Source organism: Ornithinimicrobium murale, assembly GCF_003352835.1.
Classification (GTDB): Bacteria; Actinomycetota; Actinomycetes; order Actinomycetales; family Dermatophilaceae; genus Ornithinicoccus; species Ornithinicoccus muralis.
The window spans coordinates 113,457-170,896 of sequence record NZ_QLVD01000015.1; the positions used below are offsets into that span (position 1 = coordinate 113,457).

Genomic DNA, 57,440 nt, shown 5'->3' on the forward strand with positions numbered 1-57,440 from the left:
GCTGCCCCCGGACCTGGACTTCGTGGGAATGTTCCACGGCATCGACGAGCGCGTGCCGGTGGATGCACTGAGCTTCGGCACCCGCGTGCTGCAGCGGTTGATCGAGGACTGCTAGGGCTTGCTGGTCCGCGCGCCTCACGTCGCGGGCCACGGTCAGTGTCGGTGCCCTGTGTCAGATTTGGGGTATGCCGAATGGTCGCCTCCCGGCACTGGTTCGCCAATTCCTCGGCTGGCTCATCCACATCCAGCAATAACTCTTGCGGATGTCGTACATATGTGCTAATGTGAGGTCACGAAGCGATCCACGATGGGGTAGGCGCAGAGGGGGTGTTGGTTGTGCGAGGACGTGAGGTGCTGGGGACACGCCTGGAGGATCTGCTGGGGCGGGAGCTGGCCAAGCAGGCCCTCGAGGGCACCCTGGGCCGCCACGCATCTGATCGCCGCTCGGCGGGTCGCGATTCTGCGGATGGCTCGGCGATGGATTGCAATGTGAGTCTGGCCACGGGGGTGGAGCCGTGGTTCGAGCTGGACCCGTCGCTGTTCGAGGATCTCCCGATCGATGGCTACCTGCCGCGAGTCTCGGTCTACATGGACTCGTCCACGACACGGCCCCGGACAGATTCCTGGTCTCAGGCCAAGTGGTCGCCGGCACAGGGGTCGCCGGCCCGGTGGTCGCCGGAGTCAGCCGACGAGGTGGTCCTGGACGAGAGCATCCTCGACACCGCCGGTGATCACCATGGCTTCGCCCACTCCGACTCCCTCGCGGGTGAGGCCGCCGCAATGGGCGCCGGGACCGACGCGGGTGGCCTGACCGCCGACACCACCGCCGACGGCACTAATGCCACTGGCCAGTCCAGTCCCGGCAGCGGGGACCACGCCGAACGCGAGGACCAGGCTCCGGTGGATCGGTTGCGGTCGGTGTTGGACGAGTTCGGGGTGGGCGAGGGCATGGTGGAGAACCTCACCGATCTGGTGCAGGCGTGCGCGACGGTGGGCACCGCTTCTGGTGGTGGGTTGGCCGCGCCCTCGGTCGTGGCCCAGGGCCAGGCCCTCCTCGGGTCGATTGAGACCCTCACCACGGCCACGGCCCAGCTCGAAGGGTTGGTCCTGGTCGCGGCCCGGGAGCTGACCGCGACCCACGGCCACCTCCTCCTGGCCGATAAGGGCGCGGCCTGCCCGGAAGACCTCACGCGTGGTCAACGGGAGAAGTGGCGGGCCCGCGCCAAGCGCGTGACCCGCGCCGAACTCGCCGCCGCGATCGGGTGGGTCCCCGGCGAGATCGCCGACCTGGTGGCCCTGGCCAACACCCCCACGGCCGTGTTGTCCCCGGTGCTGGGCTCCCTGGCCCGCGGGGAAAGCACCTGGCGGCTAGCCCGCCGCTACCACCGCCAAGCCGGACCCCTGACCACCCAGGACGCCGCCGCCCTCGCAACCGGGCTCTTCGGTGACGACCCAACCCTGGCCGTGACCGAGCGGGTTGACTCGACCGGGGACTGGACCAGCGGCCCCTGGTACCACCAGGAGTTCTACCGGGCACTAGACCGAGAAGTCCGCAAAATCACCGACCGCGACCCCGAGACCACCAAACGCACCAGAGAAGCCAACCTCGCCGCCAACGACCTCCGGTTGACCCTGGACGAACACGGCACCGGGGCCCTGATGATCGGATGCACCGCCACCCAGGGCGCCGCGATCACCGACCGCATCGAACACGCCGCCCGCACCGCCCGCGCCGCCGGCGACCCCAGGACCCTGCGCGAACTCCGCGTCGCCACCGCCCTGACCCTGCTGCTCCACGGCACCGCCGACCTCACCGACCTGCCCCAGGACCCCGCCCTGATCACCACCGAACAGACCGGGCAACTCACCAAGATCCTGCACGCCCTGCCCACCGCCGAACTCAACGTCATCATCCCCCTCACCACCCTCCTAGGCACCACCCCCACCGGCCTGACACCCCTCGACGCCGAAGGCAAACCCATCCCCGCCGCCTTCGCTCCCCAGCCCACGACCGAGGACGCCACCCGTGAGGCCTCGTGCACGTGCGCCTGCACCTGCGGCGCCACCACCAGGCCTGCTCCCGCAGGCCGGGCAGGTGAAGACTGCCTGCCACCGGGAGAAGACCGTCCGCCGCGAGGACTGGACTGTCCCGGTCCGGGTGGTGAGGTGGGGGTCGGTGAGGTCATCGGCAAACATTCGCTGTTCCTGGCTGCTGATGAGGTCCGGACGTTGGCGTTGACACCGGGCTCGACGATGTACCGACTGCTGACCGACCCGGCCACCGGGGCCCTGATCGAACGCTCCACCACCGCCTACCGGTTCGACACGACCATGCGCGCCCACATCATCGCCGCCGACGTCTTCTGCCGCGCCCCCGGCTGCCTACGCCCCGCCACCCTGGCCCAACTCGACCACGTCCAAGAACACGGCACCCCCGGCGGACACACCTGCATCCGCAACGGCCAACCCCTGGACGCCCCGCACCACGACCTGAAAACCAAGAAACACTGGGACGCGATCCTGCACGCCAACCGCGACGTCACCTGGACATCCCTGCTCGGGCGGATCTACACCACCAAGACCCACGACTACAACCAGTACACCCGGCTGCTGACCGCGGCCACCGACCAGATCAACAACGCGGTCGCTGCCGGTGTCGACCCGGGCGCGGCGATCGACGCCGCGATCTACCAGGCCCTGTCCTACCGGCCACCCACCGCGACCCTGGAAACCGACGACGACCACGACTGGGACGACACCTTCACCGGCTGGGACCAAGTCACCCTCACCCACACCCCAGAAACCGGCCGACGCACCTACCACCCCCACCCCGACACCACCCGCGCCGAAGCCGACCGGATCCGTCACAGCACCGACACCGCCGCCGAAGAGGCCGACGAGCCAGCGACCAACACCACCAGCGACGCCGACACCAGCAACAACAACTCCAGCCACGGTGACAACGACGACGACCGACCCACCACCCTCTGGACCCACGACCCCGACGCCCCACCACCCTTCTAGGGACGACTCCTCAAGCCAGCCATCCGGCATACGGCCCACGGCACCCGAAAGCGCTCGGGAGAGGAGACTGCTTCCCGCTGCAGGAGTACCGCAGGGCGTGAGCTGTCAGGCGGTGCGCTGCACGCGGATGATGCGGCGGCGCAGGATCGCCTTCCGGACCCCACCGAGGTAGAGGCTGACTCGCCACAGCTCCCAGTGGCCGTACTCAGCCTGGTCGGCTAGGGCCTGCCGGACAGCAGCGCGGGACTCATCACGACCGAAGGTCAGCATCTGGTACTCGTACTCAGCCATCGAGACAGATACTGCGCAGCACGGCTGCAGAAATCAACTCTTTGCGCGGCGAGCCCATCGGGCGGAACGGATCGGGCGCGAACATGCACCGAATCCCAGGGCGGCGCACCGCGAAGTTCGCTACCGTCGTGCCATGACATCAGACCCGCGGGCCGCGCTGTCCACCTTTGTCGCTGCACTGGAGACCCACCTGGAACTGTCTGCTGTGCGTCGGGGTGAGAACGACCCTGCTGTCGTGACCGCCTACAACAAGGTTGCCGACGCGTTCGTCGCCTACGACGACGCCCTGCTGGACGCCTACGGTGAGGTCACTCCGCTCGATGTCTACTCCGACGAGGACGACGACCTCGACGATGAGTCGGTCCTTGACGAGGATGACGACTTCGACGACCCTGCCGGCGCCCCTCGCGGTTACGTGGGGTTGGATGACGAGGAGTACGACGTAGACGACGATGACGGGGACGCGGACGACGATGAGGACGATGCAGATGGCGACGACTTTGACGAAGACGACCGCGGAGATGGGCGGGCCTGAGGCGTGAAACTCGGAATCAGCGCTGGTTGGTGGGGGACCGGCCGCGACGAGGAGAACCTTGCCCTGGTGCAGCGAGCCGAGGAGCTCGGTGTGCATGTCGTCTGGGCAGCAGAGGCCTATGGCGTCGATGCGGTCACCGTCCTGTCCTGGATCGGGGCACGCACCACGCGGATTCGCCTCGGAGCCGGCGTGCTGCAGATCCCCGGCCGAACCCCGGCCATGACTGCGATGACCGCCGCAGGGCTCCGTTCACTGTCTGGTGGCCGGTTCAACCTCGGACTCGGCGTCAGCGGCCCGCAGGTCTCCGAAGGGTGGCACGGTGTGCCCTTCGCCAAGCCCCTAGCGCGCACCCGCGAGTACATCGAGATCGTGCGGATGGCGCTCGACCGCCAGAAGGTTGAGTTCCACGGAGACCACTTCGACCTCCCGCTGCCCGGAGGTGCCGGCAAACCACTGCGCAGCACGGCGGCCCCCTCAGAGCACTCGGTGCCGATCTACCTGGCCGCCGTGGGGCCCAAGAACCTCGAGCTGGCCGGCGAGATTGCCGACGGCTGGCTGGGCATCTTCCTCAGTCCGGAGTTCACCGGTGAACAGGTGGCCTCGATCCGCACGGGCCTGGCCCGGTCCACTGACCCCGACCGGGACTTCGCGCTGGACGCGGCCGTCCCACTCAGTGTCCATGAGGACGTCTCGGTCGCGGCAGACACCGTGCGTCCCTATGCGGCCCTCTATGTCGGAGGGATGGGGTCGCGCAACCAGAACTTCTACAACGCCCTGGCCATCCGGATGGGCTACGAGGAGGCTGCCGGAACCGTCCAGGACCTCTACCTGGGCGGTCAGTACCGCGAGGCGGCCGCGGCCGTCCCCGAGCAGTTCATCGACGACACCAGCCTGCTGGGCCCCAAGGACCGGATCGCCGAGCGCCTCACTCGCTATGCGGAAGCCGGTATGTCGACAGTCACCTTGTCGCCGAGCGGCAAGACTGTGGAGGAACGGATCTCGGCACTGGAGACCGGCGTCGCCGCCGCCGAGCAGGCAGGCATCCTCGACTGATGGCCATTGTGATCCTGGTGCGGCACGGCCGCACCACGGCCAATGCCGACGGCATTCTCGCTGGCCGTATGCCCGGGATCCTGTTGGACGACAGGGGAACTGAGCAGGTGGCCCGGGTCGGGCAGCGACTCGCTGCCACACCACTGGCCACCGTGGTCACCAGCCCCCTGGAACGTTGCCAGCAAACAGCTGAGGCCATCGTCAGCGCCCAACGGCACAGCCCAGCCGGCTCAACGTTCCTCACGGACGAGGGGTTGGGGGAGTGCCGCTACGGGGCCTGGACCGGTCGCCCCATCAAGGAGCTGGCGCAGGAGCCGCTCTGGCGGGACATCCAGGATCACCCGAGCACGGTGACCTTCCCGCCGCACGACGACTATGAGTCAGAGTCCATGGTGGGCATGCAGCAGCGTGCGGTCGCGGCCATCGAGGCCCGGGATGCGCGCATCGAGGCGGAGCACGGGCCGGGCGCCGTCTGGGTCGCGGTGAGCCACGGAGATGTGATCAAGAGCCTCGTTGCGGACGCCTTCGCCAGCCCGCTGGATCGTTTCCAGCGCATCGTGATCGACCCTGCCTCGGTCACCATCGTGCACCGTGCCGCCGATCGCCCGTTCGTGTTGCGGGTCAACGACACCGGCTCGGACCCCGTCGACCTCACGGGACTGTCCAAGGCACTCACCGACGCCGCGAGCGGGCCGGAGAATGGATCCGGCGACGCGGCTGTCGGTGGTGGCGCCGGCAGCGATTAGGGTCAAAGACATGCCTCAGCACGAGTTCGATCCTCCGGAGCGGTTCATCGCCGCGTCGGTCGGGCCCCCCGGCCAGCGAACCTTCTTCCTGCAGGTCTCCGGCTCAGGTCGCCGGATGACCGTCTCGCTGGAGAAGGAGCAGGTGAAGGTTCTGGGGGAGCGGTTGGCCGACCTTCTCGACCAGGTGGCAGGGTTCGACGGTGCCCCGGAGGCTGCGGCCGGCATGACGGATAACGCACCGCTGGACACGCCCATCGAGGACGACTTCAGGGTGCAGAGCCTCAGCCTGGCCTGGGAGCCTGCCCGTCGGCGCGTCGTGGTGGAGGCTCACGAGGCGGCCGACCCCGAGGAGCTCGAGGATGAGGTCAGCGACCAGGCCGAGGTCGCGCTCCTGGCGAGCATCCGCGTGGTCCTCACGCCACCCATGGCCCGCGCGTTCGCGCAACGGTGTGCCACGGCTGTCGAGGGCGGTCGGCCCAACTGTCCCTTCTGCGGACAACCACTGGACCCGGGTGGACACATTTGCCCCCGTGCGAATGGCTACCGGCGTTAGCGGGCACCGCTCTTGAGCACGGAGCCAGGATCCCCGGAAGTGTTCGAGGTGGAGGGAGTGCTCACGGACGCCTCCAACCTGACGGCGCGGGTGATCTTTCGATCACCTGACGGACACCCCACCGGCACGCGTGGTCTCTACAAGCCGATCCGGGGCGAGGCACCCTTGCGGGACTTCCCGGCCGGCACGCTCGGGCGGCGCGAGGTGGCCGCCTATCTGGTCAGCGTCGTGGGCGGGTGGGACCTGATCCCCCACACATTCATGAGCGAAGGACCGTTTGGACGCGGGTCAGTGCAGCGCTGGATCGACTGGGAGGCCACCGGCAGGCAGCCCGGGGATGGCCTGCTGGAGGTCTTTCGAGCGACCGAGGTGCCTGCCGGTTGGTTGCCCGTCGTGCACGGCGAGGACACCGACGGCCAACCGGTGGTGGTCGCCCATCAGGATGCGCCTGACCTGGCGTCGATGGCCGTGCTCGACGTGGTCCTCAACAATGCCGACCGCAAGGGAGCGCATCTGGTGCGCGACGCTGACGGGCACCTGTGGGGTTTCGACCACGGGCTGACGCTCCACGCTGACGAGAAGTTGCGCACCATCCTGTGGGGATGGGCCGGCGCGTCCCTGCCAGATGCTGACGTCGAGCGGTTACAGCACCTGCGTGAGGCGCTCGGGGGAGGGCACGCCAACCAGTCGGTGGCGACGATCAGCGAGTTGATCAGCCCCGAGGAGCTGGACGCGCTGAAGTACCGGGTGGAGAGCCTGCTGACCACACTGGTGTTCCCGGAACTGCCGGTCGACCGCTACCCACTGCCCTCGCCCTTGTGGTGAGGCGGTGGACTCGGGTGAGGCGCTCTTCGTGCGGGGTGGACACCTCGGGTGAGGTGCTCTTCGTGCGGGGTGGACACCTCGGGTGAGGTGCTCTTCGTGCGGGGTGGACACCTCGGGTGAGGTGCTCCTCGTCAGTGAGCGCACCTCTGATGAGGTGACGCCACCGTCACGCATTAGGCTCCCAGACGTGAAGACGTGGAACAGCGCCCCCGTGCCAGATATCGCCGGCCACGGAGGCCCGCTCCGGATCCAGGACACCGCGACGGGCACCAAGCAGGTGGTGCATCCCGAGAACGGCGAAGCGGGTCTCTACGTCTGCGGCATCACCCCCTACGACGCGACCCACATGGGCCACGCCGCGACCTATGTCACCTTCGACCTCGTCGTCCGGGTGTGGCGGGATGCCGGCCTGGAGGTCACCTACGTCCAGAACGTCACCGACGTGGATGAACCCCTGCTCGAGCGTGCCGAGCGTGACGGGGTCCCCTGGCAGGACCTCGCCGAGGAGCAGATCGACCTCTTCCGTGAGGACATGGAGGCGCTGCACGTCATTGCGCCGCAGCACTATGTCGGCGCCGTCGAGGGCATTCCGGATGACGTCACGGCCGTCCGACAGCTGCTGGCGACTGACACGGCATACACGGTGCCCGTCTCGAACGAGGAGGCGGACCTGCAGGACGTGTACCTCGACCTGGCCACCCAGCCGAGTTTCGGGAGCGTCTCCGGCTGGAGCCGGGACCAGATGTTCGAGGTCTTCGCCGAGCGCGGCGGAGACCCCGACCGGGAGGGCAAGCGCGACCCTCTCGACCCCCTGCTGTGGCGCGCCCACCGGGAGGGTGAACCCCACTGGCACGGAGCGGAACTGGGGGACGGACGCCCGGGCTGGCACATCGAGTGCACAACGATCGCGCTGCGCTACCTGGGCGAGAGCTTCACCATGCAGGGTGGCGGAACCGACCTGATCTTCCCGCACCACGAGATGAGCGCGGTCCAGTCGCAGGCACTGACCGGCCAGCCGTTCGCCCGGACCTATGTCCACCAGGCCATGGTCGGTCTGGACGGCGAGAAGATGAGCAAGTCCAAGGGCAACCTGGTGCTGGTCTCGGCGCTGCGTCGCTCCGGGGTCGACCCGATGGCGATCCGTCTGGCCCTGCTCGGTCAGCACTACCGCGAGCCGTGGGAGTGGACCGACCAGATCCTCGAGCAGGCTGTGGACCGGCTGGCTTCCTGGCGTGCTGCCGTGGCTGCGGACCAACCGGACGGCGACGCCGGTGAGGTGCCCTCCGTCGTGGCGGAGATCAGGGCCGCCCTGGCGCAGGACCTGAATGCGCCGGCGGCGATCCGTGCGGTCGACGAGTGGGTGCGCAGCGGTGCGCCGGGCCACCGGCCCACGGTCGTCGCGGCGATCGATGCCCTGCTGGGCGTCAGTCTGTGATGCCGTGCGCCGCACCCTGTTAGTGACCAATGACTTTCCCCCCCGCCACGGTGGCATCCAGAGCTATCTGCACAACTTCGCGGCGACCTTGCCGCCGGAGGACCTGACGGTCTTCACGTCCAGCTACCCACGGGCCGACACGGCCGCCTTCGACGCCGAACAGCCCTATGAGGTGATCCGTTCTCGTCACACGATGATGACGCCGACCCCCGACGTGGTCCGGGAGGCGGCCGACCTCGTGCGGACGCACCAGATCGAGACCGTCTGGTTCGGAGCCGCCGCGCCCCTTGGGCTGATGGCCCCGAGGCTGCGTCAGGCAGGCGCCCAGCGGGTGATCGCCTCCACGCACGGTCACGAGGTCGGCTGGTGGATGTCACCCGGGACGCGCCAGCTGCTGGGCCGGATCGCTGCCGGAGCCGACGTGATGACCTACGTCAGTGACTACACCCGGGGCCGTCTGGCGGGCGCCTTCAACCGTGCCGGCACCACTGCGCCGCTGCCGTCAGGCGTGGAGAGTGATGTCTTCCGACCGGACCCCAGCGCCCGGGCTGCGCTGCGGGCACGCTATGGCCTGGGCGAGCGACCGGTGGTGCTGTGTCTGTCCCGGCTGGTCCCGCGCAAGGGCGCGGACAGCCTGATCCGGGCCATGCCCACCATCCGTGCGCAGGTCCCGGGCGCTGTCCTCGTGATCGCCGGGGAGGGCCGCTACGAGAAGCGGCTGCGGGCGCTCGTGGACCAGGACGGTGTCGGCGATGACGTCCTGTTCACCGGTCGGGTCGCCCCGGAGGAGATCGCGGGGCACTACGCCATGCCCGACCTGTTCGCGATGCCGTGCCGCACACGCGGCGGTGGCCTCGACGTCGAGGGGTTGGGCGTGGTCTACCTGGAGGCCGCAGCCGCCGGCGTCCCGGTCATCGCGGGGACCTCGGGCGGGGCCCCGGAGACCGTGCTCCAGGGCGAGACCGGGCTGGTGGTCAACGGCCGGCAGATCGGGGAGCTGGTGGAGGCCGTCGTGACGATCCTGTCCGACCGCGACCTGGCAGCACGGATGGGTGCAGCGGGCCGCGAGTGGGTGCGGACCAGCTGGAACTGGGACCTCCTGGGGGCCCGGCTGCGGAGTCTGCTCGACGGAGAGGCCGATCAGCCGGCTTCGTGACCGCCCCGGCGCCGCAGGTACTTCTCGAACTCCCTCGCGATGGCGTCCCCGCTGGCCTCGGGCAGGTCTGCGGTGTCCTGCGCCTCCTCCAGGGACTCGACGTACTCTGCGACCTCCTCATCAGAGGACGCGAGCTCGTCCACGCCGTGTTCCCAGGCCCGGGACTCCTCCGTCAGGTCACCCTCGTCGATCACGCACCCGAGGAGCTCCTCCAACCGGCTGACCAGGGCCAGGGTGGCCTTGGGCGAGGGCGGGCCGCCCGCGTAGTGGGGGACGGCCGCCCACACCGACAGGCCAGGCAGCTCGGACTGGCGAGCCTGGTCCATCAGCACGCCCACAATGCCACTCGGCCCCTCGTAGGTGCTGCGCTCGACGTCGTGCGCCTCACGCAGGTCCGGGTCCTCCGAGGTGACCGAGACCGGGATCGGCCGGCTGTGCGGGACGTCGGCGAGCAGGGCACCGAGGGTGATCAACAGGGTCACCTCGTGATCCACGGCCAACGACAGGATCTCGGCGACGTAACTGCGCCAGCGGATGGACGGCTCGATGCCGAGCACCAGGATCACGTCCCGACCCAGCGGGGTGTCGCGCGCCAGAAACACCCGGGTGGTCGGCCAGGTCAGTTGGCGCCGACCGTCGACCATGCTGACGCGCGGGCGGTTCACCTGGAAGTCGTAGTAGTCCTCGGGATCCATGACGGCCATCACCTCGGCGTCCCAGACGCGCACCAGGTGCTCCACCGCCTGCGTGGCGCTCTCGCCGGCGTCGTTCCAGCCCTCAAAGGCCGCGATGACGATTGGGTCGTTCAGTTCCGGCACGTCGCGCACATCGATCATGATCAGCCTCCGCTTCAACAGGTCTGAGTCAGACTACGAGGCCCGGGCCGAAAACCCGCGCACGTGGTCCTCACCGAGCATGGGCGCCACCCCGGAGGCTGGTCGTGGCCGGCCAGATGACTAGCATCGAGCGCGTGACCCGTGAGCCGTCGACCCGCGTGACCAGTGAGCCGACCCTGCCCGCCGCCGTGCTCTGGGATATGGACGGCACCCTCATCGACACCGAGCCGTACTGGATGGCCGAGGAGCGCGAGCTGATCGCGCGGGCAGGCGGCACCTGGACCCACGAGGACGCCCTGGATCTGGTCGGCAACAGTCTGCTGCGGTCAGCAGAGATCATCCTGGCCCGCACCCCGGTCACCGGCTCACCAGAGGAGATCGTGGAGATCCTCCTCGGCGGGGTGGTCGCCAGGACCCGGGAGAGTATGCCGTGGCGCCCGGGAGCGCGCGAGCTCCTCGAGGAGTGTGCTCGCCTGGGCGTGCCCAATGCGTTGGTCACGATGTCGTGGGCACCACTGGCGGATGTGCTGCTGGAGAACCTCCCCGGCGGGATCTTCGCGGCGGTGGTGACCGGCGACCAGGTCACGCACGGCAAGCCCTCGCCCGATCCCTACCTCCTGGCCGCCGAGTTGCTGGGCGTGGACCCTGCGAACTGTATCGCCGTGGAGGACTCACCGACCGGGGTGCGTTCGGCGACCGCTGCAGGAGTTCCCACCATCGCGGTGCCGCACGTGGTGCCCATCCCGGAGATGCCGGGCATGGTGACCGTGCCGGGCCTGGACCAGCGACGGCTGGAGGACCTGATCGCCCTGACCCAGCCGTTGCGCGAGCACACCGGATAGGCGGCAGGGCTAGCCCCTGCCGATGATCAGGCCCCGGTCAGCCCGTCGCGTCACTCTGCAGCATCATCGGCCGGGTCTGCCTGACCCGTCGCTCGCGGGTCCACGGCACGCTGCTCAGCATCGGCCGGCAACGGCGGTGGTGTGCCGCCCCAGGCTGGGCAGATCGGCTTGTGGTGGCACCAGTCGCACAGCCGGTTGCGCCTCGGGCGCCAGTCGCCGGTGTCGGCGGCCCTCTCAATGGCCGTCCACAGCGCCCTGATCTTGCGCTCCGTCGCCAGCAGCTCCTGCTCGTCGGGGGAGTACCGCAGGATCTGGCCGTCCCGCAGATAGACCAGCTGGAGCAGGGTCGGGATCACCCCACGGGTGCGCCACAGCACCAGGGCGTAGAACTTCATCTGGAAGAGGGCCTTGCCCTCCCACAGCTCGGACGGCGACCGACCGGTCTTGTAGTCGACCACGCGGAGCCGCCCGTCCGGAGCCACGTCGAGTCGGTCGACATAGCCGCGCATCGTGAGGCCGTCCACCTCGGCCTCGACATAGAGCTCGCGCTCGGCGGGCTCCAGCCGCGTGGGGTCCTCCAGGGTGAACCAGGTGCGCACAAAGCCAGCCGCCTCAGCGAACCAGGCGGCCTCGTCCGGGAGGGGTGGCTCGGCGTCGGCACCCTGGGCGGGCGCCGTCGGGTCGGGGACCGGCACGCCCGCGGCGACGTCGGAGACCGGCACGCCCTCGGCGACGTCGGGGACCGGCACGCCCGCGGCGACGTCGGGGACCGGCACGCCCGCGGCGACCAGGGACGCCAACTCGGGCTCCTCCTCGACGAGGCGCGCCCACTGCTCCGGCAGGAGCGCGATCGTCGCCTCCGGGGTGCGCTCCGCCGCGGGGAGGTCGAAGACCCGCTCCAGGGCGGCATGGACCAGGGTGCCCCGGGCAGCAGCGGCACTCGGGGGCTCCGGCAGGCGGTCCACCACGCGGAAGCGATAGAGCAGGGGGCACTGCATGAAGTCCGATGCCCGGCTGGGCGACAGTGCTGGCGTCATGTCACGAACCCTAGGCAATGCCTCTGACAGGTGCCTGCTGCCGTCCACAACCTCCCGCTCGACCACGTCGTGTGCACTGGGCAACTGGCACGTCGTCGGGTCCGCCACTCCGCACCGGTCCGGAGCAGGCACGGCGGACCGGTGCGGAGCGGGGCGCCGTCGCAGATAGTGTTGCCGCATGACAGCGCCCTCGACCAAGGCGCCCGGGTGGCGCATCGGCCGACTCGCCGGCGCACCCGTCTACATCGGTCGCAGCTGGTTCCTGGTCGCTGGGGTCATCATCGTGCTGTTCGGCCCGGTGGTCCGGAACGTCCTGCCCGACCTCGGGGCCTCGGCCTACGTGGTGGCGGGGGCCTTCGCGATCCTGCTCCTGGTCTCCGTCCTGGTCCACGAGGCCGCGCACGCCCTGGTGGGCCAGGCCTGTGGATACCAGGTCAGCAGGGTGGTCGCCGACTTCTGGGGCGGCCACACGGCATACGACAGCCGGGACAGCACCCCCGGGCGCAGCGCCCTGGTCGCCATCTCCGGGCCCCTGGCCAACGCCGCGCTGGCCGGGGTGGGGTGGCTGTGGTTGCAGCAGACCCACACCGGGACCATCGCCTTCATGCTGGCGGCCGGCTTCACCTGGGCCAACGCCTTCGTGGCCGCGTTCAACCTGTTGCCCGGCCTGCCGCTGGATGGTGGCTTCCTGGTCGACTCGTTGGTCTGGAAACTGACCGGCAGCCGCGCGCTCGGCATGATCGTGGCGGGCTGGAGCGGACGGCTGGTTGTGGTGGCGGTCGCGTGGTGGCTCATCGGTCGCCCCTGGATGAGCGGCCAGGAGTTTCAGCTGACCAGCGTGCTCTGGCTGGCGATCCTGGGTGGCTTCCTCTGGTTCGGCGCCAGCGACGCGATCAAGGTGGGCCAGGCGAGGCAGCGCCTGGAGTCGGTGCGCGTGCACGACTACCTCACACCCGTGGTGACCGTCCCAGCCGACGGGCCGCTGACACAGTTGCCTCCGCCGGTGGGCCAGCTGGTCGTGGGGACCGACCCAGCGGGCCAACCCGTCGGGGTGCTGGATCCTGCCGCGCTCGGCACCGTGCCCCGCGAGGCCTGGCCGACCACGCCCGTGAGCGCCGTGCTGCAGCACCTGCCGCCGGCCTGGGTGGTCGCCGGTGCCCCGGATGACGACATGACCGAGGTGGTGATCGCGATCCAGAGCGACCGGTTGCCCCTCGTCGCGGTCCGAGACCCGAGCGGTCACGTCCACGGCGTGATCCGGGCCAGCGACCTCTAGACTCGGCGCCTGTGACTGACACCCAGCCCGCCCCCCAACCCGCCGACCCGACCGGTGCCCAGCAGCGCCGCGGTCCGTTCCAGGTGGGTGACCGGGTGCAGCTGACCGACGCCCGCGGTCGCATGCACACCATCGCGCTGGAGGCCGGCAAGCAGTTCCACACCCACCGCGGCCACATCAAGCACGACGACCTCATCGGGTCGCCGGACGGGTCGGTGATCCCGCACAGCTCGGGCGCGGAGTATCTCGCGCTCCGACCGCTCCTCTCGGACTATGTGCTGTCGATGCCCAGGGGAGCCCAGGTCGTCTATCCCAAGGATGCCGGCCAGATCGTGACGATGGCCGACATCTTCCCGGGTGCCCGGGTGGTTGAGGCCGGCGTCGGTTCCGGAGCCCTGAGCCTGTCCCTGCTGCGGGCGGTGGGCGACGGAGGTCAACTGTTCAGCTTCGAGCGCCGCGAGGACTTCGCCGAGATCGCCCGCGGCAACGCCCGGATCTTCTTCGGCGCCGACCACCCCGCCTGGACGATCACCGTCGGGGACCTGGTCGAGGCACTGCCCCAGACCGTCGAGCCGGGCACCATCGACCGGGTGGTGCTGGACATGCTGGCGCCCTGGGACTGCCTGGACGTGGTCGGGGAGGCACTGGCCCCGGGCGGGGTGCTGATCTGCTATGTCGCCACCGCGACCCAACTGTCCCGTGTGGCCGAGGCAGCCCGCGCCGACGGCGGCTGGACGGAGCCACAGGCCTGGGAGTCCATGGTCCGTGGGTGGCACCTGGAGGGCCTCTCGGTGCGTCCGGAGCACCGGATGCACGGGCACACCGGCTTCCTGCTCACCACCCGGCGGCTCGCACCCGACACCACGGCCCCGGTGCGCCGCACCCGCCCGGCCCACGGTGCCTACGGTGAGGACTACACACCGCCAGAGGAGGAGTGGACCCCCGAGGACGTCGGCGAACGGGTCATCTCCGACAAGCGCGTGCGCAGGACCCTGCGTGGCATCACCCAGGACGTCGAGCGCGTCACCGCGGCGGAACAGACGCCCGGTCCATCGGGCTCCGCCGCCCCGTCACCAAGCCGTGCCGCACAGGAGGACGACGATCGGGGCGACGACGTCTAGGCTGGAATGACACCACTGCGAGGAGCCGAAGTGTCCGAAGAGTCCCAGGACCGTCCCGCCGTCGCCGGGCACGCCCGTGTCCGTCTGCTCGAGCAGCGCATCCTGCACCTGGAGACGCGCCTCGGCAGCGTCACGGGCCAGAACGACAAGCTCAGCGACACCCTCCGACAGGCGCGTGCCCAGATCGTCCGCCTCCGCGAGGACCTGGACTCGATGGGTGAGCCGCCCCTGAGCTATGCGACGGTGCTGCAGCGACTCCAGGACGGCAACGTCGAGGTGTCGTTCGCAGGCCGCAAGATCCAGGTCCGCGCCGTCTCCGACGTGTCGGTCGAGGAGCTCCAACCCGGTCGGGAGGTGCTGCTCAACGAGGCCCAGACGATCATCGGGATCGCGGACTACGAGCGCATCGGCGAGGTCGTCACCATCAAGGAGATCCTGGAGGACGGACGCATCCTCGTCCTGGTCCGGGGCGATGAGGAGCGGGTATGCCGTGTGGCTGGCTCCCTGCAGCCGCCCTACCGGGTGGGGGACGGGCTACTCATGGACGGCAGGTCCAGCTTCGTCTACGAGCGGATCGCCATGTCCGAGGTCAGTGACCTGGTCCTGGAGGAGGTGCCCGACATCTCCTACGAGGACATCGGTGGCCTCACCAAGCAGATCGAGATGATCAAGGACTCCGTCGAGCTGCCCTTCCTGCACACCGAGCTCTACGAGGAGCACGAGCTGCGGCCGCCCAAGGGCGTGCTGCTCTATGGCCCGCCGGGTTGCGGGAAGACGCTGATCGCCAAGGCCGTCGCGGCCAGCCTGGCCCGACAGTCTGCCGCGCGCACCGGGCAGCAGGACGTCAGCAGCTACTTCCTGAACATCAAGGGTCCCGAGCTGCTCAACAAGTATGTCGGGGAGACCGAGCGACACATCCGGACGATCTTCCAGCGTGCCCGGGAGAAGTCCAGCGAGGGCACCCCCGTCGTGGTCTTCTTCGACGAGATGGAGTCACTCTTCCGGACCCGCGGGTCCGGTGTCTCCAGTGACGTGGAGACCACGATCGTGCCGCAGCTGCTGGCGGAGATCGACGGGGTGGAGCGCCTCGACAACGTCGTGGTGATCGGCGCCTCCAACCGGGAGGACATGATCGACCCTGCGATCCTGCGCCCGGGTCGGCTCGACGTGAAGATCAAGATCGAGCGTCCGGATGCCGAGGGTGCCATGGACATCTTCAGCAAGTACCTGACCTCCGGCATCCCACTGCACCCGGACGACCTGGGCGAGCACGGCGGCGACCGGGAGGCCACCGTGCAGGCCATGATCGCCGCCGTGGTGGAGCGGATGTACACCCAGATCGATGAGAACAAGTTCCTCGAGGTCACCTACGCCGGAGGGGACAAGGAGGTTCTCTACTTCAAGGACTTCAACTCCGGGGCGATGATCCACAACATCGTGGACCGGGCCAAGAAGATGGCCATCAAGGACCTCCTGGTGTCCGGGTCGCACGGTCTCCGCGTCGACCACCTGCTGCAGGCGTGCGTCGATGAGTTCAAGGAGAACGAGGACCTGCCCAACACGACCAACCCGGACGACTGGGCGCGGATCTCTGGCAAGAAGGGCGAGCGGATCGTCTACATCCGGACCCTCATCTCCGGCAAGGACGGCACGACCCCGGGGCGCAGCCTGGAGCGCGGCAACACCGGCCAGTACCTCTGAGGCCGGCTAGTACCACTGAGCCCGTGCACCACCCCTGCGGCCGGGCAATCCCTCTGGGCAGCCAGTCCCTGAGGTGGGCAGCTGCCCGTCAGGCCTTGACCTGCTCCAGGTTCCAGAGCTGCCAGGCCGCGACGCCCGCGAGGACACCGCCACCGGCCGTGAGCACCAGGCCAGGGCCGGGAGTCCACCCGGTCATGCCGACCAGGCCGAAGAGGTGGACGAACTGCCAGACCGGGATCGCCACGCACACGGCGGCGGTCAGCGCCGCCTGGGCGATGGCTAGCCACCGGATCGGGACGAGGGCTCCGGCCAGGGCCAGCATGCCCACGGTGGCGGTCCACCGGCCGGGTCCGCCCATCCCGGTCAGATTGCCCAACGACGTATAGATCCAGGGCAGGAAGGCGCCGATCAGGATCATCGCGCTGGCTCCCAGCAGCCGCCACTGGCCGGGCAGCTTGCGGCGCCGGGTGCGCACGGGTCTGGTCTGGGTGGCCATCGGTGTCAGCCTAACGGTCGTCAGAGTGTTCGGGGCCCTGACGCGGGCACGAATCGGATCCGTGCCCGCGCCAGGGCGAGGGCGGGAGAGTCCCGCACCGGGGTGGTACGAGTCCCGGACCGGATAGTGCTCAGCGCGTGGGCGGGTCGTCCTCGTGCAACGGCTCCGCGTCGAGCTCGCCGGATGCGTGCGCCGCCACCAACGCGGTCGCGCCGGGGTAGCGCACGTCCTCGATCAGCTGCTGCACCGTCTCGGACGGCTTGGTCGTGAACTGCGACACGATGATCGTGATCACCAGGTTCACCACCATGCCGATCACACCGAACCCGGTCGCGGCGATGTCCAGGATCCCATCGCCGTTGCCCCAGATCTCCACGGTCCAGAACATGTAGGCCAGCGTGACGGCCAGTCCAGCAGCCATGCCGGTCGCAGCACCGGCTGCGGTGCACTTCTTCCAGAAGATGCCGAGCACCAGCGTCGGGAAGAAGCTGGCACAGGCCAACCCGAAGGCCAACGCGACCACTTCTCCCGCGAAGCCCGGAGGGTTGATGCCGAGGTAGCCGGCCACGACGATCGCCCCGGCCATCGAGATCCGGGCGACCAGGAGCTGTCGCTTCTCGCTCGCCTGGGGGTTGATCCGCTTGTGGTACACGTCGTTCGCGACCGAGGCGGAGATCACCAGGAGCAGACCGGACGCGGTCGACAGCGCCGCAGCGACACCGCCCGCTGCCACCAGGCCGACGATCGGGGCCGGCAGACCGCCGATCTCCGGGGAGGCCAGCACCAGGATGTCGTTGTTGATGAGCACCTCGTTGGCCGTCTGCGCGGCCGCCCCGGTGAAGTTGAGCAACCCGTCACCGTTGAGGTCGGCCGGCGTGCCACCGTCTGGCCCGGTGATCAGCCCGACATCGGTCCACGTGGTGACCCAGCTCGGCAGACTGTCCATCGCGGTGTTGTTGAAGTCCTCCAGGATGTTCACCTTCGCGAAGGCCGCCACCGTGGGCGCGGTGGTGTAGAGCAGTGCGATGAAGAACAGGGCCCACAGTGCCGAGTAGCGCGCCGCGCGAACCGACTTTGCGGTGTAGAAGCGCACGATCACGTGCGGGAGCCCCGCGGTGCCGAACATCAGCGAGGCCGTCAGCAGGAACATGTTCAGCTGATCGGTGCCCGTCAGCGCCGAAGTGTAGGAACCGAAGCCGAGCTCGGCCTGGAGAGCCTCCAGCTCGGCCATGATCTGGGTGAACCCGACCTGCGGCACCGGGATGCCGGTCATCTTGTTGGAGATGGCAAAGGCCGGGATGAGGTAGGCGCAGATCAGCACGGAGTACTGGGCGACCTGGGTCCAGGTGATGCCCTTCATCCCGCCGAGCACGGCATACAGGAAGACGATCGTCATGCCGATGATGACGCCGACCGTGGTGTTGACCCCGAGGAAGCGGCCGAACACCACGCCGACGCCGGCCATCTGACCGACGACATAGGTGAGCGAGACCACGATCGCGCAGATGACCGCGATCAGCCGGGCGGTCTCGTTGTAGCGGTCACCCACGAAGTCGGGGATGGTGTACTTCCCGAACTTGCGCAGGTAGGGCGCCAGGAGCATGGCCAGCAGCACGTAGCCACCGGTCCAGCCCATCAGGTACGCCGAGCCGGAGTAGCCGTTGTAGGACAGGGCGATCAGCCCGGCCATCGAGATGAACGACGCGGCGCTCATCCAGTCGGCGGCGATCGCCGCACCGTTGGCCGGTGCCGGGATGCCGCCGCCGGCGACGTAGAAGCCGGCCGTGTCACTGACCCGGCTGCGATAGGCGATGTAGATGTAGAGCGTGAAGGACAGGCCGACGAAGACGAGGGTCCAGAGCTGGATGTCACTCACGAGTGGTGCACCTCCTCCTCGTACTCTTCGACGCCGAACTTCTTGTCGAGCGCGTCCATCCGCCAGACATAGATGGCGATCAGGATCAGGAAGACGAGGATGGCGCCCTGCTGGGCGAACCAGAAGCCGAGTGGGACCCCCATGAAGGAGACCGCATTGAGGGCGTCGGCGAACAGGATGCCGGCGCCGTAGGACACCAGGGCCCAGATGATGAGCAGGACCGTCATCAGGCGGAGATTGGCGCGCCAGTACTCCCGGCGCTGGTTCATGTCCATGGGGTCACCTCGGGCCACGGCGGCGGCGGGGGAGCGGGGATCATCGAAGTCTCCTCAGCTGGGTACGGACGCCGCGGCAGGCCACGACGGTGTGACTCCAGTCACGCTAGGGCTCACGGGGTGGCCTCGGGAGGGCGACACGGGGACCGCGCGGCGAGTGGCGGGAGCAGGCGATAGTCGGCCACGGCGACCGCGACGAACGGTCCATCACGCGGGATAAACGGTCCTCGGTATGCCGCATGGTTGGCGGAGCGGGTCCGCCTGAGGCCCAAGCCTCTGGGGCCTAGGTCCGGGACCTCCAGCGGTCCTCGGGGTCCCAGTCGCCGCGGTTCAGGTCGACGCTCTCGGGGGTGTGCAGGCGAATCATCGTGCGGGTGACGCCGGCGGCGATCCGGCGCGGCGTGGCCAGCGACACCCCCACCATCGCCAGGAAGGCCAGGGGCATCGTCCACGCGGCGGGCTGGGCCAGCAGTGGCCCCCACCAGCCGCTCTGCGGTGACCACAGGATCGTCCCCAGCACCGCCAGCGTGGAGAGCCCACCGCCGGTGACCAGCCCGGCGATGGCACCCGCGTCCGTGAGCCGTCGCCACCAGATCCCGAGCACCAGCAGCGGACAGAAGCTGGAGGCGGCGACCGCGAAAGCCAGACCGACCACGTCAGCGATCCCGAGGGACGGGCTCGACAGGGCCAGGGTGATGGGGACGACCAGCGCCAGGAGAGCGCTGAGCCGGAAGGCCCGCACCGGGTTGCGCACCCGCCGTCCGATGAGGTCCTGCGAGAGCACACCGGCCACCGAGATCGTGAGCCCGGAGGAGGTGGACAGAAACGCGGCGAAGGCGCCGGCGGTGACCAGGGCGGTCAGCGCATCACCTGCCATCCCGTCGATGAGCCGTCCCGGCAGCAGCAGGACGACGGCATCGGTGCGTCCGGTGAGCAGCAGCTCCGGGGTGTAGATCCGGCCGATGGCTCCGTAGATCGTCGGCAGCAGGTAGAACAGGCCGAGCAGCCCGAGCACGGCCACCGTGGTGCGCCGAGCAGCCCGCCCGTCTGGGTTGGTGTAGAAGCGCACCAGCACGTGCGGCAGGCCCATCGTGCCGAAGAACAGGGCCAGGATCAGCGAGTAGGTCGAGTACAGCGGGTGCTCGCTGGCCGCCCGGAGGGGGAGCAGCCAGTCGTCGCCTGCCAGGGGGGTGAGGGAGTCGGCGTGCGGGATGAGCGCTCCGGCCGGGAAGGTCACCTCGGTGCCGGTGGTCAGGGTGTGGCTGCCGGGACCGAGCCGGAGAGCACCGTCCACCGGTTCCCCGTTCACGATCCCCTCCGCCCACACCTCGAGAGGCTCCTGGACGGCCACGGACACACTCGTGGCGATCTCGACCGAGGTGTCCGCGGCAAAGACCGGCGGGCCGTCCTGGTTGATCGTCGGGGTGCCCTGCGACTGCCAGACCAGCACGATGAAGATCGCCGGCAGAGCCAGGGCAGTCAGCTTCAACCAGTACTGGAACGCCTGCACGAAGGTGATGCTCCGCATACCGCCGGAGAGCACCCCCACCAGGACGACCACGGCGACCAGGACCGGCCCCAGCCACTGGGGCGCACCGGTCACGGTGCGCACGGTGAGTCCGGCGGCCTGGAACTGGGGGAGCAGGTAGAGCCAACCGATGGTGACGACCAGGACGCTGGCCGTCCGCCGGGCGGGCAGCGACTCCAGACGGGCCTCGGCGAAGTCCGGCAGGGTGTAGGCCCCGGATCGTCGCAGCGGGGCGGCGACCAGGACCAGCAGGACCAGATAGCCGGCCGTGTAGCCCACCGGGAACCAGAGCATGTCGGCCCCGTAGGCCAGCACCAGCCCGGCGACACCGAGGAAGGAGGCCGCCGAGAGGTACTCACCACCGATGGCCGAGGCGTTCCAGAACGGGGTGACAGTCCGCGAGGCGACGTAGAAGTCGCTGGTGGTTCGGGCGGCGCGGATCCCCACGATGCCGACCAGGATCGTGGCCACCGCGGTGACCAGGATGGCGGCCATCCCGATCGTGGGGCTCATCGGCGGTTGAGGATGTCCGCGAAGTCGCGCTCGATGCGCTCGGCGTTGCTGGCATAGAACCACGCGGCGCCGAGGAACGCGGGATAGACCACCACGCCCAGGATCAGCCACGGCAGGGTGATCCCGAGGACACTGATGGCGGTGATCTCAGGGAACACCCGGAAGACAAGTGGGAGGGCAGCCAGGACCCCTAGCGCGACCGTGAGCACCGCCAGGGCCAGGCGCAGCTGGGAGCGGATCAGCGAGGAGATGTAGACCTCACCGAGCTCGGTCTGCTCATCGATCTCGTGGGTCAGCGAGGCGGGGCGCATCCGGGGCCGCAGCCGGCTCGGGTGGGTGACAGTCACCCGCTCCCTCATCGGCTCGCCCGCTTGACCAGCAGGTCCCGCAGCTCGCGGGTGTGGCGCCGGCTGACCGTCAGGCCCTGACCGCCCACGACGACGGTGTAGCGGCCACCGTCCACCCGGATCTCCTCCACGTGCTGCAGCGAGACCAGGTGGCTGCGGTGGATCCGGACGAACCCGGCGTCGGCCCAGCGCTCCTCCAGGGCCGCCAGCGGGGCACGCAGCAGGTGGCTGCCGTCGGAGGTGTGCAGCCGGGCATAGTCACCCTGCGCCGTGACATAGCGGATCTCGCTGCGACGCACGAACCTGGTGACCCCGGCGAGCTCGACGGGGATCGACTCATCCGGTGGGTCCTCCGAGCCGGGGGAGGCCACGCCCTCGATGTGCTCCAGCGCCCGGCCCAGGGCCGCGCTCAGCCGCGCGGGACGGTAGGGCTTCATCACATAGTCGACGGCCTGCACGTCGAAGGCGTCCACGGCGTGGTTCTCATAGGCCGTCACGAAGACGACGGCCGGGGGCCGGCGGAAGCGCGCGAGCACGCGGGCCAGGTCCAACCCCGACAGGCCAGGCATGCGGATGTCGAGGAAGACGATGTCGACGTCCTCCTGCTCCAGGAGGCGCAGCGCGCCGGCGCCCTCGGTGGCGGTGAGGACGCGGTCGACACGGTCGTCGGCCGACAGCAGGTGCGCTATCTCGCGCAGGGCTGGCGGTTCGTCATCGACGGCGAGGACGCACGGCATACGAGGCAGGGTAGTCGGCTCGTCAAGATCGCGTCGGGAATCATCCTGACCGTCGGGTGGCGGGCTCAGCTGGCGTGCACCCCGGGGGCGTACTTGGGCACCCGCAGGCTGATCCTGGTCCCGGCACCCGGGGCGGTCTCGACGACCAGCCCGTGCTCGTCGCCGAAGACGCTGCGGAGGCGCTCGTCGACGTTGCCCAGCCCGACGTGGTCGCCGCTCTCGCCGACCAGGTTCTGCAGCACCCGCTCGGGCTCCATGCCCACGCCGTCGTCCTCGATGCTGATGCTCGCCTCGTTGCCGGCGTCCTCGGCCACGATGGTGATCCGGCCGGTCCCCTCTCGTCTCTCCAGGCCGTGCCGCACCGCGTTCTCCACCAGCGGCTGCAGGCACAGGAAGGGCACCGCGACCGGCAGCACCTCGGGGGAGACGCGCAGGGTCACCTCGAGTCGCCCACCGAAGCGGGCCTGCTCCAGGGTCAGGTAGCGCTCGATGGAGCGCAGCTCCTCGGCCAGCGTGGTGAACTCACCGTGCCGCCGGAAGGAGTAGCGGGTGAAGTCGGCAAAGTCCAGCAGGAGCTCCCGGGCGTGCTCGGGGTCGGTGCGCACGTAGGACGCGATCGCCCCCAGGCTGTTGTAGATGAAGTGGGGGGAGATCTGCGCCCGCAGTGCCCGGATCTCCGCCTCGGCCAGCTTGGCGCGGGAGCGGTCCAGCTCCGCGAGCTCCAGCTGGCCGGACACGAACCGCGCAACCTCCTCGACCGCGCGCACCAGACGCGCCGAAGGACGGCTGCCCGTGTAGGCCGTGAGCGCACCGACCACGTGGTCCTCGGTCGTCAGCGCCGCGGTGACGGCGTGCCGCACCAGGCACTCCGGGTCCGCGCAGGCCACGGGGGTCGGGCCGAGCACCCCCGTGGAGCCGTCCCGGACCGTCGCGCGGGCGTGGCTCACCGCGTGGTGGGCATGGGCGTCGGAGCCCGTCCCGTCCCAGGCCAGCAGGGTGGTGCCGTCGGTGAGCGCGATGGCCGGCACCCCCAGCAGGTCCCGCAGGTGTCGTGCGGCACGCTCGGCTCCCGCCTCGAGCCCGGCGCGCAGGGCGGGTGTGGCCAGACTGCTCATGTGCAGGACGCGGTAGGTTGCCTGGTCCTCGGTCGTCCCCAGCACCAGGCGCGAACGGACGAACCAGGTGAGCAACGCGGCACCGGCGGCGATGATGAGCAGCCCGATCCCGACGGCCAGCGCGGTGTCCATGGCCGGTCAGCCTAGAGCCAGACTCGATCTAGGACCCGGCACGACGCAGCAGTATGCCGATCAGTCGCCATCCCAGGAGCCCGGCGCCGAGCGCCAGGGTCGCCACGACCAGGAACGGCAGGGCGGTGCCCTGGCCCGAGAGTGCACGCAGGCCGATCCCGCCGAAGAGGGTGACCAGCCACAGCAGGCCGCCGGCCCGGAAGGCTGCGTGGCGCAGTCCGAGGAGGTGGTTCGCAGCCCAGCCGATGACCAGGGCCGCCAGGAACGGCCAGAGCGCGTGCAGGGTGCCCACAGACAGGACGCCCTCCTGGTGGGTGACGCGTCCGATGAGGACGAAGGCGAGGACCACGAGCAGGTCCGGGAGATAGCGCACCGGCCCAGGGTGTCATAGCGACACGCTAGACTCGGTGAGGAGGTGAACAGTTGTTCACCTCCCTGTTCGCCGGCATCGTTCATGAGCACCGCCGGGTGGCCGTCACTGGGGTTGGTCACCGTCGTCGTCCGTCCGTCACATCTTTCGCAGGAGCAGCGTGTCCAGGTCTGCCACCACCACTCGCCCCGACGCCACACCCGAGGCGGCCCGGGGAGTCGCCACGGGCCTGATCATCACGGTGCTGGGCCTGTGCGGCACCCTGGTGTCCCTGCAGCAGACCCTGGTCCTGCCGCTGCTGCCAGACTTCCCGCAGATCCTCGACACGAGCACTGACAATGCGTCCTGGCTGATCACCATCACCCTGCTCACCGGCGCCGTCGGCACGCCGATCGTGTCCCGCCTGGCGGACATGTTCGGCAAGCGGCTGATGTTGCTGGTCTGCCTCGGGGCGGTGATCCTCGGTTCGGCACTGGGGGCGGTGAGCGAGACCCTCGCTCCGGTGATCATCGCGCGCGGGCTCACCGGCATCGGCACGAGCCTGGTGCCAGTTGGCATCAGCATCATGCGGGACCATCTGCCCAGCGAGAAGGTGGGCTCGGGTGTCGCCCTGATGAGCGCGACCCTCGGCATCGGCGGAGCCGTCGGGATGCCGGTCGCCGGGGTGATCTACCAGAACTTCGACTGGCAGATGCTGTTCCTGGTCTCGGGCGGGTTCGCGGTGCTGATGTTCGTCCTGGTGCTCCTGGTGGTGCCGGAGTCCACCGTGCGCACCCGCGGACGGTTCGACTACGTCGGCGCGGTGCTGCTCTCGATCGCGCTGACCAGTTTCCTGCTCGCCGTCTCCAAGGCCGGCTCGTGGGGATGGTTCGACCGGCTGACCATCTCCCTGGTCATCCTCGCCGGTCTGGTCCTGGCTGCCTGGGTGCCCTGGGAGCTGCGCCAGGGGCAGCCGCTGGTGGACATCCGCACCTCGATGCGCCGGACGGTGCTGTTGACCAACGCCGCCTCGATCCTGATCGGGTTGGCCATGTTCGCCAACTTCCTGACCAGCGCCCAGCAGGTGCAGATGCCGGAGGAGACCGGCTACGGCTTCGGACTGTCGGTGATCGAGACCGGCCTGGTGCTGCTGCCCCAGGGGCTCCTGATGGTTCTGATGTCCCCGGTGGCGGCCTGGCTCATCCGGGTCTACGGCCCGCGGGCGATGCTCATCGGTGGGGCCGTCGTCATCGCGGTCGGCTTCGTGCTGCGGGCGTTCCTGCACAGCTCCGTCGTGGAGGTGATGATCGCGGCCGGCATCAGCTCGTTGGGCACCGCCCTGGCCTTCGCCGCGATGCCCACCCTGATCATGCGCTCGGTGCCGATCACCGAGACCGCATCGGCCAACGGTCTGAACACCTTGTTGCGAGCCATCGGCACCTCCAGCGCCAGCGCCCTGGTCGCGGCCCTGTTCGCCGCGATGGCGATGGACGGGATGCCGACCGTGCCCCGCTTCGAGGCCTACCAGCTGGTCTTCTGGATCGGCGCGGCCGCCGCGCTGCTCGGGGCCCTGATCGCCGGCTTCATCGTCCGCCCGGTGGCCGTGGCGCGCGAGCCTGAGGTGCCGGGCCAGGTCCTGGCGGCCGAGCGGCACGAGCTGAAGGGCCCCGAGGCCGAGAACGAGGTCGTCGTCGGTGGGGTCGTGACCGACGAGCAGGACCGCCCGATCAAGCAGGCCGTGGTCACCGTGCTCCAGCCGGACGGGCGACACGTCGACTGGGGGCGCACCGACAACGCGGGCCGCTACACCCTGGCGCTGCCGCAGGCCGGCCGCTACCTGGTCGTGGTCAGTGCGGACGGCTGGGGGCCGATGTCCGGTCTGGAGGACCTCGGGGACGCCGACCTGGACCAGATCCGGATGAACCGCCGGCTCCTGCTGACCGGTCACATCACTGACGACGGTGAGCCGCTGGGCGGGGTCATGCTGTCGCTGATCCGCCACTCGGGGGAGTACGTCGCGACCAAGCACGCCGATGACGAGGGCGGCTACGAGATCGGTCTGCCGCCCCCGGGGCGCTATGTCCTCACGGTCGTCGACCACGCCACCGCCCGGACCCGCTCGAGGGCGGTCCAGATCGGGTCGACCTCGAGCACCCTGGACATCGACATCGTCACCGGGATCCCGCGCAGCCGTCCCCGCCCGACCGAGGCGACCCCGGTCCGGTGAGCGAGCGCCGTGACCCGGGCCGCGACACCGGCGCCGAGGTCCTCCAGGCCGCCCGCCGACTCTTCGGGGAGCGCGGCTACTCCGCGGTCACGATCCGGGAGATCGCGGCGGCGGCAGGAGTGTCGCCGGCGATGGTGATGAAGGTCGGCGGCAGCAAGGAGCAGCTGCACGCGCGGGCGACCCCCCTCGAGCCCGAGCCGCTGTCCGGTGACGTGCCTCTGGCCGGTCTCGGCGAGCTCCTCGTCCGGCGCATGCTGACCCGCCGCGAGCAGGCCGGCGCCGAACCATGGCTGCGGGCGCTGTACCTGCTGGCGGACGCCCCCGACCCCGTCGCAGCCCGGCGGGAGTTCCGGGAGCGCTTCCTCAGCCGGTTCGACGTGCCAGGGGCCGCCCCTGCGGTCGCCGCACACGTGCGTCGGCACAGCGACCAGCTGGCCTGCCTCATGCTGGGCCTGGCCGCGGGCACCAGGACCATGCACCTGCTGGACCCGGCCACGACGGACAACGAGGCCGCCATCCGGGAGTACGGCGCCATCGTGCAGCAGGTCCTGGACCGGATGGCGGACCACCCCGCGGCGACCGGAGTGTCCGCAACCTAGGCTCGACGCATGACTGTGCGCCGCGTGATCGGGACCGAGACGGAGTACGGCGTCACGCGCCCGGGGGACCCCCGGGCCAATCCGGTGGGCCTCTCGGGCCTGGTGGTGCGCGCCTACGCCACCGGGGAAGGGCCGACCCGGGCCCTGCCGACCGGTTCCGGCTGGGACTACGCCGACGAGACGCCACTGCGGGATGCCCGAGGGTTCGAGATGGCCCGCGCGCTGGCCGACCTGAGTCAGCTCACCGACGTGGACGACCCCACCACGGCCAATTCCGTGCTCTCCAACGGGGCCCGCCTCTACGTCGACCACGCCCACCCGGAGTACTCCTCGCCGGAGGTGCTCAGCCCGCGGGACGCGGTCACCTGGGACCGTGCAGGGGATGAGGTCATGCTCAGGGCGCTGGCCCACCTCGCCGAACAGGGGGACCAGCTGCGCCTCTACAAGAACAACGTGGACGGCAAGGGCGCCTCCTACGGCACCCACGAGAACTACCTGGTGCCGCGCGAGGTGCCCTTCCTGTCCATCGCGGCCGGTCTGGTGCCCTTCTTCGTGGCGCGGCAGGTGCTGGTCGGCGCCGGGCGGGTCGGACTGGGGCAGTTCTCGGAGCAGCCGGGGTTCCAGATCAGTCAGCGCGCCGACTACATCGAGACCGACATCGGGCTGGAGACCACACTCAAGCGGCCGATCGTCAACACCCGGGACGAGCCGCACGCCACGGGCGCGAAATACCGTCGCCTGCACATCATCGTGGGCGATGCCACGCTGTGCGACGTCGGCACGCTGTTGCGGCTCGGGACCACCAGCCTCGTGCTGGGCCTGATCGAGGCGGGACGGTCGCCCGGGCTCGAGCTCGCCGACCCCGTGGCCGCGATCCGCGCCATCTCCCACGACCCGACGCTGCGCGCGACGGTTGACCTGGTGGACGGCCGCCAGCTGACTGCGCTGGAGATCCTGGCCGTCTACCGGGAGGCGATCCAGGATCACCTCGGACCGGCGGTCGATGCGGACACCCGGGAGGTCCTGGAGCACTGGGACTCGGTCGCCGCAGACCTGGCAACCGACCCGTCGCGGTGCGTGGGTCGCGTCGACTGGGTCACCAAGCAGGCCCTGCTGGAGGGCTATCGGCGACGCGACGGGATGGAGTGGGGTGACCCGCGGCTGACCGCGATCGACATCCAGTGGTCCGACCTGGACCCGAGCCGCGGGCTGGCCGCCCGGATGCGCGCCTCGGGCCGGTTGGTCAGCCTGGTCACGCCCGAAGAGGTCGCCGAAGCGGTCATCCGGCCTCCCCAGGAGACGCGGGCCTGGTTCCGTGGCGAGTGCATCAGCCGGTTTGCCGGATCGGTGCGGGCTGCGTCGTGGGACTCGGTCGTCTTCGAGCCGGCGCGCGGCACCAAGGGACTGCGACGAGTGCAGATGCCCGAACCGTTGAAGGGGTCCATGGAGGACATCGGTCCGCTGCTGGAGTCGGTGACCGATGTGGACGACCTGTTGGGCCATCTTGTCGCCGGCGAGGACTAGGGTCGTAGGTAGGCAGCACTCGACCGTCACAGGAGGCACCCATGGCCGGCCAGGAGCAGAAGCGCCCACAGCGGCGTGAGGACGAGGACACGCCGGCGCCCGAGGCGCCGGCAGTGCAGCAGCAGGACACCGAGCGCAGTGCCGAGGTGGACGATCTGCTCGATGAGATCGACGGCGTGCTGGAGACCAACGCCGAGGAGTTTGTGCACGGCTTCGTGCAGAAGGGTGGCCAGTGAGCACGGAGCACGGGCGCGGCCTGTCCCAGGAGTTCCTGGCCCCACGCAGCAGTTCGTTCACCGAGTTCCTGTCCCAGCGGGCCCCCGAGCTGCTGCCCGGCGGTCTGCCCCGGGGCGGGGGAGAGGGCACGGTGGAGGCACCGCACGGCACCACCATCGTGGCGCTCACCTTCGCCGGCGGGGTGCTGATCGCCGGTGACCGTCGGGCCACCATGGGGTCCTTCATCGCCAACCGCGACATGGAGAAGGTCTTCGCCGCCGACGACTCCTCGGCGGTGGGCATCGCCGGCACGGCCGGGACGGCGATCGAGATGGTCAAGCTCTTCCAGGTCGAGCTCGAGCACTACGAGAAGATCGAGGGCACCCTGCTGTCCCTGGAGGGCAAGGCCAACCGGCTCGCGGCGATGATCCGCGGCAACCTGGCCAACGCCATGCGCGGGCTCTCCGTGCTGCCGGTCTTCGCCGGATACGACCTGGAGCAGGATCTCGGCCGAATTTTCTCCTATGACGTCGCGGGCGGGTGCTACGAGGAGCAACGGCACCACAGCGTGGGCTCCGGCTCCCTGTTCGCCCGGGGTGCCCTGAAGAAGCTCTGGCACGAGGACATGGCCGAGGCGCAGGCCCTGTCCGTGGCGATCGAGGCGCTCTACGACGCTGCCGACGACGACTCGGCCACGGGTGGTCCCGACGTGGGTCGGTCGATCTGGCCGACCTGCGCGGTCGTCACCGAGACGGGCGTGCGCCTGGTGGACGACACACAGTTGGAGGAGCTGGCGCGCGCCGTCGTCTCCGCCCGCCAGAGCAACCCGGGAGGTGCCCGATGACGATGCCGATGTATGTCTCGCCCGAGCAGCTGATGAAGGACCGGGCGGACTTCGCACGCAAGGGGATCGCCCGCGGGCGGTCAGTCATCGTGGCCAGCTATGCCACAGGCATCGCGTTCGTCGCGGAGAACCCGTCCCGCACGCTGCACAAGGTCTCCGAGCTCTATGACCGCATCGGCTTCGCGGGGGCGGGCAAGTACAACGAGTTCGAGAACCTCCGCGTCGCCGGCATCCGCTACGCCGACCTGCGCGGCTACTCCTACGACCGCACCGACGTGACCGCCCGGGGCCTGGCCAACGCCTACACCCAGACGCTCGGGACGATCTTCACCCAGGAGTCCAAGCCCTACGAGGTGGAGATCGCCGTCGCGCAGGTCGGGGCGAGCCAGGACGAGGACCAGATCTACCGGCTGACCTACGACGGCTCGGTCACCGAGGAGCGTGGCTTCGTGGTGATGGGCGGCACCAGCGAGCCGATCGCCACCGCCCTGCGGGAGCACTGGGCTCCTGACCTGCCGCTGGCTCAGGTGCTGCGTCTGGCCGTCGGGCTCCTGGAGGGCCCCGACGGTGAGGGGCACCGAGACCTGTCGGCCACCGAACTGGAGGTCGCGGTGCTGGACCGCCGCCGTCCCCGCCGCACCTTCCGTCGGCTCGGCGGGCCGTTGCTGGAGGCGCTGCTCGACGCGGACAGCACCACCGCCGACGTGCCGACCCAGGACGACTCGCGGCCCGGACTGCACGACACCCTCACCCAGCCCGGGACCGACGGCAACGGGACGCCGTCGGCGACTGACGGCATACCGGATGGCGGGGACGCACGGCACGAGCACTCCAACCCTCAGACGCAGCGCGAGGACTAGATGGAGCGCCGGATCTTCGGGATCGAGACCGAGTTCGGGGTGACGTGTGCTTTCCCCGGAGAGCGTCGCCTGGCGCCCGACGAGGTCGCCCGCTATCTGTTCCGCAAGGTGGTCAGCTGGGGTCGCTCGAGCAATGTCTTCCTGCGCAACGGCTCGCGGCTCTACCTCGACGTGGGGTCCCACCCGGAGTACGCCACCGCCGAGTGCGACAGCCTGCTCGACCTCGTGGCCCACGACAAGGCCGGTGAGGCGGTGCTGCACGACCTCGCCCTGGATGCCGAGCACCGGATGGCGGAGGAGGGGATCGAGGCGCGGGTCTATGTGCTCAAGAACAATGTGGACTCGCGCGGCAACTCCTACGGGTGCCACGAGAACTACCTGATCTCCCGCCGTGGCGAGCTGAGCAGGGTGACCGACACGCTCATCCCGTTCCTGATCACCCGGCAGGTGATCAGCGGCGCAGGACGCCTCAACGTCTCCGCGGGTCAGGCGACCTACCAGATCAGCCAGCGGGCCGACCACATCTGGGACGGCCTGAGCTCGGCGACGACCCGGTCCCGACCGATCATCAACACCCGCGACGAGCCGCACGCGGACGCCGAACGGTTCCGGCGGCTGCACGTCATCGTGGGTGACTCGACCATGAGCGAGACCACGACGCTGCTCAAGGTGGGGGCCACCGACCTGGTGCTCAAGGCCATCGAGGGCGGGGTCACCTTCCCGGACTTCACCCTGGTCAGCCCCATCAGCGCGATCCGCGAGGTCAGCCGTGACCTGACCGCGCGGCACACCGTGGCGCTGACCGACGGCCGCCGAATGACCGCGGTCCAGATGCAGGGCGAGTACCTCCTGCGTGCCCGCCAACACGCCGAGCGGACCGGGCTGGCTCAGCAGGAGCCCTACCGGCAGGTTCTCGAGCTCTGGGAGCGGACCCTGAAGGCCTTTGAGGCCCAGGACCTGTCCATCGTGGAGCGGGAGATCGACTGGGTGCTCAAGTGGCGCACCCTGCAGCGGTATGCCGACCGGTCCGGTCTGTCGATGAGCGACCCCCGGCTGCAGCAGCTGGACCTGGCCTGGCACGACATCCACCCCGACCGGGGTCTGTTCAACATCGTGACCCGCCGCGACGGCGCCGAGACGGTGGTCACACCTGAGGCGATCGCCGAGGCCGGCCACACTCCACCGCAGACGACACGCGCCAAGCTGCGTGGTGACTTCGTCCGCGCGGCCCAGGAGCACCACCGGGACTTCAGCGTCGACTGGGTGCACCTGAAACTCAACGACTCCTCGCAGCGCACGGTGCTGTGCAAGGACCCGTTCGTCAGTGAGGACGCGCGAATCGATGACCTGATCGCCTCGATGGAGCGGGGGCACTGAGGGTCGCCGGAGCACAGGTGCTGTAGGCACTCACGGCAGCGCCGACGGGCTCGTTCGCGGGGCGATTCGGGGGTGGTTCAGCAGTCACCCAGGGTCCGGGGGTTACCCTTGACTGTCCCACCAACTCCTCCCAGACAAGGATGGCGCGTGCGCTCTCCCAAGTTCCGGCTGCTCGGTCTTGCCGTGGCCCCCCTGATCTTCCTGTCCGCCTGCGGTTCTGACGACGGCGGTGCGGGCACCGACGACGCCAGCGAGAGCACCGGTGCCGACGACGCTGCGGCGACCTCGGTCGCCCCCAACGGCACCGCCGAGGACGTCACGCTGACAGAGGCCGAGGTGGAGGGCGCCACGGTGCCCGCACTGGAGCTGGACAAGACGCCGCTGTCAGTGGCCGAGACCTCCGTGCAGGAGATCGAGGCCGGCGAGGGCGAGGGGGCCACCGCCGAGCAGGACGTCGAGCTGCGCTACCTCGCGGTCAACGGGACCACCGGCGAGGAGATCCTGTCCACGTTCTCCACGGACGAGACCGTCTCCATGTCCCTGGCCAACCCCAACCTGTTGCCCGGCTTCCTCAACACGCTGGAGGGCGCCAAGCCCGGCCAGTCGATGATCATTGCGATGTCGCCGGCGGACGGTTTCGGGGAGCAGGGCAACGCCCAACTCGGCATCGGCCCGTCCGACACCGTCGTCTTCTATGTCGAGGTCGTCGGCGCCACCACGCCGCTGACCCAGGCCGAGGGCGAGGAGGTCGAGCCCGAGGAGGGTCTGCCCACCGTCGAGGCCGACGGCACCTCCCCGGCGCAGATCACCATCCCCGAGGGCGAAGAGCCCCCGACCGAGCTGGTCGTCCAGCCGCTCATCAAGGGCGAGGGCAAGGAGGTCCAGTCGGGTCAGAACGTCCGGATGCAGTACACCGGCGTCCAGTGGTCCGACGGCGAACAGTTCGACACCTCGTTGCAGGAGGGCCGCCAGGCCTTCGAGACGGTCATCGGCGCCGGTCAGGTCATCCAGGGCTGGGACGAGGGTCTGGTCGGCCAGACCATCGGGAGCCGCGTGCTGCTGGTGATCCCGCCGGACATGGCCTATGGGGATGCACCCGAGGGCAGCCCGAGTGCAGACCTCAAGGAGGAGACCCTGGTCTTCGTCGTCGACATCCTGGCCGCGCAGTAGTTCTGCGCCAGCAACACCCATTCCCGCCAGCAACACCCACTCCCGCCAGCAACACGCAGATTCACCAGAGTGAGAGGAACCAGATGAGCGACAAGACCAAGCCCGAGGTCGAGTTCCCCGGCGACACCCCGCCGGCCGACCTGGTCATCGAGGACATCGAGGTCGGTGACGGCACAGAGGCCACCACCGGATCCACCGTCTCGGCCCACTACGTCGGTGTCGCCTGGTCCACCGGCGAGGAGTTCGACGCCTCCTGGAACCGCGGCGCACCCCTGGACTTCCAGGTCGGCATCGGTCAGGTCATCCAGGGCTGGGACCAGGGCCTGCTGGGCATGAAGGTCGGCGGCCGCCGCAAGATCACCATCCCGCCGCACCTGGGCTACGGCGACCGCGGCGCCGGCGGTGTCATCAAGGGTGGCGAGACCCTGATCTTCGTGGTCGACCTCGAGGGCGTGCGCTAACCCGCCACCCGACCGAGCGCGTGGAGACCTGGGTTTCCCCCCGACCGAGCGCGTGGAGACCTGGGTTTCCCCCCGACCGAGCGCGTGGAGACCTGGGTTTCCCCCCGACCGAGCGCGTGGAGACCTGGGTTTCCACGTCACCGAGCGCGTGGAGACCTGGGTTTCCACGTCACCGAGCGCGTAGGGCGGAGCCTCGCGGCCTGACGCGATAACCGGTACGGTCCCTTCCATGGGACGCAGAGTGGCGATCGTGGGGGCCGTGCTCGCTGTCGTGGGGGTGCTGCTGCAGATCTGGTGGCTCCCGAGCAGTCCGAGACTGGATCAGTCGGGACCGCTCAACGGCTTTTTCAACGACATTCTCTATTTTGTGCCGACGTTCGGCATCCTCTGCAGCACCGTGGGTGCCGTGATGGTTGCCCTGGCGTTGTTCATCGGGCTCGGTGGCCACGCTCCGGTGCCGCACGCCCTCCTGAACTTGCTGTGGCTCGGGCTTGGACTTGTGGTGGTGGTGACGGGCATCGAGTATTTCCTCCTGTCCTCCGACGGCCTCTATCAGCTGAGTCTGCAGATCCCGATGCGACTGCTCCACTCACTTTCCACCGCGGTGGGTCTCGTGCACCTACTAGGTGCAACGCTCATCGGGCTCGGGCTGACGGGTCTGATCACCAGCCCTCGTCACAAGGCGCAGCACGATCCGGAGAATCCAGCCCTGATTGAGAGCCGTCCCTTCTGACTCGAGTCAACGAAGCTTGGGCCGCCGGGCCGGTACGGGCCAGATCCGCATCGTCGACCATTAGGGTCAAGACGTGATTCGATGGCGCGAGGGTGTGGTCGTGGGCGAGCAGGCCCGCTGGGGCGACGCCGTCGAGGTCCAGGTGCGACTGCGCGCGGGAAGCACTGCAGCACCCGTGCCGCAGGGGGCGGCACAGGGGGTCGCACCTGAGGGTGAAGTGGTTCGTGCTCTCGCCTACGCCTCCGTGACCGGAGTGCCTGCGGCCGGCGACCGGGTCCTGCTCAACACCAATGCTCTGGACAACGAGCTCGGCACCGGGGGAGTGGCGATGGTCGTGGCCCTGCCGGACCGGCTGCCGAGCGACGACGAAAGCACTGCTGCCCACCCGGAGGGCACCGGCCACTTGGTGAAGGCCCGGTATACCCCTCTGCAGACGATGGTCTTCGGTGTCGACGAGCAGGACAGTCCGCACCACAGCACCCTGACCGACGCCGACGACCTGGCGGGGATGCCGGTCGTCGCCGCAGATCTGCACTCCAGCCTCCCAGCGGTGCTGGCCGGACTGCGTGTTGACACACCAGAGGCCCGGGTGGCCTATCTGATGACCGACGGGGGAGCGCTGCCCGTCGCGTTCTCGCGTGCCTGCGCCGCACTCCGCGAATCAGGTTGGCTCGAGGCGGTGATCAGCTGCGGGCAGGCCTACGGCGGAGACCTGGAAGCGGTGAACACCTTCTCCGGACTGCTCGCCGCGCGGCACGTCGTAGGGGCCGATGTGGTCGTGGTCGCCCAGGGCCCCGGCAACCTCGGCACCGGAACGACCTGGGGCTTCTCCGGTGTCTCTGCCGGGGAGGCGCTCAACGCCGCGGCCCTCCTCCAGGGACGGGCCATCGCCACACTGCGCGTCTCCGGAGCCGACCCCAGGCAGCGCCACCGCGGCATCTCCCACCACAGCCGCACGGCATACGGCCGGGTGCTTAACCGGTCTGCCGACGTCCCGGTGCCTGATCTGGGAGGCCACCCCGGGATGGACCCGGGACTCGCGCAGCAGGTGGCCCGGCAGGCGGAGGAGCTGTTCGCCGCAGCGCCCCATCTGGTGCGCCACGACATCGACCTGGCCGGCATGGGCGCCGCGCTGGCCGCCACCCCGGTGCGGCTGTCCACGATGGGGCGAGGTGTGCGCGAGGACCCTGCGGCCTTCCTCGCTGCTGCCGCCGCCGGCCGACACGCGGCTTCGCTGCTGTAGGCGTCGCGACACGCCGCCGCTGCCGCCGGTGTGCGGGTCGGCCCCGGGCCGCTCGTCGGGTAGCGTCGGCCGCATGGCCCGTCCCAGTTCTGCCGCGCTGAAGACCGAGCGGTTGCTCAACCTGGTGATCGCGCTGCTCTACACCCGGCAACCGATGAGCAAGAGCCGTCTCCGCACGGCGGTGCCGCAGTATGCCGAGAGCTCCGACGAGGCCTTCGACCGGATGTTTGAGCGCGACAAGGACGAGTTGCGCGACCTGGGCATCCCGCTGCGCACCGAGGTCATCGACCCGTTGTTCGACGACGAGACCGGCTATCGCATCGACCGCCGCGAGTATGCACTCCCCGAGATCTCCTTTGAGCCCGACGAGCTCGCGGTGGTGGGCGTGGCCTCCCGTGCCTGGTCGCAGGCAAGCCTTGCGGGCCCCGCCGCCCAGGCCCTCCGCAAGCTCGAGGCCTCCGGCCTGGCCCGGGACAGTGAGTCGGTGGCCGGGGTGGAGCCGCTGCTGCACACCAAGGAGCCGGCCTTCGACGCCACGCGCGACGCCGTGCTGGCCCGCCGTGAGGTCACCTTCGACTATCGCCGCGGTGCCGCTGGCAAGGTCACCGAGCGACATGTGCAGCCGTGGGCCCTGACGTCCTGGCACGGACGGTGGTATCTCACCGGCCACGACCTGGACCGCGAGGCCCCCCGGGTGTTCCGGCTGGACCGGGTCGAGAGCACGGTGCGCGCCTCCGGCCGGTCGGGTGCCTACCAGGTGCCCGCGGACCATGACCCCCGCGCGATGATCACCTCTTCCACTCGCGACGGCGAGGGCGCCACGACCGCGCGGGTCGCGCTGCGCCCCGGCACCGGTCACCAGATCCGCCGCCGTGGCCAGCTGCTCGAGGAGCGCGGTCCCCACAACTGGGACGTCATCGAGCTGCGGGCCGGGTCACTCTGGCCGGTCATCGAGGAGGTCTCCGGCCTCGGCCCCGACGCGATCGCCCTCACGCCCCCCGAACTGGTCACCGGCGTGCGCCAGTCCTTGGAGGCCGTGCTGACCGGACGGCGCGGTCCGAACCTCCCCAAAAAGGCGCAGACACCGGTCCGAACCTCCCCAAAAATGGAGGGTGCGTGATGGTGCAGGAGACGGCCACACAGCGCCTGTCCCGGCTGCTCACGATGGTGCCCTGGCTGATGAACCGGCAGGGCGTCGACATCGTCGAGGCCGCCCGCGAACTCGGCGTCAGCCAGGAGCAGATCGTCGATGACCTGCAGCTGCTCTTTGTCTGCGGCACGCCCGGGCACTATCCCGACGACCTGATCGAGGCCAGCTGGGAGGGCGGCCGCGTCCACATCGGCAACGCCGAGGAGATTGCCCGCCCGCTGCGCCTGGGCCGCGACGAGGCACTGGCCCTGATCGTGGCGCTGCGGGCGCTGACTACGACGCCGGGGGTCGGCGCGCAGGACGCCATCGAACGCGCGCTGGCGAAGCTCGAGAAGGCGGCTGGCGAGGCCGGCAGCGCCGCCGCGGCCCAGGTGAGCGTGAGCCTGGAGGTCGGCGAGGTCGAGCACCAGCGCCTGGAACAGATCCGCGAGGCTCTGGCCGGACCCCGACGACTCCACCTGCGGCACTACAACCCGACGCGTGATGAGACCACTGAGCGGGACGTCGACCCGATGCGGGTGCTCTCGCTGGAGGGCCGCTGGTATCTCGAGGGCTGGTGCCACCGCGTCGAGGATGTGCGGCTGTTCCGGCTGGACCGCATCGAGGAGCTCGACCTCCTGGACCAGGACGGCACCCCACCGCCACAGGCCCGGCCCCGGGAGCGTGGTGGCAGCGCTTTCCAGTCCGGCCCCGGGGACGTGCTCGTGGAGCTCGAGCTTGCGCCGTCTGCGGCCTGGGTCGCGGAGAACTTCCCGATGGAGTCGGTCGAGCGCCGCGAGGACGGGTCGCTGCGGGTCACCCTGCTGGCCACGGACGTGGCCTGGGTGCGTCGTCTGGTGTGGCGGTTGGGTGGGGCCGCCACCGTGCTGGCCCCTCACGAACTGGCCGAGGAGGTCCGGTCCGGAGCGGCTCAGGCGCTCGAGTCCTACCGCGTAGACTGACCGCATACGCGGGGGCCACGTGAGCCAGTGGCCCCAATCTGCATCGAGAGAGAGTTCGCATGAGGCCGCAGCCCTGGCACATTGTCGTCCTAGTCATTGCCCTGGTCCTGCTGTTCGGCTGGAAGCACCTGCCCAACATGGCGCGCAGCCTGGGTCAGTCGATGCGGATCTTCAAGTCCGAGGTCGACCAGATGAAGGAGCCCAGCGCAGCCAGCAAGGACACGGTCCGTGGCGAGCAGGCCGAGCGCGACACCTCCACGAACGGCGACCCGAAGGCCACCGGCCTCGGTGACCGGGCCCGGGACACCGCCGAGGGCGTGAAGGACAAGGGCGCCAGCGTGCGCGACGAGTTCCGCGACGGCCTGGCAGGCGAGGACTCCGCGGACGCGACCCACCGCGACGACCCGCGCGCCTGACCAGCCCACCCCCGCTTCGTGGCACGTCGTGACCCCGAGGGGCGTATGCCCCTGGCCCAGCACCTCCGCGAGCTGCGCAACCGCCTGTTCCTCGCGATCCTCGGGGTCATCGCCTGTGCCGTCGTGGGCTGGATCTTCTATGAGCACCTGATCAACTGGCTGATCGAGCCACTGCGCAACGTGCGCGACTCCGAGGGCCGCGAGATCGTCAACATCAACTTCGGCGCGAGCATCACGCAGCCGTTCTCGGTGCAGCTCAAGGTCTCGGTCTTCGTCGGCATCGTCCTGTCCAGCCCGTTGTGGATCTGGCAGATCTGGGCCTTCCTGATGCCCGGGCTGAAGAAGCGGGAGCGGCGCATCGCGCTGGCCTACTTCTTCGCCGGGGTCCCGCTGTTCCTGGCCGGCGCCGCCCTCGCAGCGTGGGCCATCCCGCGCACCGTCGCGATCCTGTTGTCCTTCACCCCGGACGACGCGGCGAACCTGCAGGACGCGATGACCTACCTCAACTTCGTCCTCTACTTCATCCTCGCCTTCGGGCTGGCCTTCCTGATGCCCGTCGCGCTGGTCGCCCTCAACCAGGTAGGCGTCCTGCCCGTGCGGGTGATGGTCAAGGGCTGGCGGGTCGCGCTCATGATCATCCTGGTCTTCGCTGCCTTCGTCACCCCCGACCCGAGTGCCTGGACGATGATCGCGCTGTCGATCCCGGTCTACATCCTCTACTGGGGCGCCATCGGCGTCTCGGCGATCCTGGAACGCCGCCGCAAGAAGAAGGACCCCAGAGCGGCGTGGAAGGACCTGTCGCCCGACGAGGCGAGTCCCCTATGAGGTGCGCTCCGGTTCACGGCGCCACCTGGGGCACAATCGCCCCATGACTCGGTATGCCGTGGTGCACGGGCCGCGCTCAGGTCGCCGCGGTGCCGGGGCCGTGGGGGAGGAGGTGGTCCGGCAGCTGCGCGCCGCCGGCCAGCAGGTCACCGAGCTGGAGGCCGCCACCCGCGAGGGCGCCCAGGAGGCGAGCCGGGGTGCGGTGGCCGATGGGGTCGACATCCTCGTCGCGGTCGGAGGCGACGGCGTCGTGCAGGCCGCCGCCAACACCCTGGTCGGGAGCAGCACCGCGCTGGGCATCGTGCCCGCGGGCACCGGCAACGACAACGCCCGCTCCCTCGGGATCCCGCTATCCACCGACCGGGCGATGCAGACCCTGCTCACCGGGAGGCGCCGGTCCATCGACCTCATCCACGTCGACCCCTACGACCTCCACGTGGTCGGCTCGGTGCCCTGCGGGCTGGATGCTCTCATCGCCTCCCGTGCCGCCACGCTGCCCCGGTGGCTGGGGGCCCAGAGCTACACCATCGCCACCCTGCCAGAGATCATCCGCCTGCGACCGATGGACTACCGCCTCGAGGTCGACGACCGGGTCCTGGAGCTCACGGGGCTGGTCGTTGCGGTCTGCAACATGCCGATCTACGGCGGCGGGATGCGCATCGCGCCCGACGCCGACCCCGCGGACGGGCTGCTGGACGTCATCATCATCGAGCCGGTCGGCGCCGCCTCGGCCCTGCGCCTGTTGCGCGGCGTCTTCTCCGGAAGGCACAGCAACCACCCCGCCGTCCGGTTCGAGCGAGCCCGCCGCGTCAGCGTCGCTGGGCCACAGCTGATCGCGCACGGAGACGGCGACCCACTGGGCCCGCTGCCGGTGGAGTGCACGGTTGCTCCCGCGGCCATCGAGATCATGGTCCCGGTGCGCTGAGCGGTCCGAACCTCCCCACAAAGGGTGACGGGGCGGTCCGAACCTCCCCAAAAATTGGTGGGGGGAGCGCGTAACCTGAGGACATGTCCACTCCCGCCGAGCGGTACGCCGCTGCCCGCAAGCGGACCCGGCAACAGGGCGGGGCCGTGGGCCGGTTCACAGCCGGCTTCGACTTCCCCCTCGACGACTTCCAGCTGGAGGCCATCGGGGCCGTCGACGCAGGTCAGGGCGTCCTGGTCGCCGCCCCCACCGGCGCGGGCAAGACGATCGTGGGGGAGTTCGCGGTCGCACTCGCTCTGGAGACCGGACGCAAGGCGTTCTACACCACGCCCATCAAGGCCCTCAGCAACCAGAAGTACCACGACCTCGTCGCCCGACACGGCGCCGACCAGGTCGGGCTGCTGACCGGGGACAGCTCGATCAACGGCGAGGCTCCCGTGGTCGTGATGACCACCGAGGTCCTGCGCAACATGATGTATGCCTCCTCCCGCACCCTGGAGGGCCTGGGCTTCGTGGTGATGGACGAGGTCCACTACCTGGCCGACCGGTTCCGGGGCGCGGTGTGGGAGGAGGTCATCATCCACCTGCCGGAGTCCGTGCAGGTCATCTCGCTGTCGGCCACGGTCAGCAACGCCGAGGAGTTCGGTGACTGGCTGCGGACCGTGCGCGGCAACACCGAGGTCATCGTCTCCGAGATCCGGCCGGTGCCGCTGTGGCAGCACCTGATGGTCGGCAAGGACCTGCTCGACCTATTCGTGCACACCGGTGACGGCCTGGTCGCCGACCCCTCGACCCAGGGCCAGCAGGCGCGCATCAACCCCGAGCTGCTCGAGCGGATCGGCAGCTATGAGCGCGACTCACGGTGGCGCCGCGACGACGCCGGGGGCCCGCGTGGGCGGCGGGGGAGACCGCACGGGCGGGACGACCGCGGACGCGGCAGCAGGGGACGACCGTATGCCGATCGCGGACGTGACCGGGACGCTGTCCAGGGCGTGGGCCGGGGGAGCGGGCCAGGCAGTCTGCCCGGTGGCACTGCCAGCCGTGCCGAGGTGATCGACCGCCTGGACCGTGAGGGCCTGCTGCCGGCGATCACCTTCATCTTCAGCCGGGCCGGGTGCGAGGGGGCGGTCACCCAGCTGCTGGCCAAGGGCACCCGCCTCGTGCCACCGGAGGAGGGCGCCCGGATTCGCCGGCTGGTCGAGGAACGGGTCGCCGAGGTCGACGAGCGAGACCTGCCCGTCCTCGGCTACCACGACTTCGTGGAGGGGCTCTCGCGGGGGTTCGCGGCCCACCACGCGGGGATGCTGCCGCTGTTCCGCGAGATCGTCGAGGAGCTGTTCACCGCTGGCCGGACCAAGGCAGTCTTCGCCACCGAGACCCTCGCCCTGGGCATCAACATGCCAGCTCGCACCGTGGTGCTGGAGAAGCTGGTCAAGTTCAACGGCGAGGAGCACGCGCCAGTCACGCCCGCGGAGTACACCCAGCTCACCGGGCGGGCCGGTCGACGCGGCATCGACGTCGAGGGCCACGCCGTCGTGCTGCACCGCCGTGGCCTGGACCCGGTCGACGTCGCAGGCCTGGCCTCGACCCGCACCTATCCCCTGAAATCCTCCTTCCGACCGACCTACAACATGGCCGTCAACCTGGTGGCCCAGTTCGGCCGCACCGTGGCGCATGAGCTGCTGCAGTCCTCCTTCGCCCAGTTCCAGGCCGACCGCGTCGTGGTCGGCCTGGCCAGCCAGGTGCGGCGCAACGAGGAGGCCCTCGAGGGCTATGCCGAGTCGATGCACTGTGACCTGGGCGACTTCCGGGAGTATGCCAAGCTCCGGCGCCAGCTCAACGACTCCGAGAAGGACGAGGCCCGCCGCCGCAGCGCCTCCCGCCGCGCCGAGATCGCCGTCAGCCTCGAGGAGCTCACGCCGGGGGACGTGGTGAGTCTGCCCGAGGGGCGCCGCAAGGGCATGGCGGTGGTCCTCACCGTGCCGACCAAGGCCGGGCGCACACCGGAGCCGGGGGTGCTCACCTCCGACGGGCAACTGCGGCGCCTGACCCCGACCGACCTGCGCGAGCCGGTCGAGCCGGTCGCGCGGCTCACGATCCCCCGCGGCTTCAACCCGCGCAACGTGCGCTCCCGAAAGGACCTCGCGGCCACGCTCCGCGCCCAGGTGCCCTTCGAGCCGCCGCCCTCCCAGCGCCCGACCCGGCACGCCGCCGAGGAGGCGCAGCCGACCCCTGACCGCGGTGAGCGACCTGGCCGGGGGGCGACTCGGCATACCGACCCCGACGAGCTGCGCCGCCAACTGCGCGCCCACCCGTGCCACCAGTGCCCCGACCGGGAGGACCACGCCCGGTGGGCCGAGCGCTGGTGGAAGCTGCGGCGGGAGACCGATGACCTGCAACGGCGGGTCAGCGGGCGCACCAACACGGTGGCCCGGACCTTCGACCGGATCTGCACGCTGCTGGCCGAGCTGGGCTACCTGACCGAGGATGGCACCGAGGTCACCTCGTCCGGGGAGAGTCTGCGGCGGATCTATACCGAGAAGGACCTGGTGGCCGCGCAGTCGATCACCCAGGGCACCTGGAGGCGGCTGGACGCGCCCTCGCTGGCCGCGGTCGTCTCCACACTCATCCACGAGCCGCGGGGCAGTGAGGAGACGCTGCAACCACGCTGGCCGAACGTCGAGGTCGACGAGGCCTACCGCGAGATGGTGGCGATCTGGTCCGAGCTGACCGACCGCGAGGCCAGGCACACGCTGCCACTGACCGGTGAGCTCGACGCCGGCATCGCGTGGATGGTGCACCGGTGGGCCTCCGGGCGCTCCCTGGAGGAGGTCCTGCGCGACAGCGAGCTGTCCGCCGGTGACTTCGTGCGCCGGTCCAAGCAGGTGATCGACCTGCTCGGTCAGATCGCCCACGCCGCCGACGAGCCGGTGGCGGGCAACGCCCGGCGGGCCTCCGAGGCCATGCTGCGCGGGGTGGTGGCCGCCGACCGCCTCGACTAGATGTCGAGAGCCCACAGACCCGTGACACGGGCCGTGCGGGCGGACCTGTGACGCCAGCCGCCCGCCGGGGCGATCCGGAATACGTCGACGTTGCTCGGCCTTGACTTCCCCGTGCCCATCACCCACGAGCCCTCGAGGCTGACCCGACTGTTGATGTTCGGCGCCCTGGTCGCGATCGGGCCGCTGACGATCGACATCTACCTGGCGGCGTTCCCGACCATCGTCCAGGACCTGGAGACCACCGACGCAGCGGTCCAGCTGACGCTCACGGCCACCCTGATCGGTCTGGCGCTCGGTCAGCTGCTGATCGGTGCCGTCGCCGATGTGATCGGGCGTCGGCGTCCGCTGCTGGTCGCCCTGGGCGCCTACGTGGTCGTCTCGGTCGTGATCGCCCTGTCCTCCTCCCTGGAGGCGCTCCTGGTCCTCCGGTTCCTGCAGGGTCTGACCGCTGCCTCGGGCATGGTGCTGGCCAACGCGATGGTGCGTGACCTCTATGACGGCGCCCAGATGGCCACCTTCATCTCCCGGCTCTTCCTCATCGTCGGTGTCGCTCCCATCCTGGCGCCCACTCTCGGCGCCCAGTTCCTGCACTTTGGCACCTGGCGGACGATCTTCTGGGCGCTGGCCGTGTTCGGCCTGATCCTGGTGTCGGTCGCTCTCTTCCTGGCGCCGGAGACCCTGCCGCAGGAGCGCCGGCGCCGCGGGGGAGTGCTACCTGCCCTGCAGTCCTACGGCGTCCTGCTCTCCAGTCGCCGCTTCGTCGGCCTGATGTTGACCGCCGGAGCCGCGATGGGCGCGCTCTTCGCCTACATCAGCTCGGCAACATTCATCTTCCAGGACCTGTACGGCATGTCCACCCAGGGGTACGCGCTGGTCTTCGCCGCCGGCGCCGGGTCACTGACGATCGCCAGCCAGGCCAACGGTTTCCTGGTCCAACGTGTCCACCCGGTCCGTATCCTGCGGGTCGTCCTGCCCACGACGGTGCTCATCTCCGGCCTGCTCCTGGTGGCGGCGCTGCTGGATCTGGGGGTGGTCGCCATCGTCGCGGGTGTCGTGCTCGTCCTGGGCGCCACGGGCTTCGTGATGCCCAACGCCCCGGTCATCGCCCTGCACGACCACGCCGAGCGGGCCGGGTCGGCCGCGGCCCTCCTCGGAGCCGGCAACTTCCTCTTCGGAGCCCTGATCGCGCCGGTCACCGGAGCCTTCGACACCAACTCTGCCGTCCCGATGGCCGGCGTGATGGTCGGCTGCGGGCTCCTGGCGGTCCTGGTGTTCTGGACGCTCGCCAGGCCGGGCGAGATCCTGGCCGGTATGCCGTGGCGCGGGTCAGACCGGTCCGGTGGCGGCCCCGAGGGGCGGGGTCAGACGGACGCACCAGCCCCACCGGAACGGGCCGTCGAGACCGCCGTCTCAGGGGTCTGATGCGGAACACTCACCGCGGCGGGTGTCCCTGAGGCCCGACACGTGCTAGCGTTTGAGATGACTTGCCGTACCCGTGTCCAACGAGGTTTCGCGCCCGGGTGGACTCGGAGTGTTGCCTCAAAGGTGGATCGGCAGCTCGGAGGGTCCGCACACGTGGGCCCCGCCAACGAACAAGAATGAGGCAACACCAGTGGCTACAGGCACCGTGAAGTGGTTCAACTCCGAGAAGGGCTTCGGTTTCATCGAGCAGGACGGCGGCGGCGCTGACGTCTTCGTGCACTACTCCGCCATCGAGAGCTCGGGTTACCGCGAGCTCCAGGAGGCACAGAAGGTGGAGTTCGACGTCACCCAGGGTCCCAAGGGTCCGCAGGCCGAGAAGGTCCGCCCCCTCTGAGCTGAGCTCAACCGACTCACCACGAAGCCCCGCGCAGAACTGCGCGGGGTTTCGTGCGTCCCGGACAGAATCGGTCGCCAGGTGGCAAGATTCATCCCATGGGACTCAAGGACAGTCAGCTCGCCCACGGCGAAGAGGTCGTTCTCAGCATCCGGACGCACTGGAAGGCACTGGCCGAGCCGGTGGCCCTGGCGATCTTCCTGGTGGCTGTGGTGTGGGGCGGTTGGTGGTTCACCCGCGACCTGTCCTACGGCATGTGGATCACGCTGGCCCTGGCTGTGCTTGCCGCCGTCATAGCGCTGTTCTTCGTGGTCATCCCGATCCTGCGCTGGTCCACGGAGCGCTACACCATCACGACCCGGCGGATCAGCCACCGCACCGGCATCCTCACCAAGATTGGCCGGGACATCCCGTTGCACCGGGTCAACGACATCGGCCTGGAGAAGGGGCTGCTCGACCGGGTGCTGGGATGCGGGACCCTCACGGTCTCCGATGCCACTGACAAGGCCGGCATGGACCTGCACGACGTGCCCAGGGTCGAGGCCGTGCACGTGCAGCTGCAGAACCTGCTCTACTCCCGGGACGACGGATCGGACGACGGGGAGTGGCCCCCGAACGAGCCTCCGCGCTCCCGCGGACGCAACTGAAGGCTCGGTCCCAGGAACGCAGCTGACGGCCACGTTCCAGGAACGCCCACGTCTCAGTGCAGCTTCAGCGCCTGCATCAGCCGGGTGATCGGTCCGGAGATGCCGTAGGTCTCCACGATCTGCTGCAGCGTGCCTGGATCGGCGAGCTCCCGGGGCAGGGAGAGCGGCCGGTCCTCCAGGGCTGCGTCCCGGGCCACCAGCACCACGCCCGGCGCCACGTCAAGATAGTCGGAAGCCGCCTCCAGGTTCCTGCGGCGGGCCCCCTTGATGGCGGGGTCGCCGTCCGCGAGGGCCTGGCGGACCCCGGCGAGCGAGCCGTAGCTCGCGATCAGGGCCGCCGCGGTCTTCTCCCCGATGCCGACCACTCCCGGCAGGCCGTCGCTGGTGTCCCCGCGCATGATCGACATGTCGGCATACGCCGCCCCGGAGGCCACGGCATACCGCTCCTGCAGTCCCGCCTGGTCGATCACCTCTGCGTCCCGGACCCCGGCCCTCGCCGTGTAGGCCACGGTGATCTGGTGCTCGTCATCGACGAGCTGGAACAGGTCCCGGTCACCGGTCACGACGGTCACCGGCATCACTCCCGTATGCCGATGCACCAGCGTCCCGATGACGTCGTCGGCCTCGAAGCCGGGAGACCCCAGCACCGGGATGCCGAAGGCCTCGAGCGCGGCGCGGATGACGGGGACCTGCACCTGCAGGTCGTCGGGCACCTCCTCCTGGTCGGCCGACCCCTCGACCAGTCGGTGCGCCTTGTAGGACGGGATGGCCGCGGTCCGGAAGGCAGGTCGCCAGTCGTCGTCCCAACAGGCGACCAGGTGAGTCGGCTCAAACCGGTTGAGCAGGGTCGCCGTCATGTCGAGCAGCCCCCGCACCGCGTTGGTCGGTGTGCCGTCCGGGGCGGGGGAGGTGTCCTTGACCCCGAAGAAGGCCCGGAAATAGAGGCTGGCGGTGTCCAGCAACAGAAGACGCTGGCCTGGACTCATCTGTGCGCTCATGGATCACTAGGCTATGTCCTCATGGAAGCCGTTGACCGCCAGATCGCCGCGCACCTCGCTGCCGATGGGCGGATGAGCTTCGCCGAGCTCGGGCGAGCCGTGGGCCTGTCCACCTCCGCAGTGCACCAGCGCGTCAAGCGGCTCGAGGAACGGGGCGTGATCACCGGCTACCGCGCCGAGATCGACTTCGAGAAGGTCGGCCTCCCGCTCACCGCCCTGATCGCCCTGTCACCGTTCGACCCGGCAGCCCCGGATGACATACCGGAGCGCCTCGAGCACCTCCCACAGATCGACTCCTGCTGGTCGGTGGCCGGTCGGGAGAACTATGTGATCCAGGTGCGCCTCGCCAAGCCCTCCGACCTGGAGCAGCTGCTGGCCGACATCCGCGTGGCGGCCAACTGTGCCAGCAGCACCACCGTCGTGCTCTCCACGCCCTGGGAGGGCAGGCCCGTCCAGCTGCCGACCGAGGCATAGCCCATGAACGGCGCTCTGCGCGTGGTCCTCTGGGCCGCGTTGGCGGTGGGTCTGGTGCTGGCCGTCGTCATCGCGGTCGGCCTCTTCCGGCTGAGCCAGACCTTCCCCGACGCTGACCAGGGCAGGGCACTGGGGGAGCAGCTCGAGAGCGAGCTCGGCACGGATCATCCCCAGTTCGTCACGGAGACCGCCGCGGACCCCAGTTTCGCCGAGGTGCGCGTTGACATCCACCAGCGCGGCGGCGAGCTGACCGAGCCCGAGGTCTCCGAGCTGCTGGAGACGCTGCGGGAGGTCACCGTCGAGCACGCGGACTCCCGCTGGTCCCTGGAGATCAGCGTCGAAGGCAGGTGGGGCACCAGTCCGGTGACGATCACGGGCAGCGCTGCTGATCAGTGGCCCGAGCTGTCCCAGGCTCTCGAGCTGGCCGACAGCAACCGGACAGCGCTCAGTTTCTCCCTGGACACGGGTCGGGTGGCGCTCACGCGTGACGTGGACACCGAGCGTCTCTGCGGGCCAGGCACGGAGCCGCTCGGCTTCTTCACCGACACGGTGGGCGAGGCAGGTGCGGTTCTCACCGAACTGGGGTGGGCCAACGCCGAGGCCCCCGTCCTGGTCTATCTGGCCAGCGGCTGCGACGGACCGCTGCGGACCTCTCTGGAGCTCTCCGGCAGCAACCGGCTGGAGAAGCTGCAGGACCTGGAGGCACTGGTCGCCTCGCTCCCTGCCGAGCACTCGTTCGTGGGGATCACAGTGCAGGACGCGGGTCACCTGGAGGTGGGCCTGGACCGGGAACCGACAGGACCCGCCGCTACAGCACTGGCGGCGCACTGGCCACACGGCGAGGTGTGGATCAACGGCACCGCCGTGACATCGCCCTGACTCAGCGGCCGACCGTCAGCGGGCGATCGCGGCCAGCCTGGCGCTTGTGAGCCGCGCCAGGTCATCGGGGGTCAACTCGACGTCGAGGCCGCGTTTGCCACCCGAGACCAGGATCGCCTCGAACCCTGATGCAGTGACGTCGAGCACGGTTGGCAGGGACTTCTTCTGGCCGAGGGGGCTGATGCCGCCGACGACGTATCCCGTCGTCCGCTCGGCGACCGCGGGGTCGGCCATCACGGCGTTCTTCGCGCCGAGCGCGGCAGCCAACGCCTTCAGGTCCAGCTGGCGGTGCACCGGCACGATGCCGACGGCGAGACCGGTCTCGACCGAGACGAGCAGGGTCTTGAAGACGCGGGCAGGGTCCACACCGAGCGCGTGCGCGGCCTCCAGGCCAAAGGACTCGGCTGCTGGGTCGTGCTCGTAGGCGTGAGGTGTAAAGGCGACCCCGGCACGCTCCAGTGCAACGGTCGCCGGCGTGCCGCCCGTCGTGGCCCGATTCCTTGCCATGGCGCTGAGGTTAGCCCAGCTGGAACTCAGTCGAGCTGCGCCACCGAGGTCTCCCGGGAGGCCTGGGCCGCGGCCGTGGCCGCCTCGTGCGTCCCTGCCGCGTCGCTGTGCTGACGCCACCACGCCTGGCCCTCGGTCGAGAGGGTGTAGATCGGGTCGTAGTAGACGTACTCCGCGCTGGTGACGTCGACGTCCTCGGTCTCGATGGAAGTGCGGTAGTTCTTGCGCCAGTAGGAGATGCCGCGCTCGGTGTCGTAGGTGTCCACCTGGTGCACCCAGCGCTTACCCACGAACGGCACGTCGCACACGATGCGGGGGGTCGCGAAACCTGGCAGGTATCCCATGATCGAGTGCTGCAGGTGCTGGGCCTCGGCCAGCGAGGTCCGCCAGTGCTCAGCGAACGGGATCATGTCGCACATGTAGAAGTAGTAGGGCGTGATCGAGGCGCCGTCGGCCAGCGCGAAGCACAGGTCGAGCAGGTCCTCGCTGGTGGCGTTGACCCCGCGCATCAGCACGCCCTGGTTGCGGACGTCGCGGATCCCTGCGTCCAGCATCGCCTTCGTCGCGTCCGCGACCAGCGGCGTGACCGACTGGGCGGCGTTGACGTGGGTGTGGATCGCCAGGCCGACACCTCGGCTGCGGGCCTTGGCCGAGACCCGCGCCACACCCTCGACGGTGTCGTCGGCCAACCAGTGCTGCGGCAGCCCCATCAGGGCCTTGCTGGCCAGCCGGATGTCCCGGATGTTGTCGACGTCCAGGACCCGGTCGATGAAGGACTCGAGGTTCTTCCACGGCATGTTGGCCACGTCCCCACCGGAGACGACGACGTCCCGGACCGTGGGGGTGCGCTTGAGGTAGTCGATGATCGCCTCGTGCCGGTCCATCGGCTTGCCCGCCAGCTTGAGCTTGGTGACCTGCGGCGTGGAGTTGCCCACCAGATCCATGCGGGTGCAGTGGCCGCAGTACTGCGGGCAGGTCGGGAGCAGCTCGGCGAGCACCTTGGTGGGGTAGCGGTGCGTCAGTCCCTCGGCCACCCACATGTCGTGCTCGTGCAGCGAGTCGCGCTGGGAGTTGGGGTGCGAGGGCCAGTCCGCGCGGCGGTCCGAGAACACCGGCAGCATGTAGTTGCGCACCGGGTCGGCGTAGAAGGCCGCTGTGAACTCCTCGCCGGCCGCGGGCATCCGCCCCTCGGCCCAGGTCATCTCCGAGACCATCGTGTTGATCATCTGCGGTGGGAGCAACATGGACATGGTGGCCCGCTCGGCCTGGTCGCGCTCCAGGTCGGCGTAGAACGCGTCGGTGAGCAGGTCGCCCATCAGCTCACGCAACTGCTTGATGTTCTTGATGCAGTGGACTCGCTGCCACTGCACACTGGCCCACTCCGCCGCGGTGACCTCGCGCCACCCGGGGAAGCGCGTCCAGTCCGGCTCGACCAGCTCACGTTGCTGGTAGTGGTAAGGCTGCTCGATCAGGCTGCTCATACATGGCATGCTACGGATATCTTGCGGTGAAAGCGAGTAACCACGGGATGATCTCCCGCAAATGTCGCATTACGGAGGATGAATGACTGCCACCAGCCCCGTTGGGCTACACCGGGTCCTGGAGCCGACCGGCGCCTCGGTGAGCCTGCCGCAGGCCGCGCGCCGCTTGGACGCCCGGCCGGAGATCGGTGCCGATGAGGTCCGGATCGACGTCGAGGTGCTCAACCTGGACGCCGCGTCCTACCGGCAGCTCGCCGAGAAGCACACGACCCGGGGGCACGTCGACGGCGCAGCGGTCCGCGCCGAGGTGCTGGAGATCATCACCGAGCGGGGCAAGATGCAGAACCCGGTGACCGGCTCCGGCGGCATGCTGATCGGGCGTGTCGCGAAGGTCGGGCCGGACAGCCCGCTGGGGCTGGCGGTCGGGGACCACGTCGCCACGCTGGTCTCCCTCTCCCTGACGCCGTTGCAGGTGACCGACGGGCTCCGCGACTGGGACGGGCTGGGGGAGCGGGTCCCCGCCCGGGGGCACGCGATCCTGTTCGGGCGCTCCATCGCCGCCCGGCTCCCCGAGGACCTGGACCCCCAGCTGGCGCTGATGGTGATGGACGTCTGTGGTGCGCCAGCCCTGGTCTCCCGCGTGGTGACCGAGCACCGGGACCGCGCCGGAGTCGCGCCGGTGGTCGCCGTCCTGGGCGGGGCGGGCAAGTCCGGCTCGCTGTCCCTGGCGGCCGCGGGAGCTGCGGGGGCCGCGCGGCGCATCGCCGTGGTGCCCGTCCAGCGCGAAGCCGACCTGCTCGAGGGCAGTGGCCTGGCCGACGAGGTGGCCATCGCCGACGCCCGCTCACCGCTGGGCCTGCACGCGGCAGTGGAGCGGGCAGGGGGACCGGCCGACGTCACGGTGGTGTGCGTCGACGTCCCGGGGTGCGAGCAGCCCGCGATCCTGGCCACCGCCCAGGGCGGCACCGTGATCTTCTTCTCGATGGCCACCAACTTCGCGGCCGCGGCCCTGGGCGCCGAGGGACTGGCCGCGGACGTGCGGATGCTCGTCGGCAACGGCTACGTGCCCGGACACGCCGACCTCGCCCTGGATCTGCTGCGGACCACGCCCGGCGTGCGGGCGCTGTTCGAGTCCCGCCTCGCGGGGGAGCAGACTGGGGCCTCGTGAGCACACAGTCATCCTCCGAGGACACCCGCGTCCCCACCATCCTGCTGCGCGGCGGCCGTCTGCACGGCCACGACGGCGCCCAGGCCCTGCTGTCCCGCGGCGGCACGATCGCCTGGGTCGGCGACGACACCGCCGCCGAGGCCCACGCCGACACCGCTGACCGGGTCGTCGACCTGGACGGCGCCCTGGTGACCGCCGCGTTCTGCGACGCGCACGTGCACCTGACGATGAGCGGCCAGGGACTGGACGGCATCGACCTGTCCGAGACCGGTTCGGTGGGCGAGGCCCTGCGCCTGATCGAGTCTGCCGCCCGGACCCTGCGCGGACGCCCCGTCTATGCCCACTCCTGGGACGAGACGAAGTGGGTCGAGGGCCGTCCCGTCACCGCCCAGGAACTGGACCGGGCGACCTACGGCGGCGTGGTCTACATGCCCCGCGTCGACGCGCACTCCGCCAGCGTGTCATCCGCCATGGCGGCGGCTGCCCGCGTGCACGGGCTGGACGGGTGGGACCCGGCCGGCATCGCCACCCGCGACGCCTTCGCGGCCGTCACCAACGCCTTCACGTCCGCGATGACCGACGCGGACCGCGAGCACTACCTCGACCTGGCACTGCGCGCCGCGGCCGAGCGCGGCATCGGCCTGGTGCACGAGACCGGCGCCGCCCACCTCACGCCGTTCGCAGACGTGCGCCACGTCCTGGAGGCCGGGCGGCGACCGGCACGCACCGCCACCGTGGCCTACTGGGGTCAGCTGGTCGCCGACGAGGCAGAGGCCGCGGAACTGGGTCAGTTCCTCGGCGTGGCCGGCCTGGCCGGAGACCTCTGTGCGGACGGCTCCTTCGGGTCACGGACCGCCCACCTGCTCGAGCCATATCTGGACGGCCCGGGACACGGCTTTGGCTATCTGAGTGCCGAGGAGATCTCCCAGCACGTCATCGCCTGCACCCGCGCGGGCCTGCAGGCCGGCATGCACGTGATCGGTGACGCCGCCCTGCACACCATGGCCGAGGGCTTCCGCCGGGCGGCCGAGGTCGTCGGGCGCGAGGCGATGATCGCCACCCGCCACCGCTGGGAGCACGTCGAGCTCCCCGACGCCGAGGTGCTCGCGACCATGGCTGACCTCGGGATCTGGGCCAGCATGCAGCCGGCCTTCGACGGCCTGTGGGGCGGCATCGAGAACATGTATGCCGCGCGGCTGGGGGAGGAGCGCGCGCTCGCCACGGTGCCGCTGCGCAGCATGCGGGACGCAGGCGTGCGCCTCGCCCTGGGCTCGGACAGCCCGGTCACCCGGATGCATCCCTGGCAGGCCGTGCAGTATGCCGTGTGGCACCACAACCCGGACCAGCGGCTGACCGTGGCCGAGGCGGTGCACGCCCACACGGTGGGCGGCTATGAGCTGGCTGGCCGGCCGGGCGGGACGCTCGCGGTGGGCGGCCCGGCGTCCTACGTCGTCTGGGACGCCCCGGACGGTGACCTGCCCGTGGGTGAGGCGGGGCTCCCGGACCTGGCCGCGGCCCCCGACCTGCCGCTGCCCGTGGCGCGCCTGACCGTCGTCGACGGACACGTGACCTTTGACCGAGAAGGAGACTGAGTGAGCACCCCCAAGGTCCTGGAGCTGGACCGCGCAACCGTCCGCCGCGCCCGCTCGCACGCCGCCCGGCTGGGCAAGCCGGTCGTGGAGCTGGCCACCTCACACACCACGGTGTCGGTCGAGCGGGCGACCCTCCGCCTGGCCGGGCTCTCCGGAGCCGACCATGAGCGGGTGCCCTGGGTCAACCACCTGGTCGACGCGGTGCGGGACCAGGTCGGCATCGAGCACGGCGTCACCACACCGATCTGGGACGCACTGCGCCGCGACGAGGCGCCCGACCTGCTCACCCTGGCGCAGAAGGCCTCGTCCGGGTCGGTGAACTTCCGGATCCCCGAGCAGCGGGGCGAGGCGACCCGCGCCCGTCGTGCCGCGATGGCAGCGGTGCGCCCCGGCATACGGAGGATCGACCGGCAGCGGGCCGCCCGTGACCGGCAGATCGCCCGGTTGGGTGACCCGAAGCAGCGGCCCTGGATCTACCTGATCGTGGCTACCGGAGACATCTTCGAGGACATCCCACAGGCCCAGGCAGCCGCCCGCGAGGGCGCCGACATCATCGCCGTGATCCGCTCGACCGGTCAGTCCCTGCTGGACTACGTCCCCGAGGGGGCCACCCGGGAGGGCTTCGCCGGCACCTACGCCACGCAGGAGAACTTCCGCCTGATGCGCGCCGCCCTGGACGAGGTCGGCAAGGAGCTGGGCCGCTACATCCGGCTGGTCAACTACGCCTCCGGGCTGTGCATGCCAGAGATCGCGGCCCTGGCCGGCCTCGAGCGGCTCGACATGATGCTGAACGACTCGATGTACGGCATCCTGTTCCGCGACATCAACCCGATCCGCACGTTCGTCGACCAGCGCTTCTCCCGCCAGGTCCACGCCCGCGCCGGGATCATCATCAACACCGGCGAGGACAACTACCTCACCACCGCCGACGCCGTCGAGGCCGCCCACACGGTCACGGTGTCGCAACTGATGAACGAGTACTTCGGCAAGGAAGCCGGTCTGGAGGACTGGCAGCTCGGACTGGGGCACGCCTTCGAGATCAACCCCGACCTGCCGGAGAGCTTCCGGCTGGAGCTCGCGCACGCGCTCCTGGCGCGGCACCTATTCCCGGACGCACCGCTGAAGTGGATGCCGCCGACCAAGCACATGACCGGCGACATCTTCAAGGGCCATCTGCTCGACGGGTTCTTCAACCTCGCGGGCGCGATGACCGGCCAGTCCATCCTGCTCGTCGGGATGATGACCGAGGCCGTGGTCACCCCCTTCCTGTCCGATCGCGACCTGGCCCTGCAGAACGTGCGCTATGTCCTGAACTCGGCCGGGGGACTGGTCGAGGACTTCCACCCGCCACGGGACGGCTTCATCCAGACGCGGGCACGGCACGTGCTGGACGAGGCCATCACGCTGATGGACGAGATGTCGGCCCGGACGCCGACCCGTGGGTGGTCGCCGCTGCTGGAGGCCATTGCCGATGGCACCTTCGGGCACATGAAGCGGCCCGCTGACCAGGGCAAGGGACTGGAGGGCGTGGCCCGGAAGGCCGACGACTACGACAACCCGGCCACCACACTGCTGGAGGAGGGCAGATGAGCAACACTGCCGGAGGAGGGCACGTGAGCAGCACCCCCACCCCGGGCGAGCGGTCCGGCACCCAGGGGTCGGTCGTCCGGCCCTACGGCGACATGACCGGTGACGGCATGATCCAGGTCTCCTTCACCCTCCCGGTGCCGCACGACAAGCGGGCCGAGGGGGCGGCTCTGCAGCTGGCCGGCAAGATGGGAATGTCCCCGGCCCTACTGGTCCATGCCAAGGCGATGGGCCCCGAGCACACCTTCTTCGTGGTCTACGGCAGCGTCACCCACCTGGTCGAGCTGGACAAGGTCGAGGTGCTCGAGCGGGACTTCCCGCTCCTGTCCGCCAAGGAGATCAACACCACGATCAAGAAGACCCTGCGCCGCCCGCTCGTCGTGGTCGGAGCCTGCATCGGCACCGACGCCCACACGGTGGGCATCGACGCCATCCTCAACATCAAGGGGTTCGCGGGGGAGAAGGGCCTGGAGTACTACTCCGAGGTGCAGGTCGTGAACCTCGGGGCCCAGGTCCTGGTGCCCGAGCTCGTCGAGCGGGCCCGCGAGGAGCAGGCCGACGCCGTGCTGGTGAGCCAGGTCGTCACCCAGCGCGACGCGCACATCCACAACACCACGGCGATGTCCGCGGCCTTCCGCGAGGCCTACCCCGCCGGGGCCGTGCCCATCCTGATCGCCGGCGGCCCACGCTTCGAGGAGGGCTCGGCCAAGGCGCTCGGCGTCGACCGGATCTTCGGCAAGGGCACCACGCCCTCCGAGGTCGCGTCCTATCTCATCCACGCCGTGGCCCAGCGCCACGGTGCAGCAACCCGCCAGCAGCCCGCGAAGGAGCAGCAGTGACCGCCTCAGAAGGCACCAGCGTCATCCACGCCCGCTACGTCCCCTACAGCCACGCCCACTACGCCGGAGACCTGGTCGACGGCGCCTACAGCCTCGGCCTGTTCGGCGACGTGGCCACCGAGCTGTGCATCCGCACCGACGGCCACGAGGGCCTGTTCGCGTCCTACTCCGACGTGCAGTTCCTCGCGCCGGTGCGCGCCGGCGACTGCCTGGAGGTCAAGGCGACCCTGGTGCGGGTGGGGTCGCGCAGCCGCGAGATAGAGTTCGCGGTCCGCGTCACGGCCCGGGGCAACGCCGAGCGGGGCGAGTCCGCCGCCGACGTGCTGGACCCGCCCGTTGTTGCCACGACCGCCCGGGGTGTGGTCGTTGTCCCGCGGGCGGAGAGCTGATGGACCACGCCGCGCCGGTGGCGAGCGGATGACGCGCCGGTGACGACCGGATGACGAGGACTTTCCGGCGTGTCGTCGGCGACACGCCGGGGAAGTTGTGCCGTTCGTCGAAAAAGTTGTCCCACAGCTCGGGCCGATGACCTGCGAGTATGCGCGAAGCTGCAGGTCAGGCCACGTTTGACAGTCCGTGTCAGAGGGCTAAGTTAGCCCTCAGGTCCGCAACTGGTTCCGGTGCCCCCGGGGCCGCGCGGCCGCCCCAGACCGCAGTCGGGCGTCCGCTCCTCGGAGCGTGTGCCAACGCCTGGACTGTGCTCATGGACGGTCGTTTGAGCAAGATGCTGGACAAGTCAGGGCCCGCGCGCTCAGTAGACAACGGGACCACCAGCAGCACCCTGCTGCGGTGGGATCGGCACCAACGGCGCACGGGCCCTGACTCATGCCCGGACACCCCTGACTCATTCCCGGACACGGCATGTATTCTCTTGGCATGATCACCGCTGCGCAGTATTGGTTCTTTGGGTCGGCTCCGGCCGGCGCGAAGACCATCTGACGCGCAACCGGAGCCGACCAGGGCGTGGACCACGAGGTCCGCGCCCTCCGCTATTTCAGGCGGGCGCTCCGGGACTGCGGGGCGGACCGCCTCCAGACCAGGAGGAAACCCATGAGCGCCACCCCCAGCGCAGCGACCGGGCGCACCAGCACCAACGACCTGCGCGTCCGGCGCATGGAGCCCCTGCCGACGCCGACGCAGGTGTTGGAAGAGCAGCCGCTGCCCGATGACCTGGCCGATCTCGTCGACCGGTCGCGGGGCGAGATCCAGGCCGTCCTGCACGGCGACGACGACCGCCTGCTCGTCGTGGTCGGGCCGTGCTCGGTGCACGACCCGGCGGCCGCAGTGGACTATGCCCGACGCCTCAAGGTCGTGGCCGACGCACTGGCCGACGACCTCGTCGTGGTGATGCGCGTCTACTTTGAGAAGCCGCGCACCACCACCGGCTGGAAGGGTCTGATCAACGACCCCGACCTGGACGGCAGCTACAACATCCCGCGCGGCCTGCGCCTGGCCCGTCAGGTGCTGCTCGACGTCCTCGGGACCGGGCTGCCGGCTGGATGTGAGTACCTGGAGACCACGACGCCGCAGTACATCGCCGACACCGTGAGCTATGGGGCGATCGGTGCCCGGACCGTTGAGTCGCAGGTGCACCGGCAGCTCGTCTCGGGGCTCTCCATGCCGGTCGGGCTGAAGAACGGCTCCGACGGGAGCGTGCAGGTCGCGGTCGACGCCTGCGTCGCCTCGGCAGCCCCGCAGACCTTCCTCGGCGTCGACAAGGAGGGCCGCGCCGCCCTCGTGGAGACCCAGGGCAACCCGGACGGCCACGTCATCCTCCGCGGTGGCCGTGCGGCCCCCAACAGCGACGCCGGGTCTGTGGCCGGTGCCCGCGCACTCCTGGAGAACGCAGGGCTGGAGCCCCGACTGGTCATCGACGCCAGTCACGGCAACAGCCGCAAGGACCACGTGCGCCAGGCCCAGGTGGCCCGCGAGATCGGTGCCCAGGTCGCCGGTGGTGACGACACGGTTGTGGGGGTCATGCTGGAGAGCTTCCTGGTCGCCGGCAAGCAGGAGCCAGCCCCCGTCGACCTGACCTACGGCCAGTCCGTCACGGACGCCTGCATGGCGTGGGAGACCACCGCTGAGGTGCTCGCTGACCTGGCCCATGCCGTGCGCCAGCGCCGCTCGGGGGCCACGACGTGATCCGGGGTCCGGTCGCCTAGGCTGACCTGGTGCTGCTCCGCCTGGTCCTGTCGCTTGCCGCGGGGCTCTCCCTCTGGCTCGCCTTCCCCGCCTACGACCTGTGGTGGATGGCCTACCTGGGCATCGCTGCGCTCGCCCTGGCGACGGTCGGCGTGGGCCCGTGGCGCGGGCTCCTCCTGGGGTTCGTGACCGGAGTGGCCTACTTCGTGCCTCTGCTGTCGTGGACGGGGATCTTCGTCGGGTCCCTGCCCTGGCTCGCGCTCTCGGTCCTCGAGGCCCTCTACATCGCCGGCATCGGGGCGGTCTGTGGGTTCCTGCAGCGCAGCCGAGTGCGCCCGCTCACGGTGGCGATCGCCTGGGTGGTCAGCGAGCTGGCCCGCTCCACCACGCCCTTCGGTGGGTTCCCGTGGGGCCGGGTCTCCTTCAGCCAGGCAGACGCCCCCCTGCTCGCGGTCGCGTCCCTGCTGGGCACCCCCGGGGTCACCTTCGTCGCGGCCCTGGTCGGCGCACTGCTCGCCCTCGTCGTCCAGCACCTGCTCACCTGGCGCCCCCGCTCTGTGGACACGAAGCAGCAGCCGGCACACGGCATACGAGCTGGTTGGCAGGCCCCCGTCGCCGCCGGGGCCGCCCTGGCCCTGCTCTTCACCCCCCTGGCCATCCCGCGTCCTACGGACGGCGAGCCGCTGCAGGTCATCGGGATCCAGGGCAACGTGCCGGAGATGACGCTGGAGTTCAACGCGCAGCGCCGCGCTGTCCTCGACAAGCACGTCGCCACGACCAAGCACGCGGCCGAGCTGGTGCAGGCAGGGGAGCTCCCGGAGCCAGATCTGGTGCTCTGGCCGGAGAACTCCTCGGACATCGACCCGTTGCGCAATGCCGACGCCGCCACCGTGGTCAACGAGGCGCTGGAGGCCGTCGGGGTGCCCCTCATCGTGGGCGCCGTGCTGCGCGAGCCGGAGGACCACGCCACCAACGCCAGCCTGCTCTACCTCCCGGGG

Annotated in this window: 55 protein-coding genes and 1 pseudogene (2 of these 56 cut by a window edge); 42 read left to right on the top strand and 14 right to left on the bottom strand. The window is 69.9% G+C overall.

What is annotated here, in order from left to right; all coding sequences use genetic code 11:
* A protein-coding gene (locus tag DPQ65_RS05535; RefSeq protein WP_114906382.1) for a M20/M25/M40 family metallo-hydrolase crosses the window boundary here: on the top strand, positions 1-115 show its 3' end. 1,226 nt of this gene lie to the left of the window's left edge; the window shows 115 of its 1,341 coding nt (coding positions 1,227-1,341); its start codon lies beyond the left edge, outside the window; it ends in the stop codon at positions 113-115.
* A gap of 221 nt (positions 116-336) precedes the next feature.
* On the top strand, positions 337-3,024 hold the full coding sequence (locus DPQ65_RS05540) for an HNH endonuclease signature motif containing protein (protein ID WP_162802027.1): 2,688 nt from the start codon (positions 337-339) through the stop codon (positions 3,022-3,024).
* A 105-nt stretch (positions 3,025-3,129) separates the two neighbouring features.
* Here DPQ65_RS05540 and DPQ65_RS05545 read toward each other — a convergent pair whose 3' ends face one another.
* Positions 3,130-3,315, bottom strand: a complete 186-nt coding sequence (locus tag DPQ65_RS05545) for a DUF5703 family protein (RefSeq protein ID WP_114906384.1) — start codon at positions 3,313-3,315, stop codon at positions 3,130-3,132.
* 133 nt (positions 3,316-3,448) lie between these two features.
* Between DPQ65_RS05545 and DPQ65_RS05550 the strand changes: the two genes are divergently transcribed.
* The 7 genes from DPQ65_RS05550 (at position 3,449) to DPQ65_RS05580 (ending at position 9,618) form a co-directional block, all read left to right on the top strand.
* Complete coding sequence (locus DPQ65_RS05550; RefSeq protein WP_114906385.1) at positions 3,449-3,850, top strand: hypothetical protein; 402 nt, start codon at positions 3,449-3,451, stop codon at positions 3,848-3,850.
* A 3-nt stretch (positions 3,851-3,853) separates the two neighbouring features.
* Complete coding sequence (locus tag DPQ65_RS05555) at positions 3,854-4,903, top strand: LLM class F420-dependent oxidoreductase (RefSeq protein WP_114906386.1); 1,050 nt, start codon at positions 3,854-3,856, stop codon at positions 4,901-4,903.
* Positions 4,903-5,649: an MSMEG_4193 family putative phosphomutase gene (locus tag DPQ65_RS05560; RefSeq protein ID WP_114906387.1), complete on the top strand. Its 747-nt coding sequence runs from the start codon at positions 4,903-4,905 to the stop codon at positions 5,647-5,649. Before DPQ65_RS05555 ends, DPQ65_RS05560 begins: the two co-directional genes overlap by 1 nt.
* 10 nt (positions 5,650-5,659) lie before the next feature.
* Positions 5,660-6,202, top strand: coding sequence for a DUF3090 domain-containing protein (locus DPQ65_RS05565; protein WP_114906388.1), 543 nt, complete (start codon positions 5,660-5,662; stop codon positions 6,200-6,202).
* A gap of 39 nt (positions 6,203-6,241) precedes the next feature.
* Positions 6,242-7,027 carry an SCO1664 family protein gene (locus DPQ65_RS05570; RefSeq protein WP_202863020.1) on the top strand — a complete coding sequence of 262 codons (786 nt, stop codon included), beginning with the start codon at positions 6,242-6,244 and terminating at the stop codon, positions 7,025-7,027.
* Positions 7,028-7,214: 187 nt separating this feature from the next.
* Positions 7,215-8,462, top strand: coding sequence for a cysteine--1-D-myo-inosityl 2-amino-2-deoxy-alpha-D-glucopyranoside ligase (gene mshC, locus DPQ65_RS05575; protein ID WP_114906466.1), 1,248 nt, complete (start codon positions 7,215-7,217; stop codon positions 8,460-8,462).
* Positions 8,463-8,484: 22 nt separating this feature from the next.
* A complete protein-coding gene (locus DPQ65_RS05580) occupies positions 8,485-9,618 on the top strand; it encodes a glycosyltransferase family 4 protein (protein ID WP_272947638.1) in 1,134 nt (377 codons plus the stop codon).
* On the opposite strand, the gene DPQ65_RS05585 is transcribed toward DPQ65_RS05580, so the two are convergent.
* Complete coding sequence (locus DPQ65_RS05585) at positions 9,603-10,454, bottom strand: PAC2 family protein (protein WP_114906391.1); 852 nt, start codon at positions 10,452-10,454, stop codon at positions 9,603-9,605. The genes DPQ65_RS05580 and DPQ65_RS05585 overlap by 16 nt on opposite strands.
* Positions 10,455-10,588: 134 nt before the next feature.
* Between DPQ65_RS05585 and DPQ65_RS05590 the strand changes: the two genes are divergently transcribed.
* Complete coding sequence (locus tag DPQ65_RS05590; RefSeq protein ID WP_238146699.1) at positions 10,589-11,296, top strand: HAD family hydrolase; 708 nt, start codon at positions 10,589-10,591, stop codon at positions 11,294-11,296.
* A gap of 50 nt (positions 11,297-11,346) precedes the next feature.
* Here DPQ65_RS05590 and DPQ65_RS05595 read toward each other — a convergent pair whose 3' ends face one another.
* Positions 11,347-12,333, bottom strand: coding sequence for a RecB family exonuclease (locus DPQ65_RS05595; RefSeq protein WP_114906392.1), 987 nt, complete (start codon positions 12,331-12,333; stop codon positions 11,347-11,349).
* Positions 12,334-12,511: 178 nt separating this feature from the next.
* On the opposite strand from DPQ65_RS05595, the gene DPQ65_RS05600 reads away from it, so the two are divergent.
* The 3 genes and pseudogenes from DPQ65_RS05600 to arc all read left to right on the top strand — a co-directional run bounded on the left by DPQ65_RS05600 (position 12,512) and on the right by arc (position 16,431).
* A complete protein-coding gene (locus DPQ65_RS05600; RefSeq protein ID WP_114906393.1) occupies positions 12,512-13,609 on the top strand; it encodes a site-2 protease family protein in 1,098 nt (365 codons plus the stop codon).
* An 11-nt stretch (positions 13,610-13,620) separates the two neighbouring features.
* On the top strand, positions 13,621-14,730 hold the full coding sequence (locus DPQ65_RS05605) for a tRNA (adenine-N1)-methyltransferase (protein WP_114906394.1): 1,110 nt from the start codon (positions 13,621-13,623) through the stop codon (positions 14,728-14,730).
* Positions 14,661-16,431 (top strand): annotated as a pseudogene (arc, locus tag DPQ65_RS05610) (proteasome ATPase). Before DPQ65_RS05605 ends, arc begins: the two are co-directional and overlap by 70 nt.
* Before the next feature lie 88 nt (positions 16,432-16,519).
* On the opposite strand, the gene DPQ65_RS05615 reads toward arc, so the two are convergent.
* From DPQ65_RS05615 to DPQ65_RS05650, 8 genes are all read right to left on the bottom strand, one after another.
* Positions 16,520-16,927 carry a hypothetical protein gene (locus tag DPQ65_RS05615; RefSeq protein ID WP_202863021.1) on the bottom strand — a complete coding sequence of 136 codons (408 nt, stop codon included), beginning with the start codon at positions 16,925-16,927 and terminating at the stop codon, positions 16,520-16,522.
* Between the two features lie 130 nt (positions 16,928-17,057).
* A complete protein-coding gene (locus tag DPQ65_RS05620) occupies positions 17,058-18,803 on the bottom strand; it encodes a sodium:solute symporter family protein (protein WP_114906396.1) in 1,746 nt (581 codons plus the stop codon).
* A complete protein-coding gene (locus DPQ65_RS05625; RefSeq protein WP_202863022.1) occupies positions 18,800-19,078 on the bottom strand; it encodes a DUF4212 domain-containing protein in 279 nt (92 codons plus the stop codon). The genes DPQ65_RS05620 and DPQ65_RS05625 overlap by 4 nt, the downstream gene beginning before the upstream one ends.
* 283 nt (positions 19,079-19,361) lie before the next feature.
* Positions 19,362-21,119 carry a sodium/solute symporter gene (locus DPQ65_RS05630; RefSeq protein ID WP_114906397.1) on the bottom strand — a complete coding sequence of 586 codons (1,758 nt, stop codon included), beginning with the start codon at positions 21,117-21,119 and terminating at the stop codon, positions 19,362-19,364.
* Positions 21,116-21,466, bottom strand: coding sequence for a hypothetical protein (locus tag DPQ65_RS05635; RefSeq protein ID WP_238146701.1), 351 nt, complete (start codon positions 21,464-21,466; stop codon positions 21,116-21,118). Before DPQ65_RS05635 ends, DPQ65_RS05630 begins: the two co-directional genes overlap by 4 nt.
* A gap of 8 nt (positions 21,467-21,474) precedes the next feature.
* Positions 21,475-22,203 carry a LytR/AlgR family response regulator transcription factor gene (locus DPQ65_RS05640; protein WP_114906399.1) on the bottom strand — a complete coding sequence of 243 codons (729 nt, stop codon included), beginning with the start codon at positions 22,201-22,203 and terminating at the stop codon, positions 21,475-21,477.
* A 65-nt stretch (positions 22,204-22,268) separates the two neighbouring features.
* Positions 22,269-23,450: a sensor histidine kinase gene (locus DPQ65_RS05645; RefSeq protein ID WP_114906400.1), complete on the bottom strand. Its 1,182-nt coding sequence runs from the start codon at positions 23,448-23,450 to the stop codon at positions 22,269-22,271.
* A gap of 28 nt (positions 23,451-23,478) precedes the next feature.
* Positions 23,479-23,823 carry a DUF3054 domain-containing protein gene (locus tag DPQ65_RS05650; RefSeq protein WP_114906401.1) on the bottom strand — a complete coding sequence of 115 codons (345 nt, stop codon included), beginning with the start codon at positions 23,821-23,823 and terminating at the stop codon, positions 23,479-23,481.
* A gap of 157 nt (positions 23,824-23,980) precedes the next feature.
* On the opposite strand from DPQ65_RS05650, the gene DPQ65_RS05655 reads away from it, so the two are divergent.
* The 20 genes from DPQ65_RS05655 (at position 23,981) to DPQ65_RS05750 (ending at position 44,775) form a co-directional block, all read left to right on the top strand.
* On the top strand, positions 23,981-26,026 hold the full coding sequence (locus DPQ65_RS05655) for an MFS transporter (RefSeq protein WP_114906402.1): 2,046 nt from the start codon (positions 23,981-23,983) through the stop codon (positions 26,024-26,026).
* Positions 26,023-26,625, top strand: coding sequence for a TetR/AcrR family transcriptional regulator (locus tag DPQ65_RS05660; RefSeq protein ID WP_114906403.1), 603 nt, complete (start codon positions 26,023-26,025; stop codon positions 26,623-26,625). The genes DPQ65_RS05655 and DPQ65_RS05660 overlap by 4 nt, the downstream gene beginning before the upstream one ends.
* A gap of 9 nt (positions 26,626-26,634) precedes the next feature.
* Positions 26,635-28,149 carry a depupylase/deamidase Dop gene (gene dop, locus DPQ65_RS05665; protein ID WP_114906404.1) on the top strand — a complete coding sequence of 505 codons (1,515 nt, stop codon included), beginning with the start codon at positions 26,635-26,637 and terminating at the stop codon, positions 28,147-28,149.
* A gap of 41 nt (positions 28,150-28,190) precedes the next feature.
* Positions 28,191-28,385, top strand: coding sequence for a ubiquitin-like protein Pup (locus DPQ65_RS05670; protein WP_114906405.1), 195 nt, complete (start codon positions 28,191-28,193; stop codon positions 28,383-28,385).
* Complete coding sequence (prcB, locus tag DPQ65_RS05675; RefSeq protein ID WP_114906406.1) at positions 28,382-29,209, top strand: proteasome subunit beta; 828 nt, start codon at positions 28,382-28,384, stop codon at positions 29,207-29,209. The genes DPQ65_RS05670 and prcB overlap by 4 nt, the downstream gene beginning before the upstream one ends.
* Positions 29,206-30,069 carry a proteasome subunit alpha gene (gene prcA / locus DPQ65_RS05680; protein ID WP_114906407.1) on the top strand — a complete coding sequence of 288 codons (864 nt, stop codon included), beginning with the start codon at positions 29,206-29,208 and terminating at the stop codon, positions 30,067-30,069. Before prcB ends, prcA begins: the two co-directional genes overlap by 4 nt.
* Positions 30,070-31,446, top strand: a complete 1,377-nt coding sequence (pafA, locus tag DPQ65_RS05685) for a Pup--protein ligase (RefSeq protein ID WP_114906408.1) — start codon at positions 30,070-30,072, stop codon at positions 31,444-31,446.
* Between the two features lie 147 nt (positions 31,447-31,593).
* Positions 31,594-32,616 carry an FKBP-type peptidyl-prolyl cis-trans isomerase gene (locus DPQ65_RS05690; RefSeq protein ID WP_162802028.1) on the top strand — a complete coding sequence of 341 codons (1,023 nt, stop codon included), beginning with the start codon at positions 31,594-31,596 and terminating at the stop codon, positions 32,614-32,616.
* 83 nt (positions 32,617-32,699) lie between these two features.
* Complete coding sequence (locus DPQ65_RS05695; RefSeq protein ID WP_114906410.1) at positions 32,700-33,077, top strand: FKBP-type peptidyl-prolyl cis-trans isomerase; 378 nt, start codon at positions 32,700-32,702, stop codon at positions 33,075-33,077.
* A gap of 250 nt (positions 33,078-33,327) precedes the next feature.
* Positions 33,328-33,810: a hypothetical protein gene (locus tag DPQ65_RS05700; RefSeq protein ID WP_162802029.1), complete on the top strand. Its 483-nt coding sequence runs from the start codon at positions 33,328-33,330 to the stop codon at positions 33,808-33,810.
* A gap of 73 nt (positions 33,811-33,883) precedes the next feature.
* A complete protein-coding gene (locus DPQ65_RS05705; protein ID WP_114906412.1) occupies positions 33,884-35,053 on the top strand; it encodes a DUF3866 family protein in 1,170 nt (389 codons plus the stop codon).
* 73 nt (positions 35,054-35,126) lie between these two features.
* Entirely contained in the window at positions 35,127-36,173 is a 1,047-nt protein-coding gene (locus DPQ65_RS05710; protein WP_114906413.1) for a helix-turn-helix transcriptional regulator, read from the top strand.
* Positions 36,173-37,144 (top strand): helix-turn-helix transcriptional regulator, encoded by a 972-nt coding sequence (locus tag DPQ65_RS05715; RefSeq protein WP_114906470.1) that lies wholly within the window; start codon positions 36,173-36,175, stop codon positions 37,142-37,144. Before DPQ65_RS05710 ends, DPQ65_RS05715 begins: the two co-directional genes overlap by 1 nt.
* Before the next feature lie 59 nt (positions 37,145-37,203).
* Positions 37,204-37,560, top strand: a complete 357-nt coding sequence (gene tatA, locus DPQ65_RS05720) for a Sec-independent protein translocase subunit TatA (RefSeq protein ID WP_114906414.1) — start codon at positions 37,204-37,206, stop codon at positions 37,558-37,560.
* 18 nt (positions 37,561-37,578) lie between these two features.
* A complete protein-coding gene (tatC, locus tag DPQ65_RS05725) occupies positions 37,579-38,385 on the top strand; it encodes a twin-arginine translocase subunit TatC (RefSeq protein ID WP_238146702.1) in 807 nt (268 codons plus the stop codon).
* A gap of 43 nt (positions 38,386-38,428) precedes the next feature.
* Complete coding sequence (locus tag DPQ65_RS05730; protein ID WP_162802030.1) at positions 38,429-39,310, top strand: diacylglycerol/lipid kinase family protein; 882 nt, start codon at positions 38,429-38,431, stop codon at positions 39,308-39,310.
* 83 nt (positions 39,311-39,393) lie between these two features.
* Positions 39,394-42,312, top strand: coding sequence for a DEAD/DEAH box helicase (locus tag DPQ65_RS05735; protein ID WP_114906417.1), 2,919 nt, complete (start codon positions 39,394-39,396; stop codon positions 42,310-42,312).
* Positions 42,313-42,423: 111 nt separating this feature from the next.
* Entirely contained in the window at positions 42,424-43,734 is a 1,311-nt protein-coding gene (locus DPQ65_RS05740) for a multidrug effflux MFS transporter (protein ID WP_114906418.1), read from the top strand.
* Between the two features lie 190 nt (positions 43,735-43,924).
* On the top strand, positions 43,925-44,128 hold the full coding sequence (locus tag DPQ65_RS05745; protein WP_114906419.1) for a cold-shock protein: 204 nt from the start codon (positions 43,925-43,927) through the stop codon (positions 44,126-44,128).
* A gap of 98 nt (positions 44,129-44,226) precedes the next feature.
* Positions 44,227-44,775, top strand: coding sequence for a PH domain-containing protein (locus DPQ65_RS05750; RefSeq protein WP_114906420.1), 549 nt, complete (start codon positions 44,227-44,229; stop codon positions 44,773-44,775).
* Between the two features lie 53 nt (positions 44,776-44,828).
* Here the strand turns inward: DPQ65_RS05750 and DPQ65_RS05755 are convergent, their stop codons facing one another.
* Positions 44,829-45,773, bottom strand: coding sequence for a 5'-3' exonuclease (locus DPQ65_RS05755; protein ID WP_238146703.1), 945 nt, complete (start codon positions 45,771-45,773; stop codon positions 44,829-44,831).
* 21 nt (positions 45,774-45,794) lie between these two features.
* Here DPQ65_RS05755 and DPQ65_RS05760 point away from each other — a divergent pair, with 21 nt between their 5' ends.
* Together DPQ65_RS05760 and DPQ65_RS05765 are read left to right on the top strand one after the other, a co-directional pair.
* A complete protein-coding gene (locus DPQ65_RS05760) occupies positions 45,795-46,247 on the top strand; it encodes an Lrp/AsnC family transcriptional regulator (protein WP_114906422.1) in 453 nt (150 codons plus the stop codon).
* A 3-nt stretch (positions 46,248-46,250) separates the two neighbouring features.
* Entirely contained in the window at positions 46,251-47,126 is an 876-nt protein-coding gene (locus DPQ65_RS05765; protein WP_114906423.1) for a hypothetical protein, read from the top strand.
* 15 nt (positions 47,127-47,141) lie between these two features.
* Here the strand turns inward: DPQ65_RS05765 and ybaK are convergent, their stop codons facing one another.
* Both ybaK and DPQ65_RS05775 read right to left on the bottom strand, forming a co-directional pair.
* Positions 47,142-47,633 (bottom strand): Cys-tRNA(Pro) deacylase, encoded by a 492-nt coding sequence (gene ybaK, locus DPQ65_RS05770; protein ID WP_114906424.1) that lies wholly within the window; start codon positions 47,631-47,633, stop codon positions 47,142-47,144.
* A gap of 26 nt (positions 47,634-47,659) precedes the next feature.
* Complete coding sequence (locus DPQ65_RS05775) at positions 47,660-49,114, bottom strand: KamA family radical SAM protein (RefSeq protein WP_114906425.1); 1,455 nt, start codon at positions 49,112-49,114, stop codon at positions 47,660-47,662.
* Between the two features lie 82 nt (positions 49,115-49,196).
* Here DPQ65_RS05775 and kdd point away from each other — a divergent pair, with 82 nt between their 5' ends.
* From kdd to lnt, 7 genes are all read left to right on the top strand, one after another.
* Positions 49,197-50,282 (top strand): L-erythro-3,5-diaminohexanoate dehydrogenase, encoded by a 1,086-nt coding sequence (gene kdd / locus DPQ65_RS05780; protein WP_114906426.1) that lies wholly within the window; start codon positions 49,197-49,199, stop codon positions 50,280-50,282.
* The gene (locus DPQ65_RS05785) at positions 50,279-51,874 is read left to right on the top strand and encodes an amidohydrolase (protein WP_114906427.1); all 1,596 of its coding nucleotides are present in this window, start codon (positions 50,279-50,281) and stop codon (positions 51,872-51,874) included. Before kdd ends, DPQ65_RS05785 begins: the two co-directional genes overlap by 4 nt.
* The gene (gene kamD / locus DPQ65_RS05790) at positions 51,875-53,464 is read left to right on the top strand and encodes a lysine 5,6-aminomutase subunit alpha (protein ID WP_114906428.1); all 1,590 of its coding nucleotides are present in this window, start codon (positions 51,875-51,877) and stop codon (positions 53,462-53,464) included.
* A 23-nt stretch (positions 53,465-53,487) separates the two neighbouring features.
* The gene (gene kamE / locus DPQ65_RS05795; RefSeq protein WP_238146704.1) at positions 53,488-54,300 is read left to right on the top strand and encodes a lysine 5,6-aminomutase subunit beta; all 813 of its coding nucleotides are present in this window, start codon (positions 53,488-53,490) and stop codon (positions 54,298-54,300) included.
* The gene (kal, locus tag DPQ65_RS05800) at positions 54,297-54,689 is read left to right on the top strand and encodes a 3-aminobutyryl-CoA ammonia lyase (RefSeq protein WP_114906430.1); all 393 of its coding nucleotides are present in this window, start codon (positions 54,297-54,299) and stop codon (positions 54,687-54,689) included. Before kamE ends, kal begins: the two co-directional genes overlap by 4 nt.
* 661 nt (positions 54,690-55,350) lie before the next feature.
* Positions 55,351-56,442 carry a 3-deoxy-7-phosphoheptulonate synthase gene (locus tag DPQ65_RS05805; protein WP_114906431.1) on the top strand — a complete coding sequence of 364 codons (1,092 nt, stop codon included), beginning with the start codon at positions 55,351-55,353 and terminating at the stop codon, positions 56,440-56,442.
* 29 nt (positions 56,443-56,471) lie between these two features.
* Positions 56,472-57,440 carry the 5' portion of an apolipoprotein N-acyltransferase gene (lnt, locus tag DPQ65_RS05810; protein ID WP_238146705.1) on the top strand. The gene runs 570 nt beyond the window's last position, so 969 of the gene's 1,539 nt are visible here — the first part of the coding sequence; its start codon is at positions 56,472-56,474; the stop codon falls past the right edge of the window.

What these genes read in the sequence shown, in the direction of transcription:
- DPQ65_RS05545 (WP_114906384.1), bottom strand. Translation starts at nt 3,315, where the DNA reads ATGGCTGAGTACGAGTACCAGATGCTGACCTTCGGTCGTGATGAGTCC.
- DPQ65_RS05550 (WP_114906385.1), top strand. Translation starts at nt 3,449, where the DNA reads ATGACATCAGACCCGCGGGCCGCGCTGTCCACCTTTGTCGCTGCACTG.
- DPQ65_RS05560 (WP_114906387.1), top strand. Translation starts at nt 4,903, where the DNA reads ATGGCCATTGTGATCCTGGTGCGGCACGGCCGCACCACGGCCAATGCC.
- DPQ65_RS05565 (WP_114906388.1), top strand. Translation starts at nt 5,660, where the DNA reads ATGCCTCAGCACGAGTTCGATCCTCCGGAGCGGTTCATCGCCGCGTCG.
- DPQ65_RS05585 (WP_114906391.1), bottom strand. Translation starts at nt 10,454, where the DNA reads ATGATCGATGTGCGCGACGTGCCGGAACTGAACGACCCAATCGTCATC.
- DPQ65_RS05595 (WP_114906392.1), bottom strand. Translation starts at nt 12,333, where the DNA reads ATGACGCCAGCACTGTCGCCCAGCCGGGCATCGGACTTCATGCAGTGC.
- DPQ65_RS05600 (WP_114906393.1), top strand. Translation starts at nt 12,512, where the DNA reads ATGACAGCGCCCTCGACCAAGGCGCCCGGGTGGCGCATCGGCCGACTC.
- DPQ65_RS05615 (WP_202863021.1), bottom strand. Translation starts at nt 16,927, where the DNA reads ATGGCCACCCAGACCAGACCCGTGCGCACCCGGCGCCGCAAGCTGCCC.
- DPQ65_RS05625 (WP_202863022.1), bottom strand. Translation starts at nt 19,078, where the DNA reads ATGGACATGAACCAGCGCCGGGAGTACTGGCGCGCCAATCTCCGCCTG.
- DPQ65_RS05630 (WP_114906397.1), bottom strand. Translation starts at nt 21,119, where the DNA reads ATGAGCCCCACGATCGGGATGGCCGCCATCCTGGTCACCGCGGTGGCC.
- DPQ65_RS05640 (WP_114906399.1), bottom strand. Translation starts at nt 22,203, where the DNA reads ATGCCGTGCGTCCTCGCCGTCGATGACGAACCGCCAGCCCTGCGCGAG.
- DPQ65_RS05645 (WP_114906400.1), bottom strand. Translation starts at nt 23,450, where the DNA reads ATGGACACCGCGCTGGCCGTCGGGATCGGGCTGCTCATCATCGCCGCC.
- dop (WP_114906404.1), top strand. Translation starts at nt 26,635, where the DNA reads ATGACTGTGCGCCGCGTGATCGGGACCGAGACGGAGTACGGCGTCACG.
- DPQ65_RS05670 (WP_114906405.1), top strand. Translation starts at nt 28,191, where the DNA reads ATGGCCGGCCAGGAGCAGAAGCGCCCACAGCGGCGTGAGGACGAGGAC.
- prcA (WP_114906407.1), top strand. Translation starts at nt 29,206, where the DNA reads ATGACGATGCCGATGTATGTCTCGCCCGAGCAGCTGATGAAGGACCGG.
- pafA (WP_114906408.1), top strand. Translation starts at nt 30,070, where the DNA reads ATGGAGCGCCGGATCTTCGGGATCGAGACCGAGTTCGGGGTGACGTGT.
- DPQ65_RS05695 (WP_114906410.1), top strand. Translation starts at nt 32,700, where the DNA reads ATGAGCGACAAGACCAAGCCCGAGGTCGAGTTCCCCGGCGACACCCCG.
- DPQ65_RS05710 (WP_114906413.1), top strand. Translation starts at nt 35,127, where the DNA reads ATGGCCCGTCCCAGTTCTGCCGCGCTGAAGACCGAGCGGTTGCTCAAC.
- DPQ65_RS05715 (WP_114906470.1), top strand. Translation starts at nt 36,173, where the DNA reads ATGGTGCAGGAGACGGCCACACAGCGCCTGTCCCGGCTGCTCACGATG.
- tatA (WP_114906414.1), top strand. Translation starts at nt 37,204, where the DNA reads ATGAGGCCGCAGCCCTGGCACATTGTCGTCCTAGTCATTGCCCTGGTC.
- DPQ65_RS05730 (WP_162802030.1), top strand. Translation starts at nt 38,429, where the DNA reads ATGACTCGGTATGCCGTGGTGCACGGGCCGCGCTCAGGTCGCCGCGGT.
- DPQ65_RS05735 (WP_114906417.1), top strand. Translation starts at nt 39,394, where the DNA reads ATGTCCACTCCCGCCGAGCGGTACGCCGCTGCCCGCAAGCGGACCCGG.
- DPQ65_RS05750 (WP_114906420.1), top strand. Translation starts at nt 44,227, where the DNA reads ATGGGACTCAAGGACAGTCAGCTCGCCCACGGCGAAGAGGTCGTTCTC.
- DPQ65_RS05755 (WP_238146703.1), bottom strand. Translation starts at nt 45,773, where the DNA reads ATGAGCGCACAGATGAGTCCAGGCCAGCGTCTTCTGTTGCTGGACACC.
- DPQ65_RS05760 (WP_114906422.1), top strand. Translation starts at nt 45,795, where the DNA reads ATGGAAGCCGTTGACCGCCAGATCGCCGCGCACCTCGCTGCCGATGGG.
- DPQ65_RS05765 (WP_114906423.1), top strand. Translation starts at nt 46,251, where the DNA reads ATGAACGGCGCTCTGCGCGTGGTCCTCTGGGCCGCGTTGGCGGTGGGT.
- ybaK (WP_114906424.1), bottom strand. Translation starts at nt 47,633, where the DNA reads ATGGCAAGGAATCGGGCCACGACGGGCGGCACGCCGGCGACCGTTGCA.
- DPQ65_RS05775 (WP_114906425.1), bottom strand. Translation starts at nt 49,114, where the DNA reads ATGAGCAGCCTGATCGAGCAGCCTTACCACTACCAGCAACGTGAGCTG.
- kdd (WP_114906426.1), top strand. Translation starts at nt 49,197, where the DNA reads ATGACTGCCACCAGCCCCGTTGGGCTACACCGGGTCCTGGAGCCGACC.
- DPQ65_RS05805 (WP_114906431.1), top strand. Translation starts at nt 55,351, where the DNA reads ATGAGCGCCACCCCCAGCGCAGCGACCGGGCGCACCAGCACCAACGAC.